This is a genomic window from Sporosarcina sp. SAFN-015, from assembly GCF_059415085.1.
Window position 1 is genome coordinate 1 of sequence record NZ_JBPFDR010000007.1, and the last position, 57671, is coordinate 57671.

The following is a 57671-nucleotide window of genomic DNA, read 5'->3' on the forward strand; positions in this document are numbered from 1 at the left end:
CGTTGATGTATTAAGGTTCAATACCCGTTTTTCAACGTAAGGTGTTTTTATTTGTCTCATTTTCTTAGGTCAGTGCGAACAATCGCCGGTTGGCTTCTTCGCGTATATATATACTTTTTAATGACTTGTCATAAATGTGCGCTGCACAGGCACCTGCTAAATTATTTTAAAGGGAAATGAAGGATTTCAACTCTTATTAACGAAAGAAGTAAAGAAAGTAGAAATATAAGTTTGGATTGATATGCAATCACAAGGCAGGTTGAAGGAATGAAAAAATTGAAGTTGGCAAAGTTCATGAAGGACGATTTCGAGAAGTATTTCAACTTAGTATCCGATGAATCCGTCATGGCACAAATCACGGAGCGGGCAATTCCATTGGATGAAGCGGAAGGGAACTATCAAAAACTGCTAGAACGCAACGGCAAACACGAGTTGTTTGGCTCCTACAAAGTGATTGACAAGGATTATATAGGGCTTGGACATATTACCGTAAATGAAGATAATCCGGATGAAGCAGAAATCGGATACATGCTACTGCCAGCCTACTGGAACAAAGGATATGGCACCCTCATTGCAGCTGAACTAATTGAATTGGCAAAGCAGACAAATGTAAGCCGCCTCACAGCTATTATCGACCCGGAAAATATCCCATCAAGAAAAATCCTTCTCAAGTATGGATTTACATCGGAAAAGGTCTGTGAAATCGGAGGGTTGCCTGGAGAAATTTTGAGCAAATCCCTGTAAGCAAGATGAAAATAGGAGGCTATACAATTGGCGAATGAAGTGATATTTCGTATAGCGACAGAACAAGATTTGGAACGAATCGTGGAAATGCTAGCGGATGATAAGCTAGGCGCTACACGGGAACAATTCGTACTGCCATTACCGGATGTGTACCATGAAGCGTTTCGGGCGATTGATGCAGATCCCAACAACGAACTAGTCGTTGCCTGTCTCGGAGATGAAGTCGTCGGCGTCCAACAAATCACCTTCACCCCGCACTTGACCCGTCAAGGTGGATGGCGTGCAACGATAGAGGGGGTAAGGACCTGTTCAACTGTACGAGGAAAAGGAATCGGAACAGAGCTCATCAACTGGGCAATCCAACGAGCCGAACAGCGTGGCTGCCACCTCGTTCAGCTCACGACCGATAAAACACGGGAGGACGCCATCCGCTTTTACGAACGGTTAGGATTTCAGGCTACCCATGAAGGAATGAAGATGAAGTTGAATTGAAAAATGCCTATGACCAAGCCGAGGACAAGGGTTTGGTCATAGGCATTTTATTGATCAATTAACCATCTCACAGCCTTTGCAATAATGCCAATTAGATGAACATATAAAGTAAATATGTCTAAAGATAACCATGTCTATAAAAATAAAATAGCGGGTAGAGAATATATATAATTGGGAGGTTACTAAAATTGAAAAATCATATTATTGGCGTATACGACAATGAACAACAAGTGGTCGAAGTTGTAGAGGATTTAAAAAAGAAAGGCTATACAACTGAAGAAATTTCAGTCATTGCTAAAAACACAAAAGAGCTGCCTGAAATCGCAGAGGAAATAAAGCCCTCGACGAGAGACGGAGCCATCGCAGGAGCCGCAACGGGAGGAGCGATTGGCTTAGCGGGAGTAATCGCAGGGTTATCCACAATATTGATTCCCGGATTTGGCGCCGTGTTGGCAGCAGGCCCTATCCTGACAACAATTGGAGGGGCAGTCATAGGTGCCAACTCGGGTGCTGGTGGATTCAAGCATGCGCTTATGGAAGTGGGAGTTACAGATGAGGAAGCGGAACGCTATGCGAAAGATGCTGAGGAAGGTAAAATCCTAGTGTTTGTCCATCCGAGAGAGTGATGGCGGATTGGAGTTAAATAAATGAAAATACCAGCCATATCTTTGGCTGGTTTTCCTTATGCTGTTATTGTGAAGATATTCGCGTACTTGGTCTGAAGCTTAAAAAGATCCTATTTAATAGAATCAATAAAAAGCCCAAAATCACATAGATAAATAAATAAGCAGTTATGAATAAGGCAACATTTGAATAGCTGCCAACACCTACTGGAATTTCTCCATGAGGATTCAAAAAGAAGTAAGGATAAAAACCATCAATCAATCCACGCAGCAACGAAACAACAGAATAAAGCAAAGGGAAGACCATCCAATAAAAGATATGCTTATAGCTATACTTTTTCTTCGTTTCAAAAACGATCCAATTCGTAAAAACAAAAATTGGCAGTAAGTAATGAAGTGTAAAGTTCGTGATGATCCGAATCCCAGCATATTCACCGCCACTTGCAAGAAGGAAATGATACGTAGCAATGACGATAAACATGTAAATAACCGAGCAATTCTTCAAGAATTCCAATACGGGACTCAATGACTTTCTCGATATCATGGCGAACACGCTCAGTAAAAATGTTGCGGATACAATAAGGTTTGATTGGATTGTAAATTTTGTCATAGAGATCCAAGGAGCAGGAGAATAAACGATATGTAAGACAATGCTGACGAAACCTATGACAGAGATGATCATATGGAAAATCAACTTTGTTTTGACCGTCTTTTCTGTTTCAATCAATTCGCCCACCACCGAAGATTTTACAGTTCACCCTAATTATACTACTATTCCGTTAATAATTCAAAGATTGGAGGGGCAGTTATAGGAGCCAACTCGGGTGCTGGTGGATTCAAGCATGCGCTTATGGAAGTGGGCGTCACAGATGATGAAGCGGAACGTTATGCGTTTTTATATACCAATAAAAAGAAGTAACCACCCTTCGCTATGGCCTAGTAGATAGGGTGATTACCTCTTGTAACACTTTTATCTCGCTACTGGTCAACCGCTCTTCTTGCGGTATGTTAGTTGCGTTATGTGGCTGGATGTTCGCGCATCCGGTCTTTTCTTATTATATGTTTAGTTTACCACAAACACTTGGAAGTTATATGAATATTGAGTTAACTAAATAAAACAGTGAACTATAGAAATATGTATAATGAAACAAAGTCCAAAACCGGAAAGGATAATCACAATGACCCGGAATTCGTTAAACGCAAGAGAACGACTCCTCGAAGTGATCTGCATCTTAGAAGCATTTTCCGACGAAGATGAAATGCTGTCAATTCATGACATACATAGCCGTTTCCCCGAGGATTTGCAAGTGGGTATCGGGGCTGTGCGGGATGATGTGACTGCGCTCGAAGATTCAATCGTATTCCCGGTGACAGCAGTCCAAGAGAAAATTGGACTGCCGAAACACTATTATTATGACGGCAGGCCATTTGAAATCCACGAACTTCGCCTACTCATGGATGCGATCAGTGCCGCAAAATTCATTTCCAAACAGGAAACAGACCGGCTCCTTATGAAAATCCGCAAGCTGACTAGCAGAAGATTGGCGAAGCAATTGACGAATGAGTTGCATATAGCAGAACCGTCAGCAAAAGAGGCAGGCGAAATTGTAGCGACGGTCCAGCTCTTGCATGAAGCCATCCATGTCAAACGAGTCGTCGCTTTTCAATACGGCCGTTACGGAACAGACCTTACATTCAATTTGAGCAATGAAGGACAGGACTATCTCGTCGAACCGCTTGCCCTCGTCTGGAACAATGATCGCTATTATCTCGTTGCGCATTTCAAGCGGGAAGATGAAATAAGGCAATACCGACTCGACCGTATGCGGAATGTCCGTATGCAGGAAGAGCAGTTCGTCCCCGACCCTTATTTCAATCTTCACGAGTACACAAGCAAGATGTTCCATATGTTTGGCGGCGAAATGATTTCATTGGAAGCGAAGTTCGCCAATCCGCTCATCAACATTGTCATCGACCGTTTCGGAGTGGATGCCAATATACAAGACCAGCAGGACGGAACCTTTCTATTGAAGGCGCAAGTTGCAATGAGTGAAGGCCTCCTCCGTTGGCTCTTCCGGTGGGGCGGCGACGTCAAAGTCATCCATCCTGCAGAACTCGTATTGAGAATGAAAGAAGAAGCCAAAAAAGTATACGAACAATATGAGTAACCTTTGTGGATATCCGCAAAGGTTATTTTTTTCGGGAACTTACAATGAAAAAGTACACAAACAAGGAGGGTTTCAAATGAAAAAAATAATGATGATGTGCAGCATGTTCATGATCGTTCTACTAGCAGCCTGCGGGGATATCGATGAAAAAAATAGCCGTGAAGTGAAGTCCAATAGTGACGTGGCGGCGGATGTGGAGGATGATGCAACTGAAGTGGCAGAAGAAGAGGTCGAAGAGAAAGAAAAGCCAATAGGAACGCGCTCTAACCCATTGCCTTTTGGAGATACGATTACGGTGAAAGAGAACATCTACGATGACAGCTTCAATTCGTATGATTCACTTGTCGAGATCACCCTGCTTGAAACAATCCGCGGCGAAGAAGCATGGGCGATCATTGAAAAAGAAAATATGTTCAATGAACCAGCAGCAGAAGGCTTCGAATACGCAATGGTGAAAGTGAAAGGGTTCCTAAAAGAATCCGAAACGGAAGACGATAGCCTGTTCTTCTCCAGCATGAATTTCAACTTCGTATCGAATGATGGGGAAGTCTATGATTGGGCGAGCGCTGTCATTCCAAACGAATTATCAAAGGAACTTTACAATGGCGGCACAGCGGAAGGGTATATTATGAATCAAGTGAAAGTTGAAGATGACTTCAAGATTTCATATGATTCAAGCGAAGGATCGCCGGTGTTCTTTTTAGTACAGTAAATAAATGGAGATGAAAATAATGAAGAAAAAACTGTTGGCATTCCTGTTGTTGTCTTTACTCATCTTAGCGGCTTGTTCATCGAAGGACGAAGCTAACGAAAAAGAGAATAACAATAAGCAAGAAAATCAGAAGACCGAAGAAACAAGCGGAGCAGTAGCAGTTGATAAAGGGCTACTGAACGTAGAAGTAACAATCCCAGCTTCCTTCATGGAAGGCGAAGACATCGACACCGTCGTAGCTGAAGCAAAAGAAGACGGCATCAAAGACGTCAAGAAAAACGACGACGGATCCGTCACATACAAAATGACAAAAGCGAAGCATAAAGAAATGATGGAAGAAATGAAAGCAAACGTTACGGAGTATGTGGATGAACTGATCAATGATGAAGACTTTGCTTCCATCAAGGACATCGATCACAACAAAGACTTTTCCAAGTTCACACTAGAAGTCGACAAGGAAGCGTTTGAAAACAGCTTTGATGGATTCGCAGCACTTGGCCTTGCAATGTCCGGGATGTTTTATCAGTTGTTTGAAGGTGTGGATGAAGGGAAGTTGAATGTGTCGATTGATACGGTGGATCAGAGTACTGGGGAGGTTTTTGGTACGGTTGATTATCCGGAGGCGTTTGAGGATATGGAGTGATGATTATCGGAAAATAATTCAGGATTTCGAAGTCTCACCTGTGTTCTATTTTGTTTAGCAATAAATCGGAAATTTTATGCATGATTCATTATAGACATACCATGGAATATGCTAAAATAAAGGTAAGACACTGAACAAGGAGGGCTTTACAAATGAAATGGGAAGAAGTTCGTAAATTATACCCAAATCAATACGTAAAACTTAATATCCTTGACTTTCATGTAGAAGACGACAAAAAAATCGTGACAGATGTAGCATTAATAAATGTCATTGAAAACCCTAAAACGGCTACGAAAGAATTGCTTCGAGCAAAAGGTAATACGCTTGTTTATCATACAGGCACTGAAAAAATTATGATTGAATTAAGAAATCCGACCGGCTTAAGAGGATTGAGACTATGAAGCTGGAAGTTGTAAACCGGTTACTTGAGGTAGAGATGATTATTTCTTACAAAGGGAAGACCAAAATATTGGACAGGCTTGTTGTTGACACGGGAGTAGCTCATACATTGATCTTCAGATATTGTTGAAGATCTAGGTATTTTCTTTGAGAATGGAGACCCCTTAGTGAGCTCCTATGGTATTGGTGGTGAAGAATATTCGTTTCGGAAGCCTGTGGATCTCATAAAACTTGGTTCTCATGAAATAAAAGAGATAAAATTAGATTTTGGTGACCTGCATGAGTGGGGGATAAATGGCCTCCTAGGTCTTGATTTCTTAATGAACGGTCAATTTATTATTAATTTGAAGAACTTGGAGATTAATCAAAGCGAATAATGAATAGTGAGAAGCCAATCATGCTACTTTGATTGGCTTCCTCTTCTATTAACCGGTCAGTTATGAGAAATGTAAATCATCACATAGTTTAGTAGCAGGAGGATAGACATGATAACAGTGAGAAAATTTTTGGAAACATTTATTTGCAAAGCGGGGGAATCTATCCATCCAGTTGGCAATCAGGAATGGGAAATTCAAAAATGGACGGCGCGCACGTTTAAGACGCTGGGCAATGTACTAGCATCCACCGAATATGATATGTTTCCGGCTAAGGAACTTGTCCAACTAGGTTTGAAACCAAAATCACGCAGAACCAAATTGCCTATATCAGATGAATTACAAAGTGAAGCTTTACAGAAAGGTTGGCTCATTCAGGAAATCCGTTTCAAACCTGATGGGAGAACGCCGGCGTCTATTGATTATCGTATGGGGCCAGGGTTGTATGAGTATGAAAGACGGAAAATCGAAGAAGATTTAGAAGCCGATCGACTGCTTACACAAAAATTACTTAGTGAAATTAACGCATCACGGGATAGATTACCGCAAAATTTAATGCAAGAGATGGAGCGATTTGCCCTTGAAGAAGTCGATAGCGAAGGTTGGGGCAAAGAGCGTATCTATAAGTTCACCCATTTCTTAATTGCCTTCCTTCAATTGAAAAAGCAGCAAAATCGAATGGAATATAAAGAAATCGGAGCCACCTATTATAGAAGAATCGGAGGCTCGAAAGAATTCGATACTTATAAAGAAGCATTTATCGCACGTATTGAAAAATGGATTGAGGCGCCGATTAGTGAAGTCGGAATCGTAAGTACAGGTTCAATTGTGCCGATTTTCTTCACGGGGAACGTTACAGGAGAATTCTCCACGTATTCCATCGGTGTTGTGCATGCTACAACGGATATTGCAGTCTCCGCCGAAGAGTTTCGGACAACTGCCAACGTCATTTGGCTCGTTGAAAACAGAGCGATTCTGACGAGAATGGCAACAGAACTCACGTTTTTGTGGGAAACTTCTTCAATTGTATTAGGGATAGATGGACAAGTTCGAGGGGCACATAGGAAGATGATTCAACAATTGTGTAGAAATTCATCCATCGAGCAAATCATAATCTGGGTCGATTACGATGCTGCTGGCATTGTCATCGCAAGGGAATTAGCTAGTATCGTGGATGGAATGAAAGTCCATTTTGTAGGCACTGATGGAAAGGTGTTTGGCGATCATGAAGAATATTCTGCTTGGGTGAAGAGCAGCAATGAAGCAGAACAGGAAATGACATTAGGAGGACCAGCTGAGTGGAAATTAGTAATCAACCAATAATCTCAATTTTCCAAGCGGATCATCAACAACCCGAAATGGCTCGAGCTATGCGGGATATTATCTCGTTAGCTGGAGTGATGAAAGATCTTTCAGGTGAAGCGGTGTTCGATACGCCGTTAGAAATGCTTCGTTTCTTACGTATTATTGAATTGATTCACGAAGAAGCTTATGGCCTTTCGGGTCCAATCGATAATACGGAAACATTATATTATCGCTATCTAGACAGGTTTAATGACGTAGATCCGCCATCTAAGACACGAGTCGCCCAAATCATCAATATCCTTTCTACGAATAACTGGGTTAGTAAACAATCCAACCATATTAAAATGATGAGTGTAGGTAAGAGGATGATGCATGCATTGACGCGGTTGGCCAATGATTCGCTTGCATATTATTTAGAAGACGATATTGGCCGCTCTTTATTCCAAGCAAGACGTGATGCCGAAATTAGTGAAGCCTATGATGATAAAGGCATTTCAGGAGGAAATGTCATTGCTAGCATGATCCGCAATGTGAGAGATGCCATCGACTTGTTGAAGGAGCGGGAGTTGGAGCTTCTGGCTGAGCGCAATGCGTTACCTCAATTGCGGTTGATTCACACGTTAATGGAAGATCTGGATCAAAAGTTAGATGACCGTCTTAAGCAATTCGAAACGATTGAAGACAGCCTTGTGCTGAGTCATCTGATGCAAAGTGGTACAGCAGCTATGACGGAAGGGACAAGTCTCTCAATTGGCATGATCAATAAATATCTGCAATTCATGAATGTTCAGCAAACACCCCTCAAGACAACCATTTCGCCAGAAAGAGTGCGGATGTTCATAACGAAGATGTACAATCCCCCTCTAGAATCAGAAATCCCGAATGCCCATCAGTTATTCAGTTTTATGGATCAAGGTCAGTATGAAGGGGAGGAGCTAGATGGAATTTGGGTACCTGTCAAATATGCAAGTCCTTTAGCACCTGCTGAAATTGAACGAGGGATAGAGTTTCTTGAAAACTATGAGCCGGCAGTCTCGGAAATAGTCGAAGAACCTGTAATTGAGTTCAAGGAAGAACTAGTAGATAGGGAGTCCATTGAAAAATTGGTGGAGGACGCTAGTTGGCTGATGACGAAAGCAGCGGTTGACACTGAGAAAATCGAAACATATTTAGAGGAGAAGGGGAAAGCAGGTTTGGAAGAAGCCATCATTGAAACGGGTTCTGATTCATGGGGAGATGCAATTCGACAACTTTTGGGCATTGCAGCACTTGAGGCTAATAAAAGAGTAAAGATGGATGCCAAGCAAGACGTAATTGAATTTGAGAAGGAATGGAAGTGGATTGAAGATGACGACCGAAAATTCAACATCCAAAAACGATAATAATGAAGACCTTTCACTAAACAGTCTCCAAACGCTACGTAGTGTGTTGACCTCTCGAGAGGAACAAGCATTTATGTCCATTCTATTTTCTTCAAGTGCAACGATCCGGGCGAATAATTTTGGTCTCTCCCGTAAAGAAGTGGAAAAATTATTGGAAGTTACTCGGAATGATGCGTACTTTTTTTCTTTCCTCTCACGTGTTAATCAGGCAGTCGGAAGATATTATCGCCTTATTTACGATGAAGAAAGGGATCAAGTAGTGGTTATGCTTCGAGTTCCGGCAAGATCAGCGCGCCATACCTTGTCGGAGGAATCGTTGGCCGTGTTACTGTTCATGTTTTATCAGCAAGAAGTATTAAAACATGAATTTACGTTACTCACCCAATTATTAGAGGCATTTGGACATGAGGTGAAAAAAGGCAGTAGGCGTATCCAGTTGGCGATAGATACATTACGGAAAATCGGAGCCGTCGAACCCCACCAATTGTCCGAACAGGAAGAAGCCTATCGTTTAACGGTAATTGGCGTAAATATGTTTTCGGATTCGTTTCTGCATCGAATGGTGGAATTCAGTCATTCAAGCCAGTTATCGAAGGAAGACGTTATGAAATTCTTTAACAGATATAATTTGTATGAAGGGGAGGGGTTCCTTTGATCCCATGGCGTTTGCAATTTACGGGGATCCGGGATTACGGCTCGGAGGAAATGTTGTTAGACCAAGCAAATGAACACATTTTAATAACTGGACCAAATGGGGCAGGGAAATCCACCATTTCGTTTTGCATGGGAGCTGTTTTACGCTCCAGTAAAGTGGATATTGAAGGGTTGAAATCTCAGAATCTCCGTACGGATGAGACATGGAGAGCGGCAATTCATCTATTATTTAAAAACGAAGGGATCTCTCGAGTGGATGCTCCTCCTTTCATCGAATTTCGTTTACTTATTGAACAGGCCCCGAATGAGCTTCTAAAGCTGCGTTATGAAATTCATGACGGAGACGAAATAGACGAGCTGGAGCTCCGGCAAGCATTCCGCTCAGGAGACGCGAAGAAAAATAATTTCACAGCCTATAAAAGGGAACTGGAATTTAAATATAAAGTCCACCCCGATCTATACTATTTAATATGGTACCAGCAAGAAGTGAACCAATTTTCGGTTATGGCTCCTGAAGAGAGGTTCCGCATTTTTAGCGAAATGCATAAGATTGACCAAATACAAAAAGATTGGGAAACGAGTTTAGAAGTCGTGAAAGAAGCTCGAGATGCGTACCAGACGGCGTCTAGCCAACAGAAATTCAATGAAATGGAGTTAGACATTGCACGAAATAAGAGAGACCGCTATGAAAATAATAAAAAGCGGCTGGACGAACACGGAAAATCATATGCGTTCACGACACATCACCTTCAATTAACGACTATGAAGGAAATGGAAGAAGCAGAGAAGTACATTGAAGATCGGAAATTCGAGCAGGAAGAATTGGCAGAAGAGGTCCAACATAACACGTTAGAATTAGAACGGGTGAGGGGACAGCGTAGAGATTCAGAAGCGCGGCAGTCAGAGCAGCATAATCAGCTGAAACTATCCGAGGAACAATTATCCTTAGAAGAAGAGAAGGAAGAAAAAATACTAGAAGAAGTGTCTGCCCTTCAAAATGAATTAAGTGAACTAAAAAATGCCTATGCAAAACTGCCCTATACGGAATCTGAGACGAAAGAGAAGATGACGAATGCAAACGAAAAAGTAAAGCACTTGGAAATGGATGAGCAGGAAGTCGAAAAGGATTTGAAAGCTGTCGCAGGCAGAATTAATGTAAATCGCCAAAAGTATGCGGAGGTAAATGCTGCTGTCCAGCAATGGGATGAAAAAAGGAAGCAATCAGAAAAATGGATTGAAAGATACATATCCAGTCACCAGTTGAAACAGGACATTATTGGATTAGCTGAAGGATTGGAAATGACAAAAGATCTGAAGACTGCCAAGGAAAAAGAGTTGAGGAAACTGGAAGAGGAATTCTCCATGTTAACTCAAAATCGAGTTGAGTCGGAACGTCAAACCCAGGCAATTCATCATCTTAAGCAACATGGGATCCGGGCATACCCGCTCAGGCATTTTATAAAATTACAAGATCACCTTCCAATTGAAAGCGAGCGTCTATTCGATGCAATTAAATATACAGTTTTTTATGAAGCAGCAAGTTGCAAGCCGATTAATGATTTATATCATGTTTCCTTAGAGAAATTGGTGCCGGACCGTTCCATTATCACTCTTCCCCAATATGGCTTGGAGATGCAGGAGAATCTATCTGTTCATGAGCAAAATCAAGCGGCACGCGTCCTTTGGTGGATGGAGAGATTATTTGACCCGGATTACCCGGATCTCCAAAAGGGATTGCTGATAGATCGGATAGGAAGTAGAGGGCCTCAAGAGCAAAATACGTATATTCTAAGCAAGAGGGCACTAACAGAGAGAAGACAAACGCTGGAGCGGCGAATCAATGAGCTTCGGAATGATATTCAACAGCTGACAGAGCAGTTTGAAACGGATAATGATCAGTATCGTGTCTGGAACGCAGACGTGCAAAAAGTGATTGACGCGGAAGCTTTTTTATCCACGAAAGCAGATCAGCAATACCGACTTGATCAACTGCGTTCTTTAGCGGATGAACATGCAGAATTGGAAAGACGTAAAACAGAGCTTGAAAATCAGAAGGATGCTCTTTGGAAAGATAAATACAAAGAAGAGGAACTGATCAAAAGCCTTGAAGAGTATATGTTGGTGTATGAGCAGTTTGGAAAACAATCCGAAAAGATACAGCGCTTGCAAGAGCAAGAACAACAATTACTACAGCTGGCCCAAAATGTCCAAGCAATCCGGCGGTCAATTCAAGCGATAAATAGGAACTTGAATGAAATACAAGGCATCTTGCAAAAATACAAGCGAGAAGAAACTGATATTGAGGATAAGCTAGTAGCTACAAAGCGTGTATTGGCGCAAATTGAAAATCAGATACGTGATAAAGAAGACGAGAAAAATGCCCTATTGGGTCGTTATTTGGACTATGAAAAAGAGATGCTTGAACTAACACAGCTGATTCCTGATCTGGTACGGAAAGCGTTGCAAGAAGAGCAGACGGAAGTATCTAAATACGATTTGCAAATGCATAAGACCCAGGCGAAGGTTGAGTTTGAGAATGCTCGGAACGAAAAGGATATCGACCCGAATGCTGTGGAGAATTACCGAACGTTAGAACAAGAATTCCAACGGAAAAAAGAGGAATTGCAATCCGCAAGAAGTCTTCTAGAGGAAAACGAAGAGCGTGCTATTATAAACGAACAGAGATTGGAAACAGCAATACAAATGCAAGTGACCAAGATTAACTTGCTTTTTCAAGAGTATATGGGTGAATTCCAATTTGAAGGTCAAATTAAGTACGAAAAAGTAACCGATAAAAAAGGACGGCCTATATTCAAACTGTTCATATATGTGCGGAAGGAAGGGCATCGAGGAAAGTTTGAGGATGTAAGCTTGAAAGCGAGGGGCGGTCGGGTTGGAAAAGGTGTATCGGGTGGTGAAGAGTCGTTAAGCTCACTCCTATTTGCACTATCGTTGTTGCAAAACCTCGAAAACCAAGCCGGCTTTATCGTCCTCGACGAATTTGATAGTGCACTTGATGAAAAACGTAAATCCACTGTATTTGAACTGTATGCTAACAAACTGCAAAGAAAACTGATCATCTTGTCTCCGAAAGCCCATGAAGATGAGTATTACCACCAATTTTCAAAAGCGTTTATTGTCTCCCATGATCCGAAGGAAGTGAGCAGCAAAATTAGGGGGATTAAAATAGCTGAATAGGTCTTGTTTTTTAGAACCCAAACAAATGACGGTTTGGGTTCTTTACTACTAATATTATGGTAGTCTGGAGAGCATTGAACTGTGCTAAGTCTTTAAAATGGTAAAGTGTCATTGACTCCGGAAGGTGCGTCTTCTTCCACCAATCCGTGCGCAAAAGCCTCTTCCCAAGTAATGCCGTACGGGACGCCGCCTTCTGTAAAACCTGCGATGAAAAAGAAATGTTCATTCTGACCATACTCAGCAATATACAATTCTTTCTTAACCTGCTTTTTTCGTCCCTGTTTCTTACTCAAATCGAATCCTCCCTTTGCAATAAAACTTCAAACAACATGCCAGAAATGCTCCGGAGACTATGCCTTTATTAAGGATGTGCAGATAAGCTGAAAGTGACTAGATGCAATGAATCAAAACACCGGAAAAGTTTTGGGTACGGTTAAATACCCGGAAGCAGGCATAGAGTAAGGGCATGATTCTTGCTCTTTTCTCTTTCTTCATCATTTCGTGTAGGAGACATAAAGAGAATTCTTATTATTCAATCGATAATTAAATGCCAATATGGTAGACTAATAGTAGCAACGACATATAGCGGATGGGCGGTTGACACTCCCTGGAAAGGGGGTGTTTAAGTGGTGACATACGAAGCAATAAACATGATGTTCCAATTTGGAATATTCCTCGCAACAGCGGCAGCAACAGTTGTAGCGATGATTGCTCTATACACCAATAGAAAAAAGTAACCACCCTCCGCTAACGTCCAAGTAAGCAGGGAAGTTACTTCTATGCAAAAATATCAACTTTACTGGTCAACCGCACTTCTTGCGGTATGTCCGTTGCATCGACCAGATGTTCCAGCATCTGGTCTTTTCTTATTATATGCTCAGTTTACCACAACTAAACGGAGTTTGCATATTACTACTTATAACCATTCAATCAATTAACAAACAATTTAAAGAATCCGAAATGAAACAAGGGGAGTTACAATGAAATGGGAAGAAGTTTGTAAATTACACCCAAATCAATATGTAAAACTGAATATCCTTGACTTCTGCATAGCAGATGAAAAAATCGTGATGTATGTAACACTTATTCTTGTCATAGACAATCCTAACATGGTTGCGAAAGAGTTCCTTCGAGCAAAAGGTAATACGATTGTTTATCATACAGGCACTGAGAGTCGTGATTGAAATGAGAAACCGGAAGGCTTTTCCGGAATTAAAGAAAAGAACCTATTATATTATTATTATTCATAACGCTTGTTAATCAATAACAAGTAGATTTTCTTTGTTCTCCCTCTCCATATAATCTGTCTGTAACACGGTTAGGTTCGTGGCAGTAATCGCGACGATTACGTTATACACCTATAAAAGAAGCATAAACTAACTCCTTACCATCAGATCCAATTTATACCGTTATCAAATCTGTGCAGTGTTTGATAGTATTTATTTGCTAGATATTTTTAATGCTAAATTAAATAGGAGACTTTCACATGTCTATCAAAATAAATAAAGAAATTTCAAAAGCTGTTCAGTTATTGGCAGAAACAGAAGAAACGGGCAACCTGTATGGCTATGCTAGGCTATCAACGATCAAGCAAGATTTAACGGAACAGTTGATGGAGTTGGAAGCATTCGGAGTTCTACAAGACAATGTCTTTATCGAAAATGAATCTAGTGGAGATAAGTCTAATCGTACAGAGTTAACGAAATTACTGGAATATGTTACGAAAGGCGATACGATAGTTGTTTATAAGTTAGACCGTTTAGGGCGTTCAGTTTCTCAAGTGATTAACACAATTGAACAATTAACGAAAGCTTGCATTTTCCTAGTTGTTATTGAAAGTGGAATTGATACCCGAAAATCTAAAGACGATTATGAAGGAGTTGGAACGAAGGTTCTCTTAACTGTTTTTGATCTCTTGGCTAACCTTGAGGGTACATATATACAAGAACGTACACGTCCTGCAATCGAACAAGCTAAGGCAAACGGGGTGAAATTCGGTCGAAAAGAGGTTAATAAACAACTATACAGAAAAGCTGTTATTGAGTTTGCAGAAGCAAACGGTACTAAAACTGTAAATGAAATTATCGACGCATACGGATTCGATGCTGACGGCAAGAGTGTTCTAACCGAAGCGACATTTTATAGACGTTTAAAAGAATATCGTGCAGAACAGAACGCTTTAAACAAGAAATAAAAGACGCAACAGAAGACTTCCTAGGTCGGAACGGGATCATTGGGTTAGTGATTTATTCATCGAATACTTTTGAAGTTCTAACTAGAGCTTTGAAAGTGTTTTTTGCGTTCCAAATAAATTCCAACACTGTCTTCCACAGTATTGTCGCTGCTTGCTATCATTGGTATGATAGATATAGGCATAACTGGAAAACAGTAAGTTTATGAAAAAAGTAATGCTACATAACTATTGAATAGCGGGGAAAAGAAAATGGCTGAATTGAATTCTAGATTATTTAGCGCAGCGGACAATCTGCGCAGCAAAATGGATGCATCCGAGTATAAAAACTATTTACTGGGCTTAATTTTCTATAAATACTTATCTGATCGGCTTTTAGTGAAAGTAGTTGAAATCGCGGATGAGCCACTGGAAGAATACGATACTGCTGAAAAGCAGACAAAACTATATACAGAACTTTTGGCAGATGAAGATGTTAAAGCTGACTTAATTGAAACACTGGTTGATACGTTGGGATATGACATCGAGCCACCTTACTTATTCAATGTCCTTACCGACCAAGCAAAACAAAACACGTTTCAGCTAAACGATTTGAATAAAGCGTTTATCGACTTGTCTACAAAATATGACCAATTCACGGGCTTGTTTGATGACGTCGATTTAACTTCCAAAAAACTAGGGGCAGATGCCCAACAACGTAACATTACCATTACAGAAGTCATTAAGAAGCTGAACCCAATTAATCTATTGGGACATGGCGGCGATGTCATCGGGGATGCGTATGAGTTCCTTATCAGCCAATTTGCTTCTGAAGCAGGGAAGAAGGCCGGAGAGTTCTACACCCCTCATGAAGTTTCGGTCATGATGGCAAGAATTGCTGCAATGGGGCAGGAAGATAAGAAATTGTTTAGCGTCTATGACCCGACAATGGGATCTGGATCGCTCATGCTGAATATCCGGAACTACATCAATCATCCTGAAAGCGTCAAGTATCACGGACAGGAACTGAACACGACGACATTCAATCTGGCAAAGATGAACCTTATTCTGCACGGAGTCGATAAAGAGGACATGCGTCTTAGCAATGGGGATACGTTGAATAAAGACTGGCCAACTGACGAGCCGTACACGTTTGACGCGGTACTCATGAATCCACCATATTCAGCAAAATGGTCATCAGACGACACATTCCTGGATGACTCCCGTTTCAACCGATACGGAAGATTGGCACCGAAATCAAAAGCAGACTTTGCGTTTTTATTACATGGACTGTACCACATGAAAGATTCCGGCACAATGGCGATTGTTTTGCCGCACGGCGTCCTATTCCGTGGAGCAGCAGAAGGAGTTATCCGAAAGAAATTATTGGAAGACGGAAGCATCGACGCGGTCATAGGTATGCCGGCAAACCTGTTCTTTGGTACATCCATTCCGACGACGGTTATTATTCTAAAGAAAAATCGTACAACTCGGGATGTATTATTCATTGATGCAAGTCAGGAATTCGCAAAGGGTAAGAATCAGAATAAGTTGTCCAACGAGAACATTGATAAAATAGTCGAAACCTATAAGAAACGTGAATATGTTGAGAAGTATGCCCATCTCGCCAGCTTCGAAGAAATTAAAGAGAATGAATTTAACCTGAACATCCCGCGTTATGTCGATACATTTGAAGAAGAAGAGCCGGTTGATATGGCTATAGTCGGTAAAGCTTTGATAGACATTAGGAGAGAAAAAGGAGAACTTGAATCCAGCTTGTTTGAAATGATTTCTTTATTGGAATGCGGAAAAGAAAATGAGGAATGGATTAAAGGTGCATTAGAGGTGTTTAATCATGGGAAATAACAATGAACCGGAAGTTAGATTTCCAGGATTTACTGATACATGGGGTCAGGCTAAATTGGGGAATTCCGTAAAGTTTATAAATGGTCGCGCATATAAACAACAAGAATTACTTGATAAAGGAAAGTACAGGGTATTACGTGTTGGGAATTTCAATACTAATGACAGATGGTATTATTCTGATCTTGAGCTGGAAGACAATAAATATGCCAATCCGGGAGACTTGCTTTATCTGTGGGCAACTAGTTTTGGCCCGGAAATTTGGAATGAAGAGCGTGTGATATATCATTACCATATATGGAAATTAGAAATTGAAGATTCCAATATAGATAAACAGTACCTGTATACTTGGTTAGAAAATGATAAAGAAAGAATAAAGCAAACAACGAATGGAACTACTATGGTTCATATTACCAAAGCCTCTATGGAGGAAAGAAGGTTCCATTTTCCTGTTATTAAAGAACAACAAAGTATCGGCAAGCTGTTCAAACAAATTGATAAAAACATCTCTCTTCACAAACAAGAACTAACCGCCCTCAAACAAACAAAACAAGGGTTCTTGCAAAAGATGTTTCCAAAAGAAGGAAAGTACGTGCCAGAAGTTCGGTTTCCGGGGTTTAGTGGGGAATGGGTATCTACTAAGGCGAAAAAAATCTTCAAAGCAATTTCAGAAAAAAACCATCCTGAACTTCCCGTGATTTCAGCTTCGCAAGAAAAGGGAATGGTATACAGGAAGGACTTAGGGATTAATATAAGTTATGATGCGAAATCGACTATAACATATAAAAGAGTCACACCTGGGCAATTCGTTATTCATCTGCGTTCCTTTCAAGGCGGTTTTGCTTTTTCAAATATTGAAGGAATTACTTCTCCTGCGTATACTGTGTTGGATTTTATTGATATAGAAAAACATTATCCTGTCTTTTGGAAGTATGTTTTATCTAGCAATAGTTTTATCAAGAAATTAGAAGGAGTGACATATGGTATTCGAGATGGCAGAAGTATAAGTTATCACGATTTTTCAACCCTGAAACTCCTAGTCCCTAGTTATGAAGAACAAGTTAAAATTGGTAGTTTTTTATTGAAAATCGATAAAACAATCGCCCTCCAAGAAAAAGAACTAGAAGCCCTACAACAAACCAAAAAAGCATTCCTGCAAAAGATGTTTGTTTGAATGTCTGGAAAGGAGGATGCCCCATGACAAAGATTCAGCATAGAGATGAATTGGAAGTGGAACGTCGACTGATCGAGGTTCTTGGCGAAGGTCACAATCAGTGGAACTATCGGCCGGATTTGAAGTCGGAAGAGGACTTGTGGATTAACTTGCGTAAGAAGATCACGCAGAACAACTTGTCTGAGATCGGCGAAACACCGCTGACTGACCAAGAATTCGAGACAATCAAGACTGAATTGCTGCTAAAAACGAAAACTCCTTTTGACGCGGCCAAGTGGCTTAAAGGGGAGAATGGTATTGCGCGCATTACTATTGAGCGGGAAGATGTTTCGCTTGGTTCGATGTCGCTCGTTCTCTACTCAAACCAGGACATTGGCGGCGGCATATCGACGTATGAAGTTGTACACCAAATTGCGAAGCAGAAAGTCAGTGATGATGGACGAAATCGCCGGTTTGACGTCACCCTGCTGATTAACGGACTGCCCATTGTTCAGATTGAATTGAAACAAGTGAGTGCAAAAGATGGCGTATTCCAAGCGTTCCATCAGATAAAGAAATATGCAGAAGAAGGGATGTTCCGGAATAACATCTTTTCCACGCTTCAGCTGTTTGTCATTTCGAATGAGCAGACAACGCGTTATTTTGCGAATGCGATGCCGAAGGACTTGCATAAGAAGTTTGTCTTTAGTTGGCGCACGACCGACAACCGAAAAGTGGACAACCTCTATGAATTCGTTAAACAAGTAATGAATATACCGGATGCCCATCGGCTCATTGCGAATTATACGATTGTCAGTGAGGATCAAGACAATAAAGTGCTGATGGTTTTGCATCCGTATCAAATACACGCAATCGAAGCATTATTTACGTCAGCGATGAAGCATGAATCGGGATACGTTTGGCATGCAACGGGCTCAGGTAAAACGTTGACGAGTTTCGTGTCGACCAAGCTGCTTGCACGGAAACCGGGGGTAGACCGCACTGTCATGCTCATCGACCGCAAAGATCTGGACAATCAGACAACAAGTGAATTTACGAAGTTTGCTTCCGAGTTCAATACAGGAATATCATCCGGCACTGCCAGGTCAAATAGTTTAATAGTCGGTACAGGGAGCTCACGTGAATTGAGTGAAACGCTCCTGTCGAGTGCCAATTCCAATACCGTGATCATTACGACACGTCAGAAGTTGGAGGCTGCTCTTCGATATGCGGAAAGACAGGAAGAACAGCGGGGGACGCAGCGCTTCAAGAATCTCATAAGCCAACATATTGTTTTCGTCGTGGATGAATGCCATCGGGCACTGAGTGCAGAAGGAATGGAAGCTATCAAAAAGTTCTTTCCTAATTCCACTTGGTTCGGTTTCACAGGCACGCCGATATTTGAACAAAACAAAAAGCAGGCGAAAGGCCGGCTTGCTCGTACAACACATGATCAGTACGGAGAAGTGCTACACACATATACCATTAAGAACGCCTTGGAAGATGGCTCGGTTTTAGGCTTTCAAGTGGAGCATGAAGATACAATCGAACCAACATCACTTGATAACTATATCTTTGAGCAACTGCGCCAAAAAGAGAAATACGCAAGCGTTACTGACAATGAATTGAATGATCTGATCGACAAAATGGAGCGGATTGAAAAGGAAACATATATCGAATCGTCAAGCTATGAAAGTGAAGATCATATCCAAAAAGTGCTACACAAGATTTTTCGTCCGGATAATGCCTATACGAAATTCGACTTTCAAAATGGACGCCCGCAAAAGTCAGCAATCTTGACGACAAGCTCCATCGATATGGCGAAGCGTTATTACCATGCCATTAAAAAGATGACGGCAGATCCCGATTGGCTGACAAAAGAATTCGCCGGGCATCCGATTCGGACGGGACGTACAATGGACGATCCGGATTTTCCGCGTATCGCCATCACCTACTCGCTTCAGGAGAACGAAGAGGATTCAAAGCAGTCACAGGATGAAATGAAGGAAATCATAAAGGACTACAACGTCTACTATGGCACGGCCTGGTCGATTGAAGACATCGAACGCTATAATGGCGATATCAACAACCGCCTGGCACGGAAGCGGGCTGAGTTCAAAGCGTTCGGCAAACAAGTCGACTTGGTCATCGTTGTAGACCGGCTGTTGACAGGCTTTGACGCACCGACAGTGCAGACGTTATTTGTCGATCGTAATCTCAGTTACGCAAACTTGATCCAGGCCTTCTCAAGGACGAACCGGACTTTTCCTGGCAAGACAAAAGGTTTGATTGTCACATTCCGAAAGCCAGCGATAATGGAAAAAAACGTGGAAGATGCAACCAAATTATATTCACAGGCCCAAGAAGAAACTACACTCGTCTATCCGTCCTACGACAAGTCGAAAAAACGGTTTAAAGCAGCTCATAAAACATTGACTACTGTCGTTCCCAACCTAGAAAAAATCGATGAAAATTCACCTTTGGAGCAGCGCGTTGAGTTTGTGAAAGCCTTCCAGGAATTGAATAACGCCTACGAAGCCCTTGTAACCTATGATGACTACAATGATGACATGGGAACATCCAAAGCGTTGCAGGAACAGGTCAAAACGTTGGAAAACTACCTAGGCGTTTATAACACGGTAAAGGGTTCCTTGATGGAAGAAGAGGGAGAAGGCGGAGAAGCTGAACCGGATTTCTCTGAGATTGAGTTTTATGGAGACAATACGACAAAGCTCTACGACATCGACTCCACTTACATCGACCGTCTACTAGAAACATATACAGCGCACAACCAGGATACTCGTGGAGAGATTGAAAAAGCGCTTACCAAATTGAACAAACCAGCAGCGGCAAAGGATGTTTATGAAACGATCCTTAACGATATCGACGAAGGAAAAATCGATGTGGATGAAGATATCCTAGCTGTCAAACGGCGCTATTTTACACATGCCTATGAAAGTGCAATTGAGAACTTGTCCAACACATGGTTTGTCAATGAAGACCAGCTTCACCTTTCCGCCATCCAATACGTACCTGGATCTGACACGATCCCAAACATCGGAGCAATCCTCGACAGCAAGCAGTTTGATAAGTATAAAGAGGTAAATCCGGATGCGAAGCCGTTGAAATATGGTCCGCAGATGAAGCGGGAGTGGCTGCAGGTGTTGAATGAGGAGATTGTGCCTTATGGGGATGAGTTGCGGTAGGTACTAGCTATGCCTTGTTTTGCATGAACAATAGAGAAGAATAATTACCCCTTAAACACCCTCCAGTGAAATTTACTCGAGGGTTATTTGGGTTAAGGTAATGTTTTATAATACACGAATTCTGTTCAAAAACTGGTTAACCTTATTAGTAAACCATTATAAATTATCAAGTCATAACTTTCACACTACCCTTGTACATTTCCAACACTTTCCATGGTATAATATAACCAAATAGGGTCTCATGAAAAACGACAAAGAAGGGGAGTTTTGTTATGAGAATTGATAGAGCAATTTTTAGAGATGGGAGTAATGAAGAAGTTGTAATATTAGAAACGATAACTAGCCACGCTGATTACCTAACTATCAAAGAGAATTTGTACTGCGCTATCCCGAAATGTAATTGTAGATTAGTATACGTACCTGAGGGAGTTAAGATAGCATATTTTAAAAAGTGGAAAGGCTATGATCATGTTGAGGATTGTCCATACTACAGGGAGACGATTATGGGTGCGAAATCCTTCCGTATAGTTGGTAAAAATATATCGAGATTACGAGAAGAACATGTGAAAAACGTATTGAACGATACGTTTGATAGGTTTAATGAAACCGAAGAGGAACGTGCGAAAAGATTAGAAAGACAAACTACCAATGCAAGAAAACGAAAAAACAAAGTGATAGAGCGGCAAGACTCTATGGATTTCGAGGACGTATACGTAACTCTTCCGACAACCTCTTTAAATGTAGAAGAAGTTAAAAAAGGTAAAAGAAATCCGACTGTAAAGAAAAGAATGTCATTAGCAGACTTTGTTTTTTCGGATATCGGACTGACAATTAGTACTGTAGGCAATTTAAGAGACGTTCATATAGAAGAAAAGTATTCGCTTGTCGCAATAGTTGATAAGCATGAGCATGTTTACTTCCCGCTTTATCTAGAAGAATTTTTTTATCAGAACTCGTCTCTCAATACTAGCTCGATGATCGAGGGGTTAAAAAAACTTTATGAGGAAAGTGAAGATGAAATTATCGTTACGGTAATTGGGGAAGTAGTTTTTAGGGATGGCCAATTCGGTATGCTTGTAATGGATGAGAAAAAATTGAACTTTAACAGAATGCGCTTACCATCTCTAATATTGTCTAGAACTGCTTTGTTTTGACTTGATTTGAACAATCGTAGCATTACTGCCGTAAAAGGAAATTTCCCGTGGTTCTACAATAGAAATAATTTCAAGTGCAAGGGTATTAATGAATTTTGGATTGTTGCAGAACCTGGCCCTAACATTACTCCTACTAAGCTGGTGAAAACACTGGCGTGATTCAGGTGGAAATAGCGTTTTACGGCGCACTTTCTTCATTATACAACAGAGCAAGTGCTAGGGATGACATCCTAAAAGTGATTGCGCATGAGCTGACGAAAGCGATTAAAGAGAAATTGACTGGAATTTACGGGAATTGGCAAGGGCGAAAATGCGGATTACTGTGCGCAGACTGGTGAAGGTATCCGCCTGATTTGCAGAAGATGGCGGTAGTAACTGTGGCGAAGCAGGCGGAGTTGATGGCTGGGAATATGTAGGTGAAGGGTAATTTCTTATCAAGGATGAAGGGGTGCTTACATGAGTAAAAAAGTAACTGTTAGAAATAATGAATATGGAAAGCTTGATGAGTTAAATGAGGAGACTTATTGGAAAGAACTTGGTTTAAATATTGAGCTAATAAAAGAAACGAAATTTAATAATCTTAACAGTTACTTTGATGCTGATATAAGAAAGCAGAAAAAAAGTGTTTTATTGGAAATATCATCATTTTTATTGTATGAAGAAGAACAAACTGAAAGTGCAGACGAATTGCTTGGTACGGAAGTTTCCGATCATAAAAAGAAATTGTACTTACTGATTAAAGAATTCACCTTCCGAAAGAAAATGACGATACAAGAATATGTTCAACAAGCGAATTTTCAATTGGATTATCTATCTGAAGTCGCTCTTGTTTGGTCGCTTTATGAACAATCCCCAAGTCACTTGTTCGAGATTTTGACTTATCATAATTGGAGAAGCCGAGCATCAAATACACTCTTTACTTACTCCAATAAGCAGGACAAGGAAAAGATATTGAAGATAGCCACCGACAGTAGTAATAGAGATGATTTATGCAATCGCCTTTACAAAAAATCGGGACAAGCAAATGAATACAAAATATACTCTTATGCCAAATTCAGCGATTTGGTTATTTTTCAGTTATATAAAATGATAAACGATAAAACTGTTCCCGATTTTGAGGAGCCGATTAGGAATCGGGAAGTAAAGTCAATCATGTTCGCGGTAAACACAGTGGATAGCACATTGGAAATCAGAGATTATACTTTGAGGGAAAGGGATGCATTATTGGATTTTCTTGCCTCAATGTTTGGCGCGCACTTAAATGAAGTTGCAACGGATCCCTACATAGATTATGATGCAGCTGTTCTAAAAAAATCTATTCTGGGTATTGAACAAGTGAGACCTTCTACTGATGGTATAGTGATTTCAGCTATTACGTTTAGTAAAAGTACTTTACCTAAATCTCCATTAATTCATTTTGAATTGAATGACAGTGATGTTATGGAAGCGGTCTTCCAGGCACATCAAAGCGGGGTTATTGACTTAAGCGATTTAAAGGATATAAAATCACTGAAACTTCAATCAGCAAAAACATCAAGGACCATTCGTGCTATTGCCTTAGAATCCGGGGACGTCCTTTTTTCATTGGATGATAGTGGTCTTGATTCGGAAACTAAAAAACATCTAAGGGAAAGATTTGAAAAAAGATTTTCCATCCCGCTCGATCAACCTATTTCCAATCTACACTTTAATGGAGATATAGAAGAGAAAGTGGATTATTTAATGGGCTTAACCAAAGAAGAACCCTTAGATGATTTGACAAAAGGAACATTTGAGGATTTGTTGAAGAAAAAGGTCATGGTGAGGAAAGAGCATATCGAAAAGTTTTGCACCGTCTGCTGGGAAATATATGAGAGTGAAGAAGAATGCCCAGAATGTGAGGTTGGCCTAAAAAGTAGAAAAAATATTACTTTAGAAATGGACAAGGATAAGGCTGTAAAAGTATTCGAAAGAAAGATCAGAGGATTCTTAGGTTCTCCTTGGTCTAATACAAAAGACGGACGACAAACAATCGACAAAGAAGTATATCAATTTCTTATAGTAGAAGATGAAGATACCGGGGATGAAATTAGATTTTTGGTCACTGATCAACAATTGCCTCTTAAGGTTATAAACAAAATCAATAGAATGGTCATGCCGACTGCTATAGTATATATAGGTTCAAATAAAGTAAATGTTGAGAAATACAATGACAGTTTTATCATCACAAAAAATTATGGCTTTTTTTATACTATGGATAAGACTGAAGAATTCCAGACTTATATGAAAGAGATCTCTTCAGAGTTTCTACGAAGACAGAAACAATCAAGTGCCAAGTCCGCTTTTGAGGCTTATAAATCTCTGGGTATAATTGAAAATAACGACAAGTACACCGCTAATGACTTAGAACACGATGTCTATGCAATTATTAATGATCTCACACATAATTCTACGCAATGGGGATCGAAATTTAGTGGAAAGATACTTCCTGAAGGTGTATTCACTCTTAGTTATAAAACAAAAAGTAAAGAGAAGAAGTGCGCTTACACATACGATTGCAAATTATCTAGATTAGCAACAGGTTATGATTTAAATATCGCTGAACAACGCAAAGCAGAGGACTATATAACCAGGGCCTACGGATCGGACTTCTTAGAGAATTATTTAAGAAGTGATTTGGAAATCACTGCACACTTAATTATATCCAATAATGTCGATGTAAAAAAAATTGAAGCTATGAACAGCTATTTGAAGACAAAACGTATAAATGCTCGTGCTAAACTTATAAAAACAGAAGTGCTGATTAAAATTTATGAATTGTATCTTCTGAATTTCCAAAGTATATCTTCAAGGCCAAACTATTTTAAAAAATCATTGATTAGTTTGTTTGATACAAACGCTGACGAACTCCTTTTGTCCGAAGTTACAACTGAATTCAAGAAGCTTTTAAAAGATGGACTGATTGAACAAGCCACATTGGATATGGAAGCCTTCACAGATGAGATGCTTCAGTCGATGGAGATGGAACGTATCTCAGGCTGATTCAAATTAGTACCATGCACCCGAACACTTCTGAATAGAATGAGTAAGCGAAGATTGGACGAAGAAACGAAGTCGTTTTTCACTTCAGCTATGCCAGCTACAATGAAAAAGCATATGCCCATATCCGGTCATATGCTTTTCATCTTCTATTGGGGGACTCCGCTACTTCCCTAAATTCGAACTTATTCTGTGTCAATTCCTTCCGGATTGAACTTCGTTATAGTAAAACCTGTAAATCCATATATGAGTGCAAAAACTGGAGTTAGGAATGCCAAGAAACAGAAGGGAATGAAAGCCGCTGGACTCACTCCAAGAGTTGCAGCCGCAAAGATAGAATTTATACTCCAAGGAAATAGCGGCGCACTTTGCGTTGCGGTATCTTCAATCGTTCGCGAGAGGTTTTCAGGTCTTACGCCAAACTTTTTATAAAGGGGCCCCATTAAAGTACCAGTGATTGCGGCGGCAAAGCTGATAACACCGCTCGTTCCGACAGTGATATAACTGACGATTACTGTGGATGCAATTAAACCGCCGACAGATTTAATGCGGCTTGCGAAAGCATCAAGTATTGTATTTAGTGCGCCTGAGCCCTGAAGAAGCCCCCCTAAGCCAAGTGCAAGCAGGAATAGTGCAACGATTCCTAACATGCTGGAGACGCCGCCCCGTTGCAGCAAAGAATCCATCACTGCAATACCCGACTCAAAACGATATCCGGTATAGAGTGTGTTTAAAGCGGTGGAGATTGTATTGCCTTGATAAACAATCGCAATAAATGCTCCAGCGAGTGCTGCAACAAAAATTGACGGTACGGCAGGCTTTTTTAGGACAAGCAGAACGATTAAAACAAGAATAGGAATTAAAGGAACAAAACCTATGTTAAATCCTTCATTCAAGTAACCTAAGATTGTGTCGATATCGGACCCGCTTGCGGAACCGTCGCGGGTGAAGTCAATCACCCCAAAAATTACCGCCGTCAGAATATAGGCAGGTACCGTTGTCCAAAGCATGTGTTTGATATGTGTAAACAAATTGCTTCCGGACATTGCAGCCACGATATTTGTAGAGTCTGACAGGGGGGACATTTTATCGCCGAAATATGCACCGCTGATGATTGCACCCGCCGTCATTCCCGGTGGCACGCCTAGTACCTGGCCCATCCCTATTAAAGCAAGCCCTGCAGTGCCCATTGTGCCAAAGGAAGTTCCTGTACCCAATGAGACGATCGAACAAAAGAGAAGGGAAGTGAGCAAGAAAAATTCTGGAGAGACCAACTTTAAACCGTAAAAAATCATTGTCGGGACTGTACCCGCTAAAATCCATGCGCCAATGAGAGCCCCGACAGCCATGATGATCAGAATAGGATTCATGACTTTCCCCATCATTGAGAACATGAATTCTTCAACTTGCTTATAGTTGTACCCTAAGTGCATAACGAACGGGATGATCGAAAGCATAGTAATAAACATCATGATCTGGATAGATGCTTTAAAGACGATCATCCCGATACTGATCATTAAAACTGCAAGAAGAACAAGCATGATTGAATAGCCAAGTGACGGTTTCACTGTCTTCTTCACGTTTTTCACTCCTTTGCGGTTTGGTAGTCTCGTAACACGGCCAGTTGCACTTTTAAAATATATCTCTAAAATCCCTCAGTACCTGAGCATTCGTGCCAACTGGAAGGCCACAGCCCGGTGCGAGAATAAACGGGTGATCCTTTAATGCTTGGATTGTCTTCCGAGCTTCATGGATAACCCTGTTAGAGTCTTGGTCCTTAAATAGTTCTTCGTCCACACCTCCCATTAAACATTTCTTATTCCAGCTAATCGATTCTAGCAATGAAGGATTTCCTTGCGCATTATCCGCCCAATGTATTGAATGGACTGGGTAATCCTTAAAGCGTTCGGGATTAGATTGGGGACCGCACGTATGCATGAGCAGTGAGGTATCTTTCGCAGCCTCTAAAAGCATCAGATCGTATTTGGTTCCGAACTCTTTAAATTCCTCTGGTGAAAGGAAACCGTCACGGGCTAAACCTAATACCGCATAGAAGAATCCGTCTGCACCGGCTTTGATAGCATGTTGAATATAGTTCACTAATGTATCAGTAATCGCTTGCAAGGCGCGGTGTAAATCTTCGGGATGTTCTTCAATCAGATTGGACAGCGGACTTAATTTTCGATCGGCTGAACGACTTGATGCTACAGTTCGATGCCCACACAAATACTCGACAATCGCCATGGGGGTAAAAATCGTCTGCAATACCGGGGTATCCTCACCCGCATTCTCTTTGATCAATCGCGTTGCCTCTAATTGTTCGCCGAATGCTCCTTTGGTAGGGTCCAACTCTTGAATTTTATTTAACTCATCTGCTCCATGAACTAGATGATGTGAAATTGCTGGCACATCGCCAACATAATTATTGAAATCAGATACGTTGCCCCACGCTTCGCCGAATATCGTGGCACGCGGATTAATCTTAATAAAATCCCAATCATAATCTTTTTGAAAATCGATTGTGGCTTGCGCCAAATCAATGGCTGTTTCTTCTCTTCCAACAAAGTGCCCCCACGCTGAAATAGGCGGTCGATCCGCAATTTCTCCTGACAGGACGGCTGAAAACCGCTCCTTTTTACTCCATGTTGACATGTGTAATACCTCCCTTGTAATATGGCTATTCGCTTCATACCGAAGTATAGAAACTGTGTAGTTACCCGCCATCTGAACGAAGAATGAGTCATAAGGCGGGTTCTAATTAAGTGATTGTTAGATAGCGTTTTAATTTAATTTGGCAAGGAACGGCAGTGTCGCATTCGGAAATGTTTTAGAGTATATGCATTAGGATGGGCGGACTTGCCTATTATTCAAGATGGACGAATGATGGAGAAGCACGGAGAGAATGAATTCCCTGATGAATGGGATCAGTTTTGTATAATGATCTCAGGGATTTCCGGTAAGATGCCTAAAGGCAAGAGATTCCATTTTATATTTAAACTACGGATAATGTTTTTGTAGTATAATTTAAATTGTAGCGTGTTGTTCCGTGGGTTAAATGAACGGTATTTGTGTGTGTATTCCTTTCCTGTTTTCGTTGTTGTAAATTGTCCACCCACGGACCGACTCGCTATTTTATCTGTGGATGAAATGAGAGGATTTAATATGAAAAAAAGTAAGAATATAAATGAGATTGTAAATGAAACAATGGAAGAATTTGGACAGGTGAAAGTGCAAACCAAGATCTCTGAGCGCTTGGAAGAATTAGGTATGAGCTTAGTGGAACTTTCAAAGTTAACGGGAATCCGTTATGCTTCTCTAAACGAATTGAAAAACGGAAAGAAAGTAACATTAAACCTTCAGCATCTAATAGCTATTATGATTGCTCTACGAATCAAATCATTCGATCAATTATTAAGCTTAGACTTTATGGAAAATGATATGGAAGAATTGTTTGATAAGGAAGTAATACAGTATGCTGAACAAGGCTTACCGGAAGAAAAGCGCGAACAAATTAGAATGAATGCGATTCGACTTGAGGGCGAGAAAGAACTTCGGGAATTTCAATGAATACATAAAAAATGCTAGGTTCTTATTATAGAGCCTAGCATTTATTAATGTGGATTTCGTTAGTTTAGTTACAACGTTGAGAGGAGCCAGACACCAAATATATTCGATTTGCACGAGTGCCTGGTATCTTTATTAAATCTTATCTTTTAGTGAAGTTCAGTTTATTTCACTTTTAAAGAAACAAGCGCATTGTGTATTGCCTCGAGTTTCGTTTCAAGCCGGTGCAAGAGGTAAAAAGATACAAAGATCGGAAATCCGATTTGTTGTATGAAATTTAGCCATTGTTCCATTTTGAATTCGCCTCCTTATTATAATGCGTAGGGCGGCGTTTTTGCCTCGACAGGCACTGGAGGGCTTGAAAAAAAGGCGCTCTTTGCCTTTTCTTACAAGACCGAAGTGACCCGAGAGGCTGCCGACCGAAGCTGGAATGGGTAAAGAAAAGGCTCCCCAGCCAAGCCGGAGAGCCTTTTCTTATTATGCTTTTACAAGATCTTCTACAGTGCGTTCGACAATGCGGGCGCCTTTTACAGTTGCAAGAAAAGAGCCATCGACTTCAAATACTTGAGCGTCAATAATTTCCTGCATGGCTGCCTCCACTTCGGTCGGTGTTAATCCAGCTCGTGGCTCGTCCACTGTGAGTGAAGTCTGCTTCCCAGCTGCCGTAACGAAGTTCAGTTGTAACGTTTTCGCCATTCTTCATCTCTCCTTTTTAGTTCATTTGTAAATCGCCTTAGTTCATAATGTCTACTGTGTCAACCCGTTCTGCTCCGATGAATGGATATTCGGAGAGCTGTGCCAATTGTGAAAGGGCTTTGTGTAGATCATCTGCCGTTGCACCTTCTGAGATGTTACGATAGGACTTCGATTTTTTGATCATTTTCCCATCCTCCGTCATCCCGCCGTCGAAATACACCTTTCCAACCGCGTTTCTGAATTCGAATGTCGCCATTTGCTTCCCCTCCTTTCACACACTATATAGATTTGAAATGATGAAAAGGATACTTTCTTCGTTTGTCTCATAATGAAAAATACATCAACCCATCGACAAAAAAGTCGAACATGGTTGGTGTTTTTTCATTTCTAAAAAAAAGTTTTTCTTTAAGTATCCTTTTCACGAACTTGAATCTATATAGAGGATGAAGGGACTGGTCATACATTATGAAACGGGGGAATGAACATGAACGGTTGGTTGAAATTACATCGCGCAATCTTGGATCATCCGATATGGCTGGATGCGACGCCTGAGCAGAAGGTAATTATGATAACGATGCTGTTAATGGCGAATTATGAGGAGAAGGAGTGGGAATGGGGAGGAGAGACGTATACGTTGCAGCCTGGACAGTTTGTAACGTCGCTTCCGTCATTAATTCACCGGTGCGGGAGAGGGATGACTGAGGCAAAACTTCGGAGGACGTTAAAAAAACTTGAAACGCTTGGGTTTTTGACAGACAAATCGACGAACAAAAATCGGATCATAACCATTGTCAATTGGGCGTTCTACCAAGGAAACGATGTACATATAGCAGGCAAAAGCACGGGCAGACATCAGACAAAGCACAGACCAAACACAGCTAGTAAGAAAGAAAGAAACAAGAATATAAGAAAAGATCTTTTTGTGAATGAATTCAAATTAGAGCTGACGAAGGGGGAAGCGATATGATTGCGGAAAAAGCGGTACTCGGTTCGATGTTGAAGGAGAATTATTTAATAACAGATTCAGGTTTGGCGGTTTCCCAATTTGCGGGACCGGTACATAAAATGATTTTCCAATCGATGAAGGAGCTGCGAGCGTCAGGAAAGGCTGTAGATCTCGTAACGTTGCTCACAACATTCAGTCCGCAGGATTTGGGCGGCGCGAATTATGTGAAAGACCTTTTGAAGTATGCGCATGTTGAGAAGTTTGATGACCATGTAGGAGCGATGCTCGACGTTTGGCGGGAGCGTGAGAAACAGAATGTACTGCACGTGGCGGCATTGGAGAATTGGCCGATCGATCGAATTATGAGTGAGCTCGATGCACTTCTCGATAATCGGGTGAGCGATCACTCCGCCATATCTGATTTGCTGATGGACGTATACGAAGACCCTTTCATCGAAAAGGAAATTGTGGACGGAGCGCAAGCGGGTATTAGCAAGCTCGATGAAATGACGAACGGTTTCCAGGACGGTGAACTCTCCATCATCGCAGCGCGTCCGAGCATGGGGAAATCCGACGTCATGCTGCATATCGCGAAGTACGCCGGGTGGCAAGGACGTTTGCCGATCATCTTTTCACTTGAAATGGCAGATACGAGTTTGCGGGATCGGTTGATTGCGTCAACAGGCCGTTTTTCGAGAATGCGGATGCGCGACCCCTATCGACTGCTCAGTGAGCCACAAAAAGGGAATTGGGTGAGAACGATTGGAAGGCTGGCAGAGACGAATATCCAGTTTTTTGATCGGAGCAGGCAGACGGTTGCGGAAATGCGGATGAAAGTGCGCAAGATGATTCATGAATATCCGGGTATGAAGCCGTTCATTTTGATTGACTATCTGACGTTAATTCATTCGGAAGATAAAAGCATTACGAAGCATTTGCAAGTTTCTGAGATTACGAAGGAATTGAAGGGGATGGCGCGAGAGTTCAATTGTCCGGTCGTAACGCTTGCACAGTTAAGCCGGGCTGTTGAACAGCGGCATGATAAGCGCCCGCTCATGTCGGATCTGCGGGAATCGGGCTCGATTGAGGAGGATGCGGATGTCATCATCTTTTTATACCGCGATGCGTACTACACGAAGGATGATAACGACAACATCATGGAGCTCATCGTTTCAAAAAACAGGAACGGTCCAGTCGGGACGGCTTACGCTGCTTATAACAAATATACGGGGAGGTTGTTGGGATTGGGACAAACAGTGAGGGAGCTACTTCATGATGCGATTTTTTACGAAGAGCCATTAACTGCACATGCTGTTTACTACGCGTTGCAAAAAGGAATCGTGAAACTGGATGATCTCGAAAGTACGTTACGTTATGAAGAGTTGGATTTTGAGATGGTGTATAAAATGCGGGATGAAAATTGGCTGCAAATGTGTACAATCAAGCTTTTCGTTGTGCCGATGAGCGGGAAACGGTTTGCGATTTATCTAGCACATAATGAGGGAGACGCGAGAGCGAAGCACCATAAAATCTACGGGCAGCTTGCGCAGGAAATCAGAGATGTGAGTAACAAGATGGATGCGGCCTTTTACTATGAAGACACGGGTGAGTTTCGGTGTTTTCGTGAGCTGAAGCGGGAGGCGGTGTGTTTTCCGTATTATGCAGGGGAAGTGTGTGGATGAGGGGTTTGAATGGAGCTAACCACTTGAACAAGTGTATATGACAACCTTCCTATCCATAGCGTATATATTAGTCGTCAATCCACTTATCCTAAGCCTAGGGTGGTCGGCCATTTCCCGATGAAGGGAGGTGGTCGCATGACAGTATATCAAGCACTAATGCTCGTATTCACTTTCGGAGCATTGATTGTAGCAATATTGTCGTTCCACAACAAAAAATAATCCATCCTTGAGTGGGAGCTCAATACGGATGGATTACTTTGCCTAAAGAGCTGATCCCCTTGTAGGGAACCTGCTATTACAAACCGTCTAATGTTAGCAGCATTAGGTGGTCTTTTTAGTTTATTCAATGTGATCAATTACTTGTATCTTATTTTTAGTATAGGACAGCTTATTGGGAGATACAACCAATTTGCATCATAACTTCAAGTGACAGGTTCTCATTGAATTTCGAATTGTTTTAGAACCTGCTACCTTTCACTGTAGGGGACGCTACTCGTTTTCCTCTGAAAAACATGTACGTCATCGCGCTTAAAATTGCAAAAGGTACCTGTGCAAGATTGAATTCAGACAATACACTACAAATGCGTAAAGATGAAATAGAAATGTTGATAGATTGGAATTTCTAAAATATTCATTTACTAATATCCAAAGTGTTTGAATTAACATGAATGTTTCTTGCACAGGTACCGATTTTAACTTCCGATGCGTGGAAGCGGAAATCTATTTTAAAAGCGACATGAAAACGTCCAGTGTCTGCTACGCAAACAATGGACGTTTTGAGAAAATATTTAATCAAGGCCTGCGATGCAAGCCATCATTAACGAATAACTTATTGTGGATTGGTGCGCATAAATAACTCACGGTCCAGTGCATTTACCTTATGGGTAATGTATTTAAGTTCTTTCGTCAAATTATCTTTGACTTGAATGTTCTTGGATAACTCTTCGAAATGTTGGCCTACCCCTGTCAATTTGGATTCTACCGCATCCAACCGTGTATCGACAGCGTCAAATCTTGTGTTCATCTCTGTTTTCAAACCGGCCATTTCTGACTTCATGCTCGTCATTTCAGATTCGATTGAAGACAGCTTGTCCATGACTTTTACCATCATTTCGGTCAATTGATTCTCCATCGGGATCACTCCAGTTCTCTACATTTTATTAAGTATACTATTGATTCCGTAGCGGTTCAATATCATATAAAATTCTCATTTAGTTTCGAAATCATTTCAGAACCTGGTACCCTTCACTTGTTTATTGACGTTCCCATCTAAATTTGTTACAATTCCTCTATTGTTTTTTAAAAAGAATAGAATACCTTGTATAAATTCAAGAATACGGCTTGAAAGTTTCTACCAGCTACCATAAATAGCTCGTCTACAAGGAATGTGAAAGTAATGCAATTTTATATTCCTTTTTTGTAGAAAAAACTTTGTCCTAACTTAGGCCAAAGTTTTTTTATATTATAGGGCATAATAGTATGAACTGGTTGAAAAATGATTCTTGAAACCATGACTATTCATTCTTTACTTTAGCAAATAGGAGATTACAACATGAGAAACTTTTTTAAATTCGCTGAACGGAATACTTCCTATAAGCAGGAAACACTCGCAGGCGTGACAACCTTCCTTTCCATCGCGTATATATTAGTCGTCAATCCACTTATCCTCAGCCAAGCTGGGATGGATAGTGGGGCTGTATTTACGGCAACCGCTCTTACGGCGATTATCGGCACACTGCTTATTGGGTTGCTTGCAAACTTCCCGATCGGGATTGCACCAAGTATGGGTTTGAATTCATTTTTCACTTTTTCTGTCTGTATCGGGATGGGCATACAATGGGAAGTCGCATTAACCGGTGTTTTTATTGCAGGAGTCATTTTCATGTTATTAAGTTTAATGAAAATCCGCGAGAAGATTATTACGATCATCCCATTGGATTTAAAATATGCGATCGCTGCTGGAATCGGATTCTTCATTACATTTATTGGGATGAAAAATGGAGGACTTATTATTTCCAATCCTGATACATTTGTTTCGATTGGAAACTTAACATCACCTTCGACCCTGCTCGCCATTTTTGGCTTGGTCATTACGATTGTCATGTTAGTACGAGGAATACGTGGAGGAATTTTTTATGGAATGATCATCACCACAATTATTGGGATGATGGTCGGATTAATAAATGGTCCTTCACAAATCATTGGAAGTATACCGAGCTTGAAACCAACCTTTGGTGTCGTGTTTTCCCATTTAGATCAGATATTCACCCCTGAATTATTGGCAGTGATCTTCACTTTTTTACTAGTTGCCTTTTTTGATACGGCGGGTGCTTTAATTGCACTGGCCAGTCAAGCGGGAATGATGAAAGGGAATACTGTGCCGAATATAGGAAGAGCATTGCTTGCTGATTCTACCGCTAGTGCAGTGGGAGCTATATTGGGTACATCCACACCTGCGACGAGTGTTGAATCTTCTGCTGGCATTGCAGTCGGTGGTAGAACAGGCTTTACGTCTGTCGTTATTGCTGCTTGCTTTGCGATTGCGTTGTTCTTTTCACCGATATTATCTGTTATTACTTTGGAAGTAACAGCCCCTGCGTTAATTATTGTAGGCGCATTAATGGCAATGGAAATAAGAAAAATAGACTGGAGCAGGCTGGAAATTGTGATTCCATCCTTCTTAACCATAATCATGATGCCCCTCACTTCGAGTGTGGCAATGGGTCTTGCATTTGGTTTTATTCTTTATCCACTTTGTTTCCTAGCACAAAAGCGGTATAAAGAAATTCATCCAATCATGTATGTGCTTGGTTTGTTATTTATCCTATACTTTGCGTTTATCGTGTAGCTTTAGGTAAGGAAATTATTATTAAAATACAAAATGCCATAAACCCTTTATTCTTAAAGGTTTATGGCATTTTTAAATACGATTTCGATAGTTCTTACACTTCAGGCCTAACACCTGTTAATATCGTTTCAACCCCTAACAATTTTAAGGTAGAGCTTAAATTAAAGATATGGTGTGCCACCATTGTATCGACAATCTGGCACCGCCTCAAATCGCACGGCGCAGCAAAAGCAAGAGCTGGCTCCGAATAGCGTGTTTCAGGTATTCGGGGCCAGCATGTGTCCTACTTGGAAAACAGGATATGTGCGGTACGCTCTTTCATAAGATTCAACAAACGGCTCCACTCTTTGCCTTTTGCCGACTTCTCTTTTTTTCCATAAGGGTTTTCGCTCGGATAGATTGCGTAAAAATAGTGCTTGTTGCTCTCCCCGAGCTTGTTGAGGAAAGGGTGGTCCTTGTAGTAACTTGAATTTGCCTGTTTGTCTGTCAGGCGGATCACTGTGCCGACCAGGATCTCCTTTTTACTGCTTGGATCTTTGTAATAGAAGTTCGTGCAAGGTGGATTGCCTTCTTCGTTCCGGCAAGTCGTGTCAGTAATCACCAATTTGTCCATGTCCTTTTTCAGGAATTGAATGGTGAAGCCGTATTTGCTTTCGAATGACTTGATATTCTTCAGTTTTTTTTCCAAAGCTGCTTCGTTCACCGATTCCGGCGTGTTCCAGATGCCGAATGATCCATCCTCAGCGGGGCCAACCCCGGCAATGAACCATTTGCCATCCTGTTCAACCAGTCCGACCCTCGCCTTGTCTGTTCCCGCATAGCCGGTTGAGGTAGCCAAATCGAACTCGACCACATATTCCTTCGTTCTATCCTTGGTTTCCTTTTTGCCAATCACTTTGTACGATTCCACCCATGGACTTGAAACGCCCGTCACCCAGTGGAAACTCTCAAATGTCCCTTTCACTCCAGCCCTTGCATTGTCGGTAAACAATGCATATTGAAGGGCGCCATTCCGTTCCGTCACCGCTTTTGCCCATAGCTCGATTGTTTTATCCGGGGAAGTGGGGACTATGGCTTTTTCCAGCATGGCCAGCCTTTCTTCGGTCAGGGTATTCTTAGCGTACAGCTCCTTATATTCATCGGGGACATGTTTTTCGGAAGGCTTCGCGTAAACAGCAGTTGCCGAAATACTAAAAGCCAATACAAACGCAGTGATTATCGATCTTTTAAGCATGTGAAAGTTCTCCTTAGCAATTTTATTTGACGGCAAAGAAATGCTTTGCCATCCATCCTAAACTAACGGTGGACACCTCTGTACGATTACTCCTATCCGGGAGAATTAATGCAAGGTCAGTACGAAGGACGGCTCGGGGACAGTGTACTCGGCTTCCCATGCGCGGGCACTGTCCAGCAGACATTCACTCCACACGTAGTTGTATGCGTTAGCCATTGTAAAGGTGCCTGTGTAAGACATATTCATATTAATTCAACTAATCTAAATAAAAAACCGTTAGAAAAGAAGATTCCCCGCGAAGATAGCGGCCATCTTTCATAATTATGAAATTGTATTGAATAAATAGATTCCAACCTTGCGCAGGCACCCATCACTAAGGTAAGGTGAGAAATATAGCATAGGAGGGGTTAAGATGAAGTATCGTACATTGAATAACGGCATTGACATTCCAATCGTAGGAAGTGGTACAAATACGTATGGCAAAGAAGGAAACCAATACGTAGGTGCCTTAAGAGGAGACACGCAAGAAATCGACTGGGCCATTGAAAACGGCTACCGTCATTTTGACTCTGCTCAATTGTATGCAAATGAGGAAGTTCTTGGAGATGGGTTAAAGAAGTCATCACTGCCACGTGAAGATTTCTTTATCACGACGAAGCTCAATACATTTGAAGGTTTCGGTGGTGCAGACTGGGCCCATGCCGAGATTGAAAAAAGCTTAGAGAAATTACAAACGGACTATATTGATTTGTTCCTGATCCATAAACCATGGGATGATCATGCTGGGATGTTGGAGGCATGGAGTATTTTAGAAGACTACTATAACCGCGGTGTGTTCAAGTCGATTGGTGTTTCGAACTTTGAAAAAGAACATCTTGATTTACTTCTTGAACAGGGCAGTATTACACCGGCTGTTAATCAAATTAAATCTCAAGTCGGAAATTGGAATGAAGAATTAATTGCTTATAATGAAAGTAAAGGTATTGCAACTGTCGCATGGTCTCCATTACGCGGTATCGATGAAAATGCCAAGCAGGTGTTAGATGAAATCGGCAGCCAATACGGCAAAACATACGCGCAAGTTGTTTTGCGCTATCAAATTGAACGTGATGTCATCGTCATTCCGAAGTCTCATAATAAAGACCGCCAAGCACAATGCTTAGATATCTTTGATTTTGAACTGACTGCAAGCGAACGTGACCGGATTGCTGCTTTATAATGGAGTTTCGGGTACTTGGTTCTCATTGAGCCCGGTACCCTTCATTCATTTTCATTTACATTACTAAAATAGCGAAAAGGAGACTCCGATGACCCTATCTGACCAATTAAAAACAACAATTCAACACTACCTCGATAAACATTACATAGAAGAACTTTCCCCAATCTATCAACTAGAAGAAGACCCCCATGAGCTGTTTGAAGCGGAAATAATCCTCAATGAAAGCCGCCGCAGTTTGAAGGACCTTTTGGAAAATGTGGATGAAACGTTCACGGAAATGCTCCTGCGCAAGATTGATGAAAAAGGGATGACGGACAGCGAAACGTATAAGAGAGCGCGTATCGATCGGAAGCTTTTTTCGAAGATCGGGAATGATCGTGAGTACCGTCCGAGTAAACCGACGGTGATTGCTTTTGCGCTTGCGCTGCAATTGAGTTTGGATGAGACGCACGATTTGTTGCTGCGGGCAGGGTTCGCTTTGTCGCCTAGCAGCAAATCGGATTTGATCATCGAGTTTTTTATTGAACAAGGGAACTATGATCTGTTTGAAATTAATGAAGCGTTGTTTGCATTCGGGCAGAATGTGTTAGGTGTATAAATTTGTCGCTTCGCAAGCGACCTGGCCGTCATTTTGAAATGGTATTCTCAACTTACAATAAGGTTGAGGAGGAAACAACATGAAAACAAGCACGACGGAACTGGTTTTTATTCTGGATCGTAGCGGGTCAATGAGCGGGCTGGAAAGTGACACGATCGGCGGCTTTAACGGGATGCTGGCAAAACAGAAGAACGAGGCGGGAGAGGCGCGCGTCACGACTGTCCTATTTGATGATGCCTATGAAGTGCTGCATGATGGTGTGGATCTGCAAGCCATTCAACCGATGACGAGCAAGGAGTATTACGTAAGGGGTACGACTGCTCTACTGGACGCAATCGGGAAGACGATTCTCCGCATCAGCCATGCGCAAGAGAAGCATGCAGGGAATGTGTTGTTTATCATTACGACGGACGGGTTGGAAAATGCGAGCTGTGAATTCACCTATGAAAAGGTCCGGGAACTCATTGACGTACGTAAAAGCAAAGAAGGCTGGGAATTCATCTTCCTTGGCGCCAATATCGATGCCATCTCAACCGCCAGCCAATTCGGGATTTCAAAAGACCGCGCTGCCAATTTTCACGCGGACGGAGACGGAACAGAACTGAACTACAATGTAATCAGTGAAACGATCAGTTCGTTTAGGGCCAATAGCGAAATCAAGGAAGATTGGAAAGAGAAAATTGAAATGGATTTCAACTCGCGCTGTTCAAAGCGCTAGGTTCTTCTTGAATAGACGTGAAGCCATCAGATTACGTATTCAATATGCCTGAGAGGATAGGGAAACTATGCTCTTGGGCGTTTTTAATTGGTCTTTAAAGCACTGCTTTATATATGGGTGGGGAATTATAGAGGGGTTCGGATAACCTAATAATCTTTCTTTCTCACATGGAACATATTGTAATTGTTGTGGTACTATTCAATTAGTGAAGGTTTCAGTTATAGCGTTTCCGATTGTCGTTATGTTCGTGATCTTATCGATCATACTGCAATGGAAAATGCCGGTTATCAAAGGGAAGTATGGAGAGTGGGTTGTAAAGGCCAAGCTCCGGAAATTAGGGGATGCTGACACGGTCTACCATGATGTGTATATTCCGAATGGAGAGCGGGAAGAAAACAAAAATGCACAATCCGATTCGGCAAAATTACAGCCATGTGCAAGCTTTGCTTACGTACATAGGACAAGCGGAAATGCAGGATGTCCATTCTATCATCGCCTTTTCACTGAGCTCAACCTTTAAATTCAAAAATCGGTATACGGAGAAGGTGAATGCTAAGCGCCATAGTGTTTAAGGCAGGGCGGTGTATGCATCATGCAAGATATGTTGCTTTTAAAAAATACTAGGCTGGAGCTGAATGATCAATGTCTCAGGAGTTTTACGTTGGAATTATTTCCTTTTTACTAGTTACACTTGTTACTCCTATAGTCATTTTCCTATTTAAGCGTTTAAATTTCACGCAACCTATAAGGAAGGAACTACCATCAGATCAACAGCGAAAGAAAGGAACTCCCTTAGCGATAGGAATCGTCTTTTATATAGGTGTGCTGGTCGCATTGTATTTTAAGACCAGCAGTTTAATGCTTCTATTATGTACTGTCTTTCTATTATTTGGTTTTGTTGGTTTTTTAGATGACTTTTGGAAAGCCGCGAGAAAAGACCCTGAAGGTATTTCAGGTAAATCTAAACTGTTTTTTCAATTTCTATTTACGTTTGTTATCTTATATTTATTGATTACTTATTTTGATTTTAACTCCGCGATCATCATTACAAAAGATATATCTTTCTCTTTACCCATGGCATTGTACTTATTAATAATAACACTGTTTATTGTAGGATCAGCTAATGCCGTTAATTTTACGGATGGGATGGATGGACTTTTGGCGAATGTATCTATTCCAACCTTGACTTTCTTTTTCCTAACCAGTAGCTATATTGAAGTTAAAATAATTTCCATAGCCCTTATAGGATGTCTTCTTGGATTTTTACTATTTAATCTTTATCCAGCAAAGGGATTCATGGGTGATACGGGATCTTTAGCATTAGGAGGATTATTGGCTTTCTTATCAGTAATTGAACATGTGGAAATTCTCGTACCTTTCCTCTTTATTATTTATTTCGCGGAAATATTTTCGGTTATTATTCAAGTTCGTTACTATAAACTCACTAGAAAAAGACTATTTATAATGGCGCCAATCCATTATCATTTTCGTAAAAAATACAGATGGTCCGAAAATAAGATAGTCATAATTTTTGGCTTTATTTCCTGGTTAGGTTGTGTTCTTTCTTATTTGTATTGGTATAAATTTATGTAATTTGCTTTTCAAAGTGAAAAGTTCCTACGATAAAAGTGTAACCATAAAAAATAATCCAACCTTGAGTGCCCGCTCATAGTGGATGGATTATTTTAATACCCGGCTGATTCCCCCTTTGAAGGGAACCCGCTATTACTTATTACAGACCGCCTAATGTTGGTAGAATTAGGTGGTCCTTTTTAGTATAAGCGTGTTATTTTTATTATAATACCGTTTTTTCAACAAAAGCACTCTCCAAAACCATTTGACTCAGGAGGAACCCACATGCCCAACCACCAACAACAAATCCTATCCCTCATCGAGGATTCACAGGATTTCACGTACCTACATAACCACTTTAACCGCTTCAATCCGTTCAAAGTACTCCAAGTCGATAATTATGAAATCCGTCATTCCAATGTGTTGGGGTGGCTGATGGATCCGCGGCAGAATCATGATTTGGATTCTTACTTCATCAAGAAGTTGATTGCGAAAGTCTTTGTCAATCCTGCGAATTATGATGATGAGGACAAGATTGCGAATTATGATGTCCTTCAGTTGAGCCGCCAGTCGTATCATGATCTCATCGTGTATAAAGAGTTGACGACGCCAAACAGGAAACGAATCGATCTGTTGGCAATCTCTGACTTGCATCAAGTGGCGTTCCTGATAGAAAACAAGTTTTGGTCGAATGAATCGGAGGGGCAGCTTGAAGAATATATCGAGTTTGTCCGGATGGCTTATGATGGCTATAAAATCATTCCGGTGTTTTTGACGTTGCAGGATGAGGAGCCAACGCATGAGGACTATTTGATGCTTGGTTATTCGGATGTGTTGGACATCCTTAACAATATGACGGATGCGAATAAAGAGTATATGCATCCAGACGTGCATTCTTTCATTTCCTATTACATCGATATTTTAGAGGATCAGTTGGTTCAAAATAATGAGCTGAATGAGAAAGGGATGGCTCTATATAAAAACCATAAGGAAGCTGTTGACCTCCTTGCTGGTGCTGGAAAGGGAAGGATGGTAGAGAGCAGTTTTGCGAATGAATTGAGCCAGATTTACAGTCAATATAAGGAGACGATTGACTTTGTCGTAAAGGTCGGCAGCAGCTTCTTACGGGAGGCATTTATTCGATTTGCCCGAAAGTTGGACTGGCCGGAGCATTTGTATACGCCCCATTTCCGTGTGCCGCACTTCATTGAGCAGACGTGGGACGAGCTGTTTGACGAGAACGACTTGCGTAAGAAATGGTGGATGAATAAGGGACTGATTGCTTGGTTTGAACAGGTGGAAGACCGTTTGAAACTGACCGTGCAGGTGGGTCCGTTACATCATGAAAATCGAGTGCGGCTTTTACAGGCGTTAAAGGTGAGAGGCGTCAACGTAAAAGAGTACGCTTTTGAAGAAGGAAGACAGTATACAAATATTTATATGGATGCAGATCGTCCGATTTCGTGGGAAGATATCGATGCGTTAGTTGAATCCATGCTGCGGCTGTACGAGAAGGAATCCTTTCAGTCTTTCTTACGAATAAGCAATGAGGCGGTTATAGTGGCAACTGACGATAGCCTTCCGATCATTGACGTTACTGAAGTAGCGATTTCCTCTCCTTTAGAAAAAGCTTTTACTCAGTTTGTGAATGAACAGCGGATTGCATCTGATTATTATAATGTCAATCATACCGTGCCTAGTTTTATGGAACCTGAGTGGACGCAGTTGCCTTCGGAGTACCAAGTGACAGAAAAGTACTGGCTCGGCTATCCATTTATTGCTTGGTTTGAAAGACAGAATTTGAAGGTCCGGTTGATCGTTGAGGTAGGTCCGCTCCCACAGAGGGAAAGAACTCATTTATTGAAGAGCTTGGAGGAACAAGGCATTCCTGTCCGGGCGCTTGCTTATGAGGAAGGAAGACGTTTTACTCGTATTTATTCCAAGGCAGTGCCTGTTGAGAATTTGGAGGATGCTGCAGAGCTAAAAACGGCGATGGATGCGTTGGTTGCTCATAAAGGTTATGCAGCTTTTAGAGATGGGGTTGCAAAGGCGATTGCGGGTTTGAATATGAATAAGCTGTAGAATGTAGCTGAGTTTAAAAGGAGGGATTCAGATGTACAATACTGTATCCAGCTTTTTAATTCCGTAACATTGGGGTATGTATTGATTGAAATTATGAAGTAGGGAGAGCAAACAATGGCTTATATTTTATTAATTGTTGGATTTGCATTGTTAATAAAAGGAGCAGACCTCTTTGTTGACGGGTCTTCTAATATTGCAAAACTGCTTCGGGTTCCGTCTATTTTAATTGGGTTAACGATTGTGGCTTTTGGAACAAGTTCACCGGAAGCGACTGTCAGTATTATTGCAGCACTGGAAGGAAGTGCAGATGTTTCACTGGGTAACGTAGTCGGAAGCAATATTTTTAACATTACCCTTGTTGTAGGTGTAGCTGCTTTTTTATATCCGTTGAGAGTTGAAAGTGAAACCATTCGAAAAGAAATCCCATTTACCTTACTCGCAAGTGCGGCATTGCTAATTCTCATGAGTGATATTTCTTTGCAAGGGTCCACTAGCAACTTGCTTACACGAAGTGATGGATTTATCTTTTTATTGTTTTTATCCATCTTTATGTACTATATAATTGAACTCGGCCTGAAAAGCCGAAAAGATACAGCTGGTGATCCAGTTCCTGAGAACATCAAATGGGGTAAAAATATAGTAATTACCGTGTTAGGATTGGCTGCAATAATCTTTGGAGGAAATTTGGTAGTAAAAAACGGAACAGAAATTGCTTACTCCCTTGGGATGAGTGAAACATTGGTGGGGTTAACGATCATTGCAATTGGCACATCCTTACCCGAACTTGTCACATCCATCTCTGCGGCACTGAAAAAAGAAAGTGAAATTGCGCTAGGGAATATTGTCGGGAGTAACATTTTTAACATTCTTTTTGTACTAGGTGCATCGGCTACGATTTCTCCATTAGCGGTCAATGATAAGATTTTCATGGATGTCATTCTGATGATTGCGCTGACTATCGTATTATTGATTTTCTCAAGAACGAACTTCAAGATTGGAAAGCGAGAAGGAGCAGTGCTTGGCATCGCCTACATCATTTACATGGCGTATATTATCATACGGAATTAATAACAGGGACCACAATTCGTATAAGACTCTTTTTCCTGCTAGAAATGAGGTCTGCCCACAACAGGAGCAGACCTCTCTCTCATACAAGCTTCTTAAAAGGATGAAAGAACAACCGAACGAAAAGCACAATAAAAATACACATCGAAATGAAAAACAAAATTCGTATCGGTAACCATTCCGCCCATAGGCCGGCAATGAATAGACCTAACGGAAGGGTTAACTTCATTAACATGGATGAGGTTCCCGCGACTCTTCCAAGTAAATGATTCGGTGTGAATTCCTGGCGAATTGTAAAGTAGACGATATTGGAAAGTGTCGTTGAGAACGTCCGGATCGCAAGGGAGATGCCGATTGTCCACCACGTCTGTGCGAACAACAGCAAGCACATGGAGAGAATGTCAAAGACGAGCGAGTATGTATAAATGACGCCACGGCCGAAACGTTTGCGGATCCTGCTGATGACGCTTGCGCCGATCAGTCCGCCGATTGCAGAGATTGTAAACATGAAACCGACTTGCTTGGAATCGGCACCGAGCTGATCTGTGGCAAAGAAGATGAGGACGCCTATGACGAGACTGGATGCGAAATTACTGAAAAGCACCGTGATGGTTGGTGTTAATAGAATTTTATTGTTAAATAGCTCGACGATCCCCTCCTTCATATCCTTCCAGATTGAATGCGACGAGTCCTCCCGTTTCGCAGTTGGAGGGACATTCAAAAATTGCATGAATACGTACATGATCAATAGACAAACAAGGTAAATCGTTAACGTCGACGTATAGGAAAATACGGCGATCAGTACACCTGCAATCCCCGGGCCAATCATCCGTATCAGCGTATCAATGAATGACAGCTTGGCATTTGCTGATGTCAGCTGGTCCTTGGAAACGATTTGGGGAAGTACTGAGTGATTGGCATTACCGAACGTATACCCCGCAGAGGACAAGACAAAGCCGAGGATGTATAAATGCCACAGTTCAATATGATTTGTCAGCAGCAACGTGACGATTCCACACATTGAAACCACTTGAATGAAGCTTGTCCACACCATCATTGTCTTCCGATTTAGCCGGTCGACTAGCGCCCCTGCAAGCATTCCTAAAAAGATATTCGGAAAAAATTCAATCGCCCGCATCATGCTCATCGCCAATGCGGATCTGCTTAGATCGTAAATTAGCAATGGAATCGCAATGCTATACATTTGCATTCCAAAACTCGCTATCGTGGAGCTCCCCCATAACAGCATGAAATTCCTATTTTTAAACAGTGAAAGCTCTGAAGCAACTGCCTTCATTTTCATCCCTCCGATTGTTCTGCCGCATAGAAGAAGTGTAGAATAAGAAAAGGTGCATTAAAAGTGTCCGTAAATTATTTTACAGTTCACCTTTTATCGAACTGGATGAAGGAGGATGGCTTGTGAAGTATGTGGATCATTTGCTTGAATTGACGAAGCATTTTGCAGAAGGCATTGAAGAGGAAACATCAGTCTCCTCTCTTGCTGCTATTTTGAATTGTTCGGAACGACATGTGAAAACGGTTGTGAACGTATTGCATAGCGAAGGGGCCATCAAGTGGATTACGCAAAAGGGGAGAGGGAAGAAGCCGAAAATCACAATCCGGTTTACAAGAGACGAAATTTTATTGAACCAGACAAAAGAGATGGTTCGGGCTGGGCGATATCAGGATGCGTTTTCGCTTGTGGAATCAATGGGGGAGCAAGGGAAAAAGAAGTTTCAACAATGGTTTACCAAAGATTTAGGGCTCGCACACCAAACGGAAAATAATCAGGACTTGGATATTTTACGCTATCCGTTTTATGAAACAAGATTGGTCATGGATCCCATGAGGATTATTTCCCGTCACGATGGCCATATGGTACAGCAATTATTTGATCGACTTGTCGAATACGATGCCGAAACTAACGAGTTAACGCCGGGCATTGCTCATCATTGGGAGACGAAAGACGGGAAACAATGGACGTTTTATCTTCATAAAGGAATCACTTTCCATCATGGGAGGGAGTGTACTTCCTCAGACGTCAAGTCAACGTTCGATAGGTTAATGGAGGAAACATGGCTTTTTGCGAATATCGAAAGGGTGGACGCTTATAGTCGGACCGTTGTTCATTTCATTTTAAAAGAAGTGGATTTTTTATTCCCACGCATGTTGGCGGGGGTAAAGGCTTCTATCGTACCGATTGAGATAGTCAACGACAATCCCGAGAAATTTAAAGAATTCCCTGTCGGCAGCGGTCCGTATCGATTGACGCAGAATGATGAAAATATCATTAGGTTAGAAGTAAATCAATCGTATTTTTCAGCTAGGCCTTGGCTGGATGAAATACATATTATTAAAACGCCTTCTCATTATGAAGAGGAAGCAATTCATCCATTTGTATTAAAAGCTCCTGATGCTACTTGGAAACAAGTAAAGCGAATGGAGGATGGAGCGAGTTACGTTATGTTTAACTGTTTGAAAGAGGGACCATTTCAGCAAGAAGCCCTTCGGCAGGCGATTTGCACGAGACTTCAACCGGAGAAAATTCGAAACGAAGGGCTGGATAATGAAGTTGCGGCGGTGAGCTTTCTATCTAGCCATTCCCAAAACGCTAGTTTGAATAAAATCAGTGGGAAAATTCGTTATGAAGGCCCCCCGCTACAAATTGCCGCACAGCAAATTCGACCGGGTGCTAATCATGAGAAGGCGGCAAACCATTTGCAAACCGAACTGCTTAAAATGGGGATTGAGTCGACAGTCGATGTAGTTGATATTCATCAAATCGTCAGTGATGAAAGCATGGCAACCTATGACCTGTTTGTAGGAGGAATTGCATTAGGGAAAGACCGTTTATTATCCCTGCTTACTGCCTTGCAGTCCAATGAGCTCGTAATCTATTCGTGTTTGAACGAGCAGATGAAGAGTACTGTAGATGAGAAAGTCAGGGCAATCAGAAGTGCTCAAGCAGAATCTGCGCGGTGGGATACTTACTTTGAACTCGAATCGGTTTTGAAGTCGAATTATGCAATTTTCTTTTGCAATCACCGTTTCCACACGGTCTATGAGCCGAAAGAAAACCCTTATGTCAACATTGAACTTAATAGCCACGGAAGAGTGGACTATCGGAAAGTTTGGAGGAAATAATGATCGGACTCAATGACGGTCTTTTCGATTATGATTCTCTAGCGATAATTCGATTTTATATCGACGATGTAAATGAGTTCCGACAGAAAAGTGCCTGGTACAAACGCAATTCGAAATTGCATCAGTAGCAGGCACCTTGCATTAGGCCCTATATTTTAAAGCTAATCCTTTTAAGAAGTTCCTGGCGTATCGATCCATGCACGGTTTATAATTCTTGTGCCCTTCTTTCCTCAATACAGCGCTTAATTCTCCTTTGGATATAATGACTCCTGCATCTTCTAAAATATCAAGCATATCCTCACTTGTTAACGCGAGTGCTATTTTTACTTTCTTTAGTAGGATATTATTAACATTTTCATTCGTCATGATCGATCCTGCTTGACCTTGAGGTTGTCCTGGTTTTGGATCTTGTTTTCCTCTTTTATAGATAATGAGGCCATTTAGAAATGAATCCAACATTTGATTCGTACACTTCATTTGTAATTCATTTTCAGCTTCATCCTCCTTTGTAAGCAACAGCAATATATCTTCTTTTGTCACTTCAATGCCGCCAAGTTTAAAAATGTCTACCATCTCAGTATTCTTAAAATCTAAAGCGTATCGTAATCGGATCAGTATATCATTATTATTCATTTGTGTAGACCTCCTGAATTGAGTGCTGCAAGTACAAATCAACTTCGGTTTTGTGTGTTGCTATTGTTATTTGATCGAGTTAAGCCTAATAATAGCACACAACAATAAAATTTATTTAAATGGCAAATCACGACTTCCTATTTCCCTTCCTTCACAGACACCAACTCCGTAAAAATCTTGCCATTTTTATCCGCGATTTTTAGGACTCCAATCCCTTTTGCGAAATAAACTCTCGAGCCGCTTGGATAACGGAGAATGACGACGTTCTTAAATGTGCCGGCTTTCACGGTTACTGTTTTCGTCGTGCTTTCAACCAACACCTTTTGCTCCTCAAACATCAGAGACGAATCGATTGTAGCAGCCCCTTGTTTCAATGGCAGGGGAACGTTGATGAAGATGAAGTCGGAACTTGATACACCCATCAGCAGTCTTTTTTTGTCTTCAATATAAGTAAAGTTCGATAAGTCCGGATAAAGGGGACTCTTTTTATTATATAAGAAGGTGTATTCATCATCTTTTTTGACAGTAAACGTCTCTCTCTTCTCTTCTAAGAACGATGGTTCGTACGTAAGAATCAGCCCTTCTGTAGGTGTCAAGCCACCGGCAACCGTCGTTGAAGCGGCTTTCGGGTTTTGCTTGGATAACGCAGATGTATACACATATCCCTTATTTTTGCCGGCTTGTACATAGGACCATCCGTTTGAAGAAGACAAAACCGTTACTTTCGAGTGGTTTTGAATCGTTCCGATCTTTTTAGCATTTTGTTTCGGTTCTACACGAAGGATAATGTCATTTTTTGCATGTACATACATTTCGGTTTTCGCTGCTACGCTTGTATGCAGAGGAACGGCGTATGAACAACCAAGTATGAACACCAGTAGTGCTGACAATATTTTTTTCATTTGGACCACTCCTTTCGATAGTTACTATTTACGAGGTTATGAAGCGAGTGTTGAAAATAGTACTTATTGAGCCCATAGCGATTGAATGGAATTGCTGCCCGAAACTGGTGTTGTAAAATATTGCAAAAAGAATATTCAAAAAAGTGTAAAATGTGTTATGATACATTACATATAGCTAATAATTCGCTTCAGTAAACATCAGGGGTAGTGGGGGGAAAGAAAAAATGTCGGAAAACAGGAAACTACATGATTTATTAATGAGTAAGGCAGAACAAATGACGGAAGAGTGGTATGAAAAACTAGATAAAAGTGATCCATCTGGCGTATATTCTTCTACCGATCCTATAGAGATTGAGAAATTGAAAGGGCAGAATTTTGCGTTCCACGAAAATGCTTTTCGAATTTTGATTGAAGAAGAATCTGAAGTGATGAAGCGGATGGAAAGTTGGATTTTGGAGACGACGAGCGACCCTGAACTTGTAAACACACCGATTGAATTTATCATAAGAGAGTTTATGAGAACGCGGAATGTGTATTTTGGTTTCATTAAAGAGTTTATCAATGCGAATAAAGAGTCGATGACCATTGAATCCGCTTTACATTATTATGAACTGATCATTAAAATAACGGATCAGGCGATTGTTTGGTATACACATGAGAGGAACAGATATTTAAAAGAAAAACTGCGATTTCAAAATGACGTTATAAATGAATTAAGTTCTCCTGTCATTGTGATAAGTGATCACACAGCCTTGCTTCCGATTATTGGAGAGTTAGATGCTGACCGAGCGCTATTACTTATGGAGAACACATTGGAGCAATGTGTGGCTAAAGGGATAAGCAATCTGTATATAGATTTGTCTGGTATGGTTATGATGGATAATATAGTTGCACGACAGCTATCTGGGCTCATCCAGTCTTTGGAGTTGATAGGTGTCGAAACAACATTGTCCGGTATCAGACCGGAAACTGCCTTGATGGCGATACAGTTAGGGATTTCTTTCGAAAATGTACGAATCACTTCAAAACTATCACAAGCGATACAACAATGATACTAAGTGTCCAACACCGCCCAAGGTAAAGGGTTGGTGTTTTTTCATGGAAAAAATCGTACCCGTTTGCGGGAAATGAGATTTACTTAGAAAGTGAGAACTACAAGACCTGCAAATCCTATACTATTTTGAAACTTCTTGACAATCCTGTCCGTATACCGAGTAATGCGATCTTGTCGTTTTCATAAAAATGAATGGGGAGATGAGAATGGTCAAAAGGATAATCATAGGGGGATTCGCTGCGATTGTGATTTTACTTGCGGGATGTGAGGAGGAAGAGAAGGCGGTTGCTGATTTGGTGGAGACGGAAATTGTGGAAGAGGTCGAAGCCCAACAAGAAGATGAAACGGTCGTCGATGAGTACTGGTCGCAGCCGATTGATTCGGAGATATGTCAGACAGTAGGGGAATGCCGTGATGTAGGGGATGAATATGGAAGCGAGCATTTTACTAGTTTTTCAGGAGCACTCAAACATTCAGACCAAATGTCGTATTTGAGGGTGAATACGGTAGAAGATGAATCTGATCTTGCATTTGCTGCGAATGATAAGGAAGTTGATAAATCGGTTATCGCCCGCTATGAAATAAATGAAGATGAAATCGTTTTGACAGAAGGCGAGGACGCGAGTATCTTCAAAGGCATCGCTGAACTTGTACATGCTTTGTTCGATCGGAGTAAAGTGAATCTGAAAGTTATTGATTTCCAAGAGAATGTGTACCCTCATGTCAATGTTTATGAGGGGAAATTGGGGATGCCTTCTAATATGGTCCCGCATTGGCTTCAGTCTGCCACGGTGGCAATACTGATTCATGAATATGGCCATTTGCTCACATGGAATGAAAGGGATTTTGTCATTTCGGATACGTGTCCAGCAGATCAATATCATTTGAAGTTTTATAAAGAGTGTTACAACGCTGACAGTTATATGACTCTCTACTATCAAGCCTTTTTGAAGGACTATGAGGAGTATTGGCTACAAGCTGGTTACAAAACTGTGGAAGAACGAATTGCTTTTTATGAGCAACATAAGGATTCCTTTGTGACAACGTATGCTACGGTACATCCTTTGGAAGATATTGCGGAGTCTTTTGCTTATTTTATGTTAACGCCCTACAATGACAGCCCTCAAACGGTGCCAGAAGAAAAGATTAACTTCTTTTATCAGTTTCCGGAACTGGTCGAGCACCGGGCGTTTGTCCTGAAGGAGTTGAAAGATCGAAAAGACAAGATGTGGTCTTTTTATTGAAATGAATTCCAGTCGTTTCAGGAAATATGAATACCACCCTTGGCAATTGTTGAACTCAAGGGTGGTTCACTACTTATTTAATGAATTGCTTCAGAATCCGGTAATGGCCTTTTCCAGGCACATAGCCTAAGCTTCGATTGATGGATTGCATCGGCGCATTATTTTCTTCGGAATCCGTCGTCATCGTATGTGCCCCTTCTTTTATCGCACAATCAATCGATAATAGTTTCAACGCTTTTGCAATTCCGCGTCCCCGATATGCTTTATGAACCCCCGTATAGTTTGTATACAGCACTCCCTCTTCTTCTGTGGTGAACAATTGAGTGACTCCCACGAAACGCTCTCCGTCCAATGCGATAAAAACCCAGTCGTTGCGCGAGGTGTCTTCCGGCAAAAACTCTTTTCGCCATTGTTCAATCGGCGGAAGGCTTCCGTATTGTCCCGGATTATCTTTCGCTGTTTCCACGCACAACTCATACAATTTTTGCTCCAAATCTTCTCCTTGCAGCTCCGCTAAAGTTTTGAATTGAATGCCCGACCTTTTTACCTGTTCTACTAAATTTTCATGATTCGCCAGGTCAGTAGAGCGAAGGTCAAGATGTAAATCAAACACATGCGCATCCAGTGTAAATCCCCGTTTTTGAACAAAGGGAAGGGAGGCATCAATCCAATCATGGACAGTGGATAAAAGGATGGATGCTTGCTGTTCCTTTGCCCAGTTTTCAATATGGGCGAGAAGCAAACCGCCTACCCCTTGTCCACGATAATCGGGATGAACACAGAACGTACTTCCGACCTGACCGGGGTCTGTCCACGGCGCACGAAACGCTGCACCATACCCGATGATTACCCCTTCTCCGTTTTCCGCCACAACTCTTGTTCTACCGAAACCGACCAAGAGGCCATTTTCATTACACTTCAGATTGGAAGCGGTTGGAATATGCCGGTCTTCCTCCTCGAGGGATTGAGCTGTTGTGGAATTGGGTTCCAAGATGTTGAAGAGATTGGCAACTTGCGTATAATCTTCTGGGACTTTCATGTCACGAAGTTTGGCAACGCTAATAATTTCATTTGATTCCATTAAGGACATATTCAACCTTCTCCCCTTTGTAAATCACTACTTATCACTAATTTTACAATAATCAATCAAATTATACTATATCTATAAACTAGTCATCATTCAATAGTCTATTAGAGTACCAAAATCGCGTGCCTGTGCAAGGAGCAAATCAGTTAATTCACTACAATTGCATAAATAAAAAGAAGAAGCTGTAATGAACAGCTTCTTCTTTGTTGCACTGAATTTTTATGCGAATTGGTTGAATTGTCGTGAATGTTTCTTGCACAGGCACCGCAAATTATTTAGGTGCCAGCATGTTAATAGTTGTGATGATGATTGGTGCGCTGAAGATGACGTCCATTAGAAACGCGCCGACGATCGGGACTACTAGAAACGCTGTGCGCGAAGGGCCGAACTTATTGACAGTGGCTCCCATATTGGCCATCGCGTTTGGTGTGGCACCGAGGCCATGCCCAAGGAAGCCTGAAATCATGACCGCTGCATCATAATCCTTGCCGAGCGCGCGGAACATGATGAATACGGAGAAGCCGACAATGAAGACCACTTGGACGAGGATAATGCCGACGAGCGGAAGCGCAAGGCCCGCAAGTTCCCATAGTTTAATGCTCATGAGCGCCATGGATAGGAAGATGGCGAGTGACACATCTCCGATCAAGTTGATTTCCTTCATGTTAACGGTTCCAGGAAGGAAACGGTCCACGATATTTCGGATGAGCACCGCGACGAACATCGCGCCTATGTAAGCGGGCAATACGAAGCCTGTTGCTTCTGTGAACATGTCGCCAAGGATTGTCCCGCCTGCCATCGATAACGTGATCATCGTTACTTGAACCATGAAAGAATGCTGGGCGATCGGCTTTTCATCTTTTTCTACATACTCTGTCACATTGCCTTCTTTCGGCTTTAGGTTATACTTGCCAATCAAACGCCGTGCGACAGGACCGCCTGACAGGCTGCCGCAGATGAGTCCGAGTGTTGCTGCAGCCATCCCGATCGTCACAGCGGATGTGGTGCCGAGATCCTCGATCGTCTGCCCGTATGCAGCCGCCCCTCCGTGTCCACCGCTCATTGACACGGCGCCGCTCATGACGCCGAGCAGCGGATCGATATTAAAGACTTTCGCAAGAGAGACGCCGATAACATTCTGCATGAAAACGGTTACGCCGCACAGTAACAAATAGATGATCAATAGCTTTCCGCCAAGCTTGATCAGCTTAAAACTTGCGCCGAGACCAACTGTTGTGAAAAAGGCGATCATGAATATGGATTGCAAGGAAGTATCCAATGAAATTTCCACAATGCCTGTAGATTTCAAAATGAGCGCGACAATCGCGAATAACAGACCGCCAACGACTGGCGCAGGAATGAGAAATCGGTCAAGGATGCCGATCCGGTTGACAAGCATCGTGCCGAGCAGGTACAGTGCTGCTGCTAGAAATAATGTTGTTATCTGGTTGAGTTCCATCATGCAATTTCACCTTTCCTTTACGTTGAGAGGATGATTTAATAATGCTATTTCCCTCTCCCTTAAACAGGCCGGAGTCACTGGTTCGAGGACGAATCCTGAGGGTCTTATCTGAGTAAGATACCCTTTGTGGAATGAAACACACTTGGCCCATTATAAAAATGTAACAAATCTATAGGCAACTTGGAACCGTATAGTGATATAAAATTGTCTTGGCAATTGTCTTGAAATTCATACATAACACTACGACCATCTCTTCATGATTACTGGAAATGATGAAAAGTAAGTTATAATAAGTACTAGAAAAGGCTTGCAGAAGATAGGGGGATGATTTCATGAATGAAGAAAAATGGAAAGAAAAGTTGAGGACCAATAAAGAGTTATTTATTGGCGAAGCGACAGCTTTCCGTTCGGCTGTTTTAATTCCACTTGTCGAAGTGGAAGGGGAATGGTGTGTATTGTTCGAAATCCGTTCGTCTATAATGAGGAGCCAACCTGGGGATATTTGCTTTCCTGGCGGTCGAATTGACCCAACTGACGAATCGCCTCTTTTCGCGGCTTTACGGGAAACGCATGAAGAGCTTGGGGTGAACCCCGATACTGTGAAAGTTTTGGGATCGCTAAGTCCTTACATTGCATCTCCGTCATTTGTAGTCTATCCGTTTGTGGGAATCGTAAATTATAAGGAAATTATTCGATCTTACAATACATCTGAGGTGGAAGAAGTGTTCACCGTGCCGCTTCACTATCTGCTCGATCACGAGCCGTATATGCATTCGGTTATTGTACACCCCTCGCCCGATTCGAATTTTCCTTTCGAGAAAATCAGGAATGGCGCGAACTACAAATGGAGGGGCCGAGCGATAGAAGAATGGTTTTTTGAGTATGGCTCTTATACGATTTGGGGACTGACGGCGAGGATCTTAAAGCACTTTATTGAAATTATCCGTAAATAAATTAGATGAAATATATTGCTCTTCATCAAATAAATAAATTCGCTCCGCATTGTTGTTTTCGCTTTGATTTCATCGGCAAATAGATATAAAATAAACTACTGTACTTCAATGATTTGCAGAAGACGTTTGAACTGGTATAAAGAATAGTTATTGTAGTGGAGGCTAATTATGGATTATAGAATCAGTAACAAGCAAGTATTTGAACAAGCACAACTGCGCTCGGTTTCGGATGTACCGTTAACTGAGGAGGAACTTCAAAACGGCATGCAGCTTGCGATATCCAAGAAGGATAATACCCTTGCGTTATATTTGGTCGAGGTAGAAGGGCATAAGAAATTCGAAGTTCGTTGGGATGATTCGCACGAATTTTTCACCGGCTGGTATTCCGCTTGGGAAAATTTCACTTGGTGCCTAAATATCGCAGGCAACTGACTTTAAGAGAAACTGGGCTGAAAGCTAATCAGCCATATAATGCAATTGAAAGGCTCCGCTGGTTGTTATTGACTGGCGGAGTTTTTGTGTGTCATCGAAAGGATTTCGAATGTAGTAGCTTAACCGTTTCCTATATGGGTATTTGTAGACAAGCTACGCAAAACAGAATCCGTCTTTCCATCCTGTTGACGATGGAGGGTGAGAAGTATTTTATTGAAATTATCCGTTAAAATTTCAGATGAGGTGGTATGATAGGAGTAAGAAAAGTGTGAAAGTCATTGCCATGTAGCAAAACAGGGGATTAGGAGGGACAAAGGATGGGTTTTCTGAAACTCAAATTGTATATTGAGTTGATGTCCATTGCTTTCGGTGTAGTAGGTATGCTGTATATCGTACCTATGCAAATTATTGTCGAAGGACAACCGAGAATCTTAACGGTCACTATTCTTATGTTCCTATGGTTCATCATTATGAGTCATAACATTACTTTTTATGAGCTATTGGACAAATGGTTTAAGAAGAAATAGACACATTAAAAAATCCGAGTTTTGTAATTAATTTGTCGAAATTTGTGGACCTTTTTCGTTAGGAAGGAAGGAAATGCTCCATATCTGTCGAAGTAGTCGATATGAATAGGAATGGAGTGAGAAGTATGTCATTGGTGTACAAACAAATAATCGTCGCAATAGATGGATCTAAAGAGTCGGAAAAGGCTTTCAAAAAGGCGGTAGCTATTGCTCATCGTAACGGGGCCGCATTGAATTTGGTCAACATCGTCGATACACGATCGTATTCTTCAGTTGAGGCTTATGACCGTTCGATCGCTGAAAGAACCTATAAATCTGCTGAGGAAATGCTGCACAACTACAAAGCGGAAGCTGTTCAAGCAGGTGTGCAAGCAGTCAATGTGATTGTCGATTATGGCTCGCCGAAAAAAATGATTGCAACGGACCTGCCGAACAAACTGAATGCAGATCTAATTATTTGTGGAGCGACAGGATTAAATGCAGTTGAACGCTTCGTCATGGGCAGCGTCTCTGAAAATATTGTCCGCTCCGCAAAATGTGACGTACTTGTCATCCGTGAATAGAAGTTCAAAAAAGCACGCGGCACCCGGGCAATTTCAAATTTCGGGTGTCTGGTGCTTTTATAAGCGATCTTTCAAGCATTCGTATGGCTTTGAAAGAATTAGCAGTCGTACTATTTGCTATTTAATCTAATACCTGTTATTATAAAGAAGAATTATTTTTGTTCTAATTCAGATTGAAAATATATTTTGTCTGAATATATTTTGCTTTTCGTCTAAGGTTTTGAGCAAGGATAGTATCACATGTGTGGAAGACCGCACTAGGAGGCAATTAATATGGAACAAGGTACAGTTAAGTGGTTCAATGCAGAAAAAGGTTTTGGTTTTATCGAGCGTGAAGGTGGAGAAGACGTATTCGTACATTTCTCTGCAATCCAAGGCGACGGTTTCAAAACTTTAGACGAAGGTCAAAGTGTAACTTTTGAAGTTGAACAAGGACAACGTGGCCTACAAGCTACTAACGTTCAAAAAGCTTAATTTTAGCTGGAAAAAGACCCTACTTGTTAGGGTCTTTTTTGTGTACATAAATTATGGAATGGAGTGGATATTGGTGCGAGAACAGTTGTCGTTTTTTCTAACGATGGGATAATTGGTAGCTCACACTTTATTCGTACTTCCCCTTTAAGGGAACAAACCTCACTTCTTCCAACACTGTCGAATGAATTTCTCCGTGCTCCTCTTTTTCCAAAAGCAACAGTTCCTGATGAAGTGTTGTTCCAACTGGAATGATCATTTTTCCACCGATCGCTAATTGATCCATAAGCTCGCGTGGCACTTGGGCAGCGGCGGCAGTTACCATGATTCGGTTATAGGGAGCGTGTTCTTCCCAACCGGCGCTGCCGTCATCCAGTTTGAAATGGATGTTCGTGAAATCGGCTTTAGCCAATCTTTCTTTCGCCCGTTCGTGCAAAGGAGCAATTCGTTCAATCGTATAAACGGAGTTCGAGAAGGCTGCTAGTAGTGCGGTCTGAAAGCCGGATCCTGTTCCGATTTCCAGCACTTTAGAATCTGGCTGCAAATCGAGGGCCAATGTCATTTCGAGCACGAGGGAAGGCTGGGAGATGGTTTGTTCATGCCCGATTGGAATGGCCTCGTCCATGTATGCAAATTCCTTCAGTTCATCCATGAAAAAGGCACGATCTAGTTTTTGAAAATAGGTAACGATGTCTTCGTTTTGGTTGGCCATAGCATAGTGCCCCTTTGTAGAATAGTAGCTTACACTTGTCTTTTACTATTTCCTCTAAAGAGTATTGGCAAACAAGATTTGGAGTTCGTTCGAAACGGACATGTGAAGAACAAATAGTAATGATGTTTGACAAATGATCAACCAATTCCGCAATTGCATACCATCACTTTTCCAAATTAATAAATCTCCCAATAGAAAATTTGGTGCTATTATAATCAATCCACTTTTTCATTTCTCTTTCGACGGCCCTGTTTTGCCATTCAAACCAAATCCCTAAACATTCACTGCAATGACTTTCTACTCCGCTATTGTTATGTGAATCTTTGTAAGTAAAAAAGGTGATTTTGCGGCAGATATAGCAAAATACTTTCTTGTCTTCATAATACTTATTTGCCAAGGGAATCAACTCCACCATTTTTTACTCATTATTTCCAACTCCGATTCATTTAATTCAATCTAATTGCTTAGATCCACCAAGTTTCCCCGATAAGTAGTTTCCTTAATTGAGAAGCGTCCAATTGCAATCTGTTCCACTCGGCATCCAATCTTGAGATGGCTTCAGGGCCGGTGTCATCAGCCAAATGATAGGTCCCGTAATGCATCGGGATGAATGTTTGACCTTTCAACTCCAAAAAGGCCTTTACCGCATCTTCCGGGTTGATATGGCTGACTTTCATGAACCACTCCGGCTCATAGGCTCCGATAGGCATCAGCACAGTTTGAATATTGAACTTCTCTGCGATCTCTTTGAATCCGCGAAAATATCCCGTATCTCCAACAAAATAAATGGAATGCTTCTGATTTTCTATAATCCAGCCGCCCCAATGGGATGTATTCGTGTCAGTGAGTGTCCGTTTCACCCAATGCTGCGCTGGGACAAATGAGAAAGTCATGTTGGCCTGTTCGAACGAATCATACCAATTGGCCTCAATCACTTTTTCATACCCCCGCTTTTTGAAAGCCTGTCCCAACCCGATTGGAACGTAGAAGGTCGGATTTCCTTTT

The 57671-nt window shown here is 41.4% G+C and carries 56 protein-coding genes, 1 pseudogene and 1 riboswitch (1 of these 58 running past the window's edge); of the genes and pseudogenes, 41 read left to right on the forward strand and 16 right to left on the reverse strand.

Features of this window, described 5'->3' with window-relative positions; translation table 11 throughout:
* Positions 1-267 precede the first annotated feature (267 nt).
* The 3 genes from ACR65H_RS12730 to ACR65H_RS12740 all read left to right on the forward strand — a co-directional run bounded on the left by ACR65H_RS12730 (position 268) and on the right by ACR65H_RS12740 (position 1862).
* Positions 268-744: a GNAT family N-acetyltransferase gene (locus ACR65H_RS12730; protein ID WP_440500709.1), complete on the forward strand. Its 477-nt coding sequence runs from the start codon at positions 268-270 to the stop codon at positions 742-744.
* Between the two features lie 27 nt (positions 745-771).
* Positions 772-1236, forward strand: coding sequence for a GNAT family N-acetyltransferase (locus tag ACR65H_RS12735; RefSeq protein ID WP_440500711.1), 465 nt, complete (start codon positions 772-774; stop codon positions 1234-1236).
* A gap of 188 nt (positions 1237-1424) precedes the next feature.
* A complete protein-coding gene (locus ACR65H_RS12740; protein ID WP_440500712.1) occupies positions 1425-1862 on the forward strand; it encodes a general stress protein in 438 nt (145 codons plus the stop codon).
* A 64-nt stretch (positions 1863-1926) separates the two neighbouring features.
* Here the strand turns inward: ACR65H_RS12740 and ACR65H_RS12745 are convergent, their stop codons facing one another.
* Positions 1927-2586: a Pr6Pr family membrane protein gene (locus ACR65H_RS12745; protein ID WP_440500713.1), complete on the reverse strand. Its 660-nt coding sequence runs from the start codon at positions 2584-2586 to the stop codon at positions 1927-1929.
* A gap of 451 nt (positions 2587-3037) precedes the next feature.
* Between ACR65H_RS12745 and ACR65H_RS12750 the strand changes: the two genes are divergently transcribed.
* The 9 genes from ACR65H_RS12750 (at position 3038) to ACR65H_RS12790 (ending at position 12694) form a co-directional block, all read left to right on the forward strand.
* A complete protein-coding gene (locus ACR65H_RS12750) occupies positions 3038-4027 on the forward strand; it encodes a helix-turn-helix transcriptional regulator (RefSeq protein ID WP_440500714.1) in 990 nt (329 codons plus the stop codon).
* A 76-nt stretch (positions 4028-4103) separates the two neighbouring features.
* The gene (locus ACR65H_RS12755; protein ID WP_440500715.1) at positions 4104-4739 is read left to right on the forward strand and encodes a hypothetical protein; all 636 of its coding nucleotides are present in this window, start codon (positions 4104-4106) and stop codon (positions 4737-4739) included.
* Between the two features lie 19 nt (positions 4740-4758).
* A complete protein-coding gene (locus ACR65H_RS12760; RefSeq protein WP_440500717.1) occupies positions 4759-5382 on the forward strand; it encodes a hypothetical protein in 624 nt (207 codons plus the stop codon).
* A gap of 152 nt (positions 5383-5534) precedes the next feature.
* Positions 5535-5783 carry a hypothetical protein gene (locus ACR65H_RS12765; RefSeq protein ID WP_440500718.1) on the forward strand — a complete coding sequence of 83 codons (249 nt, stop codon included), beginning with the start codon at positions 5535-5537 and terminating at the stop codon, positions 5781-5783.
* A 165-nt stretch (positions 5784-5948) separates the two neighbouring features.
* Positions 5949-6158, forward strand: coding sequence for a pepsin/retropepsin-like aspartic protease family protein (locus ACR65H_RS12770; protein ID WP_440500719.1), 210 nt, complete (start codon positions 5949-5951; stop codon positions 6156-6158).
* Positions 6159-6266: 108 nt separating this feature from the next.
* Complete coding sequence (locus ACR65H_RS12775) at positions 6267-7478, forward strand: hypothetical protein (RefSeq protein WP_440500721.1); 1212 nt, start codon at positions 6267-6269, stop codon at positions 7476-7478.
* Complete coding sequence (locus ACR65H_RS12780) at positions 7454-8842, forward strand: hypothetical protein (RefSeq protein WP_440500722.1); 1389 nt, start codon at positions 7454-7456, stop codon at positions 8840-8842. The genes ACR65H_RS12775 and ACR65H_RS12780 overlap by 25 nt, the downstream gene beginning before the upstream one ends.
* Positions 8808-9497, forward strand: coding sequence for a hypothetical protein (locus ACR65H_RS12785; protein WP_440500723.1), 690 nt, complete (start codon positions 8808-8810; stop codon positions 9495-9497). Before ACR65H_RS12780 ends, ACR65H_RS12785 begins: the two co-directional genes overlap by 35 nt.
* Positions 9494-12694 (forward strand): coiled-coil domain-containing protein, encoded by a 3201-nt coding sequence (locus ACR65H_RS12790; RefSeq protein ID WP_440500724.1) that lies wholly within the window; start codon positions 9494-9496, stop codon positions 12692-12694. Before ACR65H_RS12785 ends, ACR65H_RS12790 begins: the two co-directional genes overlap by 4 nt.
* Positions 12695-12786: 92 nt before the next feature.
* Here ACR65H_RS12790 and ACR65H_RS12795 read toward each other — a convergent pair whose 3' ends face one another.
* Positions 12787-12987, reverse strand: a complete 201-nt coding sequence (locus ACR65H_RS12795; RefSeq protein WP_440500725.1) for a hypothetical protein — start codon at positions 12985-12987, stop codon at positions 12787-12789.
* A gap of 333 nt (positions 12988-13320) precedes the next feature.
* Here ACR65H_RS12795 and ACR65H_RS12800 point away from each other — a divergent pair, with 333 nt between their 5' ends.
* From ACR65H_RS12800 to ACR65H_RS12840, 9 genes and pseudogenes are all read left to right on the forward strand, one after another.
* Positions 13321-13431 (forward strand): putative holin-like toxin, encoded by a 111-nt coding sequence (locus ACR65H_RS12800; protein WP_336822731.1) that lies wholly within the window; start codon positions 13321-13323, stop codon positions 13429-13431.
* Positions 13432-13674: 243 nt separating this feature from the next.
* Positions 13675-13878, forward strand: coding sequence for a hypothetical protein (locus ACR65H_RS12805; RefSeq protein ID WP_440500726.1), 204 nt, complete (start codon positions 13675-13677; stop codon positions 13876-13878).
* A 302-nt stretch (positions 13879-14180) separates the two neighbouring features.
* Positions 14181-14888 (forward strand): recombinase family protein, encoded by a 708-nt coding sequence (locus tag ACR65H_RS12810; protein ID WP_440500727.1) that lies wholly within the window; start codon positions 14181-14183, stop codon positions 14886-14888.
* 249 nt (positions 14889-15137) lie between these two features.
* Positions 15138-16730 carry a type I restriction-modification system subunit M gene (locus tag ACR65H_RS12815; protein WP_440500728.1) on the forward strand — a complete coding sequence of 531 codons (1593 nt, stop codon included), beginning with the start codon at positions 15138-15140 and terminating at the stop codon, positions 16728-16730.
* The gene (locus ACR65H_RS12820) at positions 16720-17901 is read left to right on the forward strand and encodes a restriction endonuclease subunit S (protein ID WP_440500729.1); all 1182 of its coding nucleotides are present in this window, start codon (positions 16720-16722) and stop codon (positions 17899-17901) included. Before ACR65H_RS12815 ends, ACR65H_RS12820 begins: the two co-directional genes overlap by 11 nt.
* 23 nt (positions 17902-17924) lie before the next feature.
* Positions 17925-21086, forward strand: coding sequence for a type I restriction endonuclease subunit R (locus tag ACR65H_RS12825; protein WP_440500730.1), 3162 nt, complete (start codon positions 17925-17927; stop codon positions 21084-21086).
* A gap of 272 nt (positions 21087-21358) precedes the next feature.
* Entirely contained in the window at positions 21359-22240 is an 882-nt protein-coding gene (locus ACR65H_RS12830; RefSeq protein WP_440500731.1) for a hypothetical protein, read from the forward strand.
* A gap of 140 nt (positions 22241-22380) precedes the next feature.
* Positions 22381-22656 (forward strand): annotated as a pseudogene (locus ACR65H_RS12835) (type I restriction enzyme endonuclease domain-containing protein); the annotation flags it as partial.
* A 40-nt stretch (positions 22657-22696) separates the two neighbouring features.
* On the forward strand, positions 22697-25261 hold the full coding sequence (locus ACR65H_RS12840; protein ID WP_440500732.1) for a hypothetical protein: 2565 nt from the start codon (positions 22697-22699) through the stop codon (positions 25259-25261).
* 182 nt (positions 25262-25443) lie between these two features.
* Here ACR65H_RS12840 and nhaC read toward each other — a convergent pair whose 3' ends face one another.
* Together nhaC and ACR65H_RS12850 are read right to left on the reverse strand one after the other, a co-directional pair.
* Positions 25444-26838: a Na+/H+ antiporter NhaC gene (gene nhaC, locus ACR65H_RS12845; RefSeq protein ID WP_440500733.1), complete on the reverse strand. Its 1395-nt coding sequence runs from the start codon at positions 26836-26838 to the stop codon at positions 25444-25446.
* A 52-nt stretch (positions 26839-26890) separates the two neighbouring features.
* On the reverse strand, positions 26891-27910 hold the full coding sequence (locus ACR65H_RS12850; RefSeq protein WP_440500734.1) for a uroporphyrinogen decarboxylase family protein: 1020 nt from the start codon (positions 27908-27910) through the stop codon (positions 26891-26893).
* Between the two features lie 510 nt (positions 27911-28420).
* Between ACR65H_RS12850 and ACR65H_RS12855 the strand changes: the two genes are divergently transcribed.
* Positions 28421-28825, forward strand: a complete 405-nt coding sequence (locus ACR65H_RS12855; RefSeq protein WP_440500735.1) for a helix-turn-helix domain-containing protein — start codon at positions 28421-28423, stop codon at positions 28823-28825.
* A gap of 161 nt (positions 28826-28986) precedes the next feature.
* Here ACR65H_RS12855 and ACR65H_RS12860 read toward each other — a convergent pair whose 3' ends face one another.
* The 3 genes from ACR65H_RS12860 to ACR65H_RS12870 form a co-directional block, all read right to left on the reverse strand.
* Positions 28987-29115 (reverse strand): YvrJ family protein, encoded by a 129-nt coding sequence (locus ACR65H_RS12860; RefSeq protein ID WP_317946147.1) that lies wholly within the window; start codon positions 29113-29115, stop codon positions 28987-28989.
* 184 nt (positions 29116-29299) lie between these two features.
* Positions 29300-29518: a DUF2922 domain-containing protein gene (locus tag ACR65H_RS12865; protein ID WP_440500737.1), complete on the reverse strand. Its 219-nt coding sequence runs from the start codon at positions 29516-29518 to the stop codon at positions 29300-29302.
* A gap of 37 nt (positions 29519-29555) precedes the next feature.
* Positions 29556-29774: a DUF1659 domain-containing protein gene (locus tag ACR65H_RS12870; RefSeq protein ID WP_440500739.1), complete on the reverse strand. Its 219-nt coding sequence runs from the start codon at positions 29772-29774 to the stop codon at positions 29556-29558.
* 228 nt (positions 29775-30002) lie between these two features.
* Here ACR65H_RS12870 and ACR65H_RS12875 point away from each other — a divergent pair, with 228 nt between their 5' ends.
* The 3 genes from ACR65H_RS12875 (at position 30003) to ACR65H_RS12885 (ending at position 32365) form a co-directional block, all read left to right on the forward strand.
* On the forward strand, positions 30003-30485 hold the full coding sequence (locus tag ACR65H_RS12875) for a hypothetical protein (RefSeq protein ID WP_440500740.1): 483 nt from the start codon (positions 30003-30005) through the stop codon (positions 30483-30485).
* Positions 30482-32146: a replicative DNA helicase gene (locus ACR65H_RS12880; RefSeq protein WP_440500742.1), complete on the forward strand. Its 1665-nt coding sequence runs from the start codon at positions 30482-30484 to the stop codon at positions 32144-32146. The genes ACR65H_RS12875 and ACR65H_RS12880 overlap by 4 nt, the downstream gene beginning before the upstream one ends.
* 135 nt (positions 32147-32281) lie before the next feature.
* A complete protein-coding gene (locus tag ACR65H_RS12885; RefSeq protein ID WP_440500987.1) occupies positions 32282-32365 on the forward strand; it encodes a putative holin-like toxin in 84 nt (27 codons plus the stop codon).
* 610 nt (positions 32366-32975) lie between these two features.
* On the opposite strand, the gene ACR65H_RS12890 is transcribed toward ACR65H_RS12885, so the two are convergent.
* On the reverse strand, positions 32976-33278 hold the full coding sequence (locus tag ACR65H_RS12890; RefSeq protein WP_440500743.1) for a hypothetical protein: 303 nt from the start codon (positions 33276-33278) through the stop codon (positions 32976-32978).
* 166 nt (positions 33279-33444) lie between these two features.
* Positions 33445-33545: riboswitch (purine riboswitch) on the forward strand.
* A 153-nt stretch (positions 33546-33698) separates the two neighbouring features.
* Between ACR65H_RS12890 and ACR65H_RS12895 the strand changes: the two genes are divergently transcribed.
* Entirely contained in the window at positions 33699-34994 is a 1296-nt protein-coding gene (locus ACR65H_RS12895; protein WP_440500745.1) for an NCS2 family permease, read from the forward strand.
* A gap of 283 nt (positions 34995-35277) precedes the next feature.
* Here ACR65H_RS12895 and ACR65H_RS12900 read toward each other — a convergent pair whose 3' ends face one another.
* Complete coding sequence (locus ACR65H_RS12900; protein WP_440500747.1) at positions 35278-36228, reverse strand: hypothetical protein; 951 nt, start codon at positions 36226-36228, stop codon at positions 35278-35280.
* Positions 36229-36640: 412 nt separating this feature from the next.
* Between ACR65H_RS12900 and ACR65H_RS12905 the strand changes: the two genes are divergently transcribed.
* From ACR65H_RS12905 to ACR65H_RS12935, 7 genes are all read left to right on the forward strand, one after another.
* Positions 36641-37447, forward strand: a complete 807-nt coding sequence (locus ACR65H_RS12905; protein ID WP_440500748.1) for an aldo/keto reductase family protein — start codon at positions 36641-36643, stop codon at positions 37445-37447.
* A gap of 88 nt (positions 37448-37535) precedes the next feature.
* Positions 37536-38045 (forward strand): hypothetical protein, encoded by a 510-nt coding sequence (locus ACR65H_RS12910; protein WP_440500749.1) that lies wholly within the window; start codon positions 37536-37538, stop codon positions 38043-38045.
* A gap of 79 nt (positions 38046-38124) precedes the next feature.
* Positions 38125-38763, forward strand: coding sequence for a vWA domain-containing protein (locus ACR65H_RS12915; protein ID WP_440500751.1), 639 nt, complete (start codon positions 38125-38127; stop codon positions 38761-38763).
* 205 nt (positions 38764-38968) lie between these two features.
* Positions 38969-39283 (forward strand): hypothetical protein, encoded by a 315-nt coding sequence (locus ACR65H_RS12920; protein ID WP_440500752.1) that lies wholly within the window; start codon positions 38969-38971, stop codon positions 39281-39283.
* Between the two features lie 122 nt (positions 39284-39405).
* Positions 39406-40356, forward strand: coding sequence for a phospho-N-acetylmuramoyl-pentapeptide-transferase (mraY, locus tag ACR65H_RS12925; RefSeq protein ID WP_440500753.1), 951 nt, complete (start codon positions 39406-39408; stop codon positions 40354-40356).
* 264 nt (positions 40357-40620) lie between these two features.
* Positions 40621-42417: a PDDEXK-like family protein gene (locus ACR65H_RS12930; RefSeq protein WP_440500754.1), complete on the forward strand. Its 1797-nt coding sequence runs from the start codon at positions 40621-40623 to the stop codon at positions 42415-42417.
* Between the two features lie 114 nt (positions 42418-42531).
* Entirely contained in the window at positions 42532-43485 is a 954-nt protein-coding gene (locus tag ACR65H_RS12935) for a calcium/sodium antiporter (protein WP_440500756.1), read from the forward strand.
* Between the two features lie 79 nt (positions 43486-43564).
* On the opposite strand, the gene ACR65H_RS12940 is transcribed toward ACR65H_RS12935, so the two are convergent.
* Positions 43565-44779: an MFS transporter gene (locus ACR65H_RS12940; RefSeq protein WP_440500758.1), complete on the reverse strand. Its 1215-nt coding sequence runs from the start codon at positions 44777-44779 to the stop codon at positions 43565-43567.
* Between the two features lie 122 nt (positions 44780-44901).
* Between ACR65H_RS12940 and ACR65H_RS12945 the strand changes: the two genes are divergently transcribed.
* Positions 44902-46626 (forward strand): ABC transporter substrate-binding protein, encoded by a 1725-nt coding sequence (locus ACR65H_RS12945; protein ID WP_440500759.1) that lies wholly within the window; start codon positions 44902-44904, stop codon positions 46624-46626.
* Between the two features lie 141 nt (positions 46627-46767).
* On the opposite strand, the gene ACR65H_RS12950 is transcribed toward ACR65H_RS12945, so the two are convergent.
* Together ACR65H_RS12950 and ACR65H_RS12955 are read right to left on the reverse strand one after the other, a co-directional pair.
* Positions 46768-47259: a YehS family protein gene (locus ACR65H_RS12950; protein ID WP_440500760.1), complete on the reverse strand. Its 492-nt coding sequence runs from the start codon at positions 47257-47259 to the stop codon at positions 46768-46770.
* Positions 47260-47396: 137 nt separating this feature from the next.
* Complete coding sequence (locus ACR65H_RS12955; RefSeq protein ID WP_440500762.1) at positions 47397-48161, reverse strand: SH3 domain-containing protein; 765 nt, start codon at positions 48159-48161, stop codon at positions 47397-47399.
* A gap of 224 nt (positions 48162-48385) precedes the next feature.
* On the opposite strand from ACR65H_RS12955, the gene ACR65H_RS12960 reads away from it, so the two are divergent.
* Both ACR65H_RS12960 and ACR65H_RS12965 read left to right on the forward strand, forming a co-directional pair.
* Positions 48386-49213, forward strand: coding sequence for an STAS domain-containing protein (locus ACR65H_RS12960; protein WP_440500764.1), 828 nt, complete (start codon positions 48386-48388; stop codon positions 49211-49213).
* 208 nt (positions 49214-49421) lie between these two features.
* Entirely contained in the window at positions 49422-50459 is a 1038-nt protein-coding gene (locus ACR65H_RS12965; RefSeq protein ID WP_440500765.1) for a hypothetical protein, read from the forward strand.
* Between the two features lie 73 nt (positions 50460-50532).
* Here ACR65H_RS12965 and ACR65H_RS12970 read toward each other — a convergent pair whose 3' ends face one another.
* Together ACR65H_RS12970 and gltS are read right to left on the reverse strand one after the other, a co-directional pair.
* Entirely contained in the window at positions 50533-51549 is a 1017-nt protein-coding gene (locus tag ACR65H_RS12970; RefSeq protein WP_440500767.1) for a GNAT family N-acetyltransferase, read from the reverse strand.
* 268 nt (positions 51550-51817) lie between these two features.
* On the reverse strand, positions 51818-53008 hold the full coding sequence (gltS, locus tag ACR65H_RS12975) for a sodium/glutamate symporter (RefSeq protein ID WP_440500768.1): 1191 nt from the start codon (positions 53006-53008) through the stop codon (positions 51818-51820).
* A gap of 332 nt (positions 53009-53340) precedes the next feature.
* Between gltS and ACR65H_RS12980 the strand changes: the two genes are divergently transcribed.
* The 5 genes from ACR65H_RS12980 to ACR65H_RS13000 all read left to right on the forward strand — a co-directional run bounded on the left by ACR65H_RS12980 (position 53341) and on the right by ACR65H_RS13000 (position 55957).
* Positions 53341-53961 (forward strand): NUDIX hydrolase, encoded by a 621-nt coding sequence (locus ACR65H_RS12980; RefSeq protein ID WP_440500769.1) that lies wholly within the window; start codon positions 53341-53343, stop codon positions 53959-53961.
* A 168-nt stretch (positions 53962-54129) separates the two neighbouring features.
* Positions 54130-54393 carry a hypothetical protein gene (locus tag ACR65H_RS12985; RefSeq protein ID WP_440500770.1) on the forward strand — a complete coding sequence of 88 codons (264 nt, stop codon included), beginning with the start codon at positions 54130-54132 and terminating at the stop codon, positions 54391-54393.
* 317 nt (positions 54394-54710) lie between these two features.
* The gene (locus ACR65H_RS12990) at positions 54711-54920 is read left to right on the forward strand and encodes a hypothetical protein (protein WP_440500771.1); all 210 of its coding nucleotides are present in this window, start codon (positions 54711-54713) and stop codon (positions 54918-54920) included.
* A 125-nt stretch (positions 54921-55045) separates the two neighbouring features.
* Complete coding sequence (locus ACR65H_RS12995) at positions 55046-55483, forward strand: universal stress protein (protein ID WP_440500772.1); 438 nt, start codon at positions 55046-55048, stop codon at positions 55481-55483.
* Between the two features lie 273 nt (positions 55484-55756).
* Complete coding sequence (locus ACR65H_RS13000) at positions 55757-55957, forward strand: cold-shock protein (protein ID WP_440500774.1); 201 nt, start codon at positions 55757-55759, stop codon at positions 55955-55957.
* Positions 55958-56084: 127 nt separating this feature from the next.
* Here the strand turns inward: ACR65H_RS13000 and ACR65H_RS13005 are convergent, their stop codons facing one another.
* Complete coding sequence (locus ACR65H_RS13005; protein WP_440500775.1) at positions 56085-56666, reverse strand: protein-L-isoaspartate(D-aspartate) O-methyltransferase; 582 nt, start codon at positions 56664-56666, stop codon at positions 56085-56087.
* A gap of 464 nt (positions 56667-57130) precedes the next feature.
* On the reverse strand, positions 57131-57671 hold the 3' portion of the coding sequence (locus ACR65H_RS13010; RefSeq protein WP_440500776.1) for an MBL fold metallo-hydrolase. The gene runs 380 nt beyond the window's last position; only the last 541 of its 921 coding nucleotides appear in the window; the start codon falls outside the window, past its right edge; its stop codon occupies positions 57131-57133.

Bases quoted from the DNA above. Each gene is read 5' to 3' on its own strand.
- ACR65H_RS12730 (WP_440500709.1), top strand. From the start codon at position 268: ATGAAAAAATTGAAGTTGGCAAAGTTCATGAAGGACGATTTCGAGAAG.
- ACR65H_RS12750 (WP_440500714.1), top strand. From the start codon at position 3,038: ATGACCCGGAATTCGTTAAACGCAAGAGAACGACTCCTCGAAGTGATC.
- ACR65H_RS12755 (WP_440500715.1), top strand. From the start codon at position 4,104: ATGAAAAAAATAATGATGATGTGCAGCATGTTCATGATCGTTCTACTA.
- ACR65H_RS12760 (WP_440500717.1), top strand. From the start codon at position 4,759: ATGAAGAAAAAACTGTTGGCATTCCTGTTGTTGTCTTTACTCATCTTA.
- ACR65H_RS12765 (WP_440500718.1), top strand. From the start codon at position 5,535: ATGAAATGGGAAGAAGTTCGTAAATTATACCCAAATCAATACGTAAAA.
- ACR65H_RS12775 (WP_440500721.1), top strand. From the start codon at position 6,267: ATGATAACAGTGAGAAAATTTTTGGAAACATTTATTTGCAAAGCGGGG.
- ACR65H_RS12785 (WP_440500723.1), top strand. From the start codon at position 8,808: ATGACGACCGAAAATTCAACATCCAAAAACGATAATAATGAAGACCTT.
- ACR65H_RS12805 (WP_440500726.1), top strand. From the start codon at position 13,675: ATGAAATGGGAAGAAGTTTGTAAATTACACCCAAATCAATATGTAAAA.
- ACR65H_RS12810 (WP_440500727.1), top strand. From the start codon at position 14,181: ATGTCTATCAAAATAAATAAAGAAATTTCAAAAGCTGTTCAGTTATTG.
- ACR65H_RS12815 (WP_440500728.1), top strand. From the start codon at position 15,138: ATGGCTGAATTGAATTCTAGATTATTTAGCGCAGCGGACAATCTGCGC.
- ACR65H_RS12820 (WP_440500729.1), top strand. From the start codon at position 16,720: ATGGGAAATAACAATGAACCGGAAGTTAGATTTCCAGGATTTACTGAT.
- ACR65H_RS12825 (WP_440500730.1), top strand. From the start codon at position 17,925: ATGACAAAGATTCAGCATAGAGATGAATTGGAAGTGGAACGTCGACTG.
- ACR65H_RS12830 (WP_440500731.1), top strand. From the start codon at position 21,359: ATGAGAATTGATAGAGCAATTTTTAGAGATGGGAGTAATGAAGAAGTT.
- ACR65H_RS12840 (WP_440500732.1), top strand. From the start codon at position 22,697: ATGAGTAAAAAAGTAACTGTTAGAAATAATGAATATGGAAAGCTTGAT.
- ACR65H_RS12850 (WP_440500734.1), bottom strand. From the start codon at position 27,910: ATGTCAACATGGAGTAAAAAGGAGCGGTTTTCAGCCGTCCTGTCAGGA.
- ACR65H_RS12855 (WP_440500735.1), top strand. From the start codon at position 28,421: ATGAAAAAAAGTAAGAATATAAATGAGATTGTAAATGAAACAATGGAA.
- ACR65H_RS12860 (WP_317946147.1), bottom strand. From the start codon at position 29,115: ATGGAACAATGGCTAAATTTCATACAACAAATCGGATTTCCGATCTTT.
- ACR65H_RS12865 (WP_440500737.1), bottom strand. From the start codon at position 29,518: ATGGCGAAAACGTTACAACTGAACTTCGTTACGGCAGCTGGGAAGCAG.
- ACR65H_RS12870 (WP_440500739.1), bottom strand. From the start codon at position 29,774: ATGGCGACATTCGAATTCAGAAACGCGGTTGGAAAGGTGTATTTCGAC.
- ACR65H_RS12875 (WP_440500740.1), top strand. From the start codon at position 30,003: ATGAACGGTTGGTTGAAATTACATCGCGCAATCTTGGATCATCCGATA.
- ACR65H_RS12880 (WP_440500742.1), top strand. From the start codon at position 30,482: ATGATTGCGGAAAAAGCGGTACTCGGTTCGATGTTGAAGGAGAATTAT.
- ACR65H_RS12885 (WP_440500987.1), top strand. From the start codon at position 32,282: ATGACAGTATATCAAGCACTAATGCTCGTATTCACTTTCGGAGCATTG.
- ACR65H_RS12890 (WP_440500743.1), bottom strand. From the start codon at position 33,278: ATGGAGAATCAATTGACCGAAATGATGGTAAAAGTCATGGACAAGCTG.
- ACR65H_RS12895 (WP_440500745.1), top strand. From the start codon at position 33,699: ATGAGAAACTTTTTTAAATTCGCTGAACGGAATACTTCCTATAAGCAG.
- ACR65H_RS12900 (WP_440500747.1), bottom strand. From the start codon at position 36,228: ATGCTTAAAAGATCGATAATCACTGCGTTTGTATTGGCTTTTAGTATT.
- ACR65H_RS12905 (WP_440500748.1), top strand. From the start codon at position 36,641: ATGAAGTATCGTACATTGAATAACGGCATTGACATTCCAATCGTAGGA.
- ACR65H_RS12910 (WP_440500749.1), top strand. From the start codon at position 37,536: ATGACCCTATCTGACCAATTAAAAACAACAATTCAACACTACCTCGAT.
- ACR65H_RS12915 (WP_440500751.1), top strand. From the start codon at position 38,125: ATGAAAACAAGCACGACGGAACTGGTTTTTATTCTGGATCGTAGCGGG.
- mraY (WP_440500753.1), top strand. From the start codon at position 39,406: ATGTCTCAGGAGTTTTACGTTGGAATTATTTCCTTTTTACTAGTTACA.
- ACR65H_RS12930 (WP_440500754.1), top strand. From the start codon at position 40,621: ATGCCCAACCACCAACAACAAATCCTATCCCTCATCGAGGATTCACAG.
- ACR65H_RS12935 (WP_440500756.1), top strand. From the start codon at position 42,532: ATGGCTTATATTTTATTAATTGTTGGATTTGCATTGTTAATAAAAGGA.
- ACR65H_RS12940 (WP_440500758.1), bottom strand. From the start codon at position 44,779: ATGAAGGCAGTTGCTTCAGAGCTTTCACTGTTTAAAAATAGGAATTTC.
- ACR65H_RS12950 (WP_440500760.1), bottom strand. From the start codon at position 47,259: ATGAATAATAATGATATACTGATCCGATTACGATACGCTTTAGATTTT.
- ACR65H_RS12955 (WP_440500762.1), bottom strand. From the start codon at position 48,161: ATGAAAAAAATATTGTCAGCACTACTGGTGTTCATACTTGGTTGTTCA.
- ACR65H_RS12960 (WP_440500764.1), top strand. From the start codon at position 48,386: ATGTCGGAAAACAGGAAACTACATGATTTATTAATGAGTAAGGCAGAA.
- ACR65H_RS12965 (WP_440500765.1), top strand. From the start codon at position 49,422: ATGGTCAAAAGGATAATCATAGGGGGATTCGCTGCGATTGTGATTTTA.
- ACR65H_RS12970 (WP_440500767.1), bottom strand. From the start codon at position 51,549: ATGTCCTTAATGGAATCAAATGAAATTATTAGCGTTGCCAAACTTCGT.
- gltS (WP_440500768.1), bottom strand. From the start codon at position 53,008: ATGATGGAACTCAACCAGATAACAACATTATTTCTAGCAGCAGCACTG.
- ACR65H_RS12980 (WP_440500769.1), top strand. From the start codon at position 53,341: ATGAATGAAGAAAAATGGAAAGAAAAGTTGAGGACCAATAAAGAGTTA.
- ACR65H_RS12985 (WP_440500770.1), top strand. From the start codon at position 54,130: ATGGATTATAGAATCAGTAACAAGCAAGTATTTGAACAAGCACAACTG.
- ACR65H_RS12990 (WP_440500771.1), top strand. From the start codon at position 54,711: ATGGGTTTTCTGAAACTCAAATTGTATATTGAGTTGATGTCCATTGCT.
- ACR65H_RS12995 (WP_440500772.1), top strand. From the start codon at position 55,046: ATGTCATTGGTGTACAAACAAATAATCGTCGCAATAGATGGATCTAAA.
- ACR65H_RS13000 (WP_440500774.1), top strand. From the start codon at position 55,757: ATGGAACAAGGTACAGTTAAGTGGTTCAATGCAGAAAAAGGTTTTGGT.
- ACR65H_RS13005 (WP_440500775.1), bottom strand. From the start codon at position 56,666: ATGGCCAACCAAAACGAAGACATCGTTACCTATTTTCAAAAACTAGAT.